Here is a 54,322-nt window from a genome sequence, read left to right on the forward strand (position 1 = left end):
ACGTTACGCCCATCTCTCGGATATGGCCCCCGGCGGCTGCCTTGCCAAGGCTTGATCGCGGTGGTGCTGTGCCCATGTCTGATGCTGTCGCGGGCGCCCTCCTGGTGACGGTGCCGCGATGGAGGGTTTTGATGAACTACATTCGTACCGGTCTCTTGCTGGCGGCGTTGACCGCGCTGTTCCTGGTTGTCGGCTACGCGCTGGGCGGCCAGAGCGGCATGCTGATCGCACTGGTGATTGCGGTGGTCGGCAACGCGGCGTCGTTCTGGTTCAGCGACAGCATCGTGCTGCGGATGTATGGCGCCCGCGAGGTCGGGCCCCAGGATGCGCCGGCTTTCTACGGCATTGTCCAGCAGCTGGCGCAGCGCGCCGGCCTGCCGATGCCGCGCGTCTACCTGATCGACACCGACCAGCCCAACGCCTTCGCCACCGGGCGCTCGCCGGAGAAGGCCGCCGTCGCGGCGACCACCGGCCTGCTCAACGGGCTGTCGCGTGAGGAGATCGCCGGCGTGATGGCGCACGAACTGGCGCACGTGAAGCATCGCGATACGCTCACCATGACCGTGGCGGCGACGATCTCGGGCGCCATCGGCGCCCTGGGCCAGATCTTCATGTTCCAGTCCCTGTTCGGGCGCCGTGACGAGGGCGACCGCGGCGGCGGTGGGCTGGGCATGATCGGCGGCCTGGCCGCCATGATCCTGGCGCCGCTGGCGGCGTCGCTGGTGCAGATGGCGATCAGCCGCAGCCGCGAATACGAAGCCGACCGCGGCGGCGCCGAGATCTGCGGCAATCCGCTGTGGCTCGCCTCGGCGCTGGGCAAGCTCGAGATGCTGGCGCGCGGTGGCGTCGTCAACGAACCGGCTGAGCGCAATCCGGCGACGGCGCATTTGTTCATCGTCAACCCGCTGTCCGGTGGCGGCTTCGCCAGCCTGTTCTCGACGCACCCGTCGATGGAGGACCGCATCGCCCGCCTGCAGCACATGGCCGGCGCGACGTCCGGTGGCGATGCCTATGCACCGCGTCCCACCGCGGCCGGTGCCGGCCCGTGGGGAGCGGCACCGCCGCCCGCGCGTGGGCGCGGCCGCCCCTGGGAGACCGGCCCGGTGCAGCGCGCACCGCGCCGCGGCCCCTGGGGTTGACGCCGGATCGCCGCCGTCACCGGCATTGATGCTCGGATGCCTCGGCCCCGCACGTCGCGGGACCGGGGCATCGTCGCACGTGCCGCTGGCCAACGCGGCAAGTCCCCTATAACGACACCCGCACGAGACCATTGATGCGCCGCGATGTGAGTCGCCGGCGCGAAGGGATAACCCATCGTCCATGCCGACTCCTCCGTCAGCCTCCGGACCAGGCGGTGATTTGATGGCCAGCCGGCGCGTGGCGCTGGCTGTCCTGCAGTCCGTGTTGCGCCAGGCCCAGCCGCTGGAAGAAACGATTACCCGCCATCCCGGCTTCGCGCCGCTGGACCCGCGGGATCGCGCGTTCGTGCGCCTGCTGGTCGCTACGGTTCTGCGCCGGCTCGGCGAGATCGATGCGGTGCTGGCGGGCTGCCTGGAGAAGCCGCTGCCCGAGGATGCCGACAAGGTTATCGACGCGCTGCGGATCGGTGTCGCCCAGTTGCTGTTCCTCGACACGCCGGCGCACGCCGCGGTCGATACATCGGTGCGGCTGGTGGCGGGTTCACCCCTGGACCGCTTCAAAAGCTTGGTGAACGGTGTCCTGCGGCGGCTGTCGCGCGAGCGCGCCGCGATGGTACCGCCGGCCGACGCCGGGCGGCTGAATACGCCCGACTGGCTCTGGCAGTCGTGGGTGGCAGCCTACGGCGAGGCGACGGCGCGGGCCATGGCCGAGCAGCATTTGCGCGAAGCGCCGCTCGATTTCAGCCTGCGCGACCCGGCATCGGCCGACGCATGGGCGCGCCGGCTGGACGCCGAGATCCTGCCCCAGGGCAGCCTGCGGCGGGCCGCCGGCGGCCGCATCGAAGACCTGCCGGGCTACGCCGAGGGCGCCTGGTGGATCCAGGACGCGGCGGCGGCACTGCCGGTGCGCCTGCTGGGCGATCTGCGCGGTCGGGTCGTGATCGACCTGTGCGCTGCGCCGGGTGGCAAGACCCTGCAACTGTTGGCGGGCGGGGCGCAGGTCACGGCCGTCGACCTGTCGGCCCGCCGCATGAAACGGCTGGCGGACAACACGCGCCGCGTCGGTGTCGCGGCGGACCTGGTGACGGCTGATGCGGCGCAATGGCGGCCGGCGGCGGCGGCCGATGCCGTGCTCCTTGATGCGCCCTGCAGCGCCACCGGGACCCTGCGCCGGCATCCCGATATCGCGCGCGCCAAGGGGCCGGCCGATATCGCGCGCCTGGCGGTCGTGCAGGACCGCCTGCTGGTGGCTGCCGCCGAGATGCTGCGGCCGGGCGGCACGCTGGTCTATGCCGTCTGCTCGCTTCAGCCGGAGGAAGGGCCGCAGCGCGTCGCGGCAGCGGTGCGGACGTTGCCGTTGGACCGTCTACCGGTCGAGGCCGACGAATTGCCCGATCTCGGTGAGGCGCTGACGCCCGACGGTGACGTCCGGACGTCGCCCTCCTTCTGGTCGTCACGCGGTGGCATGGACGGCTTTTTCATCGCCCGATTGCGTCGGCGTGGGTAAGTCGATTTTTGCAACCTGATATCACCAAGATTAGTAGCATTCAGGGCGTCGCTAACGGGGTTTTGACGTGGCCCAGTGAATTGATTTTGTTGCAATTATTGGGAAAACAGCGCCACGATCGGATGTTTTTCCGTCCAATTTGGAAACTTTCTTTGACATTTCAATCACGAAAAAGTACAACGTTTTCGTGTCCGAGATAACGGCACAGGCACCGACCGAACGATGCGGTGCACCCATAAAAGTGGTTGCGAGTTGATCGGGCGTACCGGACCCGTCCATTCGGTCCGGCCATTCAATCAAGGGTATGGGAGGATTGCGGTTTCGCTGATCGACGCAGTGGTGAACTGCGTCAGCGTCCCCTCACCGAAGCACCCTCGCTCGTCGCGGTTGGTTGGAACCGTCTGATGCGCACAGGGCGCCGAGCACAACCTCGACACCGATCGTCTCTCCTCTCTCTCTTCGACGGTGTGGCGGGTGGGTTCAGCGACGGCGGGCGAGGTGCCACCTCGACGGAGGGCTGCAGATCGGCGGCAACCGCAGCGTTCTTCCCTGCTTACGGCAAAACAATAAGTCAGGAACGAAAAGACTGTTGTGCGGCGGCAAACCGTCGAAACAGCAGTTCCGGATCGATCCGAGGAAGGGGAGCATGGCTGTCCGCAATCGCTCCAGTGTCGTGGATATTGAGATCGCCGACATGGCCATCGGCAACAGTGCCCATGGCCCGTGCATCGACGAAGACTGGTACTACGTCGGCAGTACCGACAATTACGCGCGCCGCATCGAGGGCGCGTCGCCAGCTGGCGGGCGTGTAAACCACATCGTGCTGTGGAACTGCGGCGATGCCGACGGTGACGCGGCGAACAATACGTGCCCGTCGCTGATCGGCTCTGAACTGGGCAGTCCTTCGGCGGCTGCCGGCGACGTTTGCGTCACCTATGGCGCCGGCGCGGGGCCGGCACTGGCCACGATTACCATCGGTACGGCCAGCATCGTCTTTGATCCCCGAACCATCGCTGACGTCGTTCTGTGGAACAGCGCCGCCAAGGCAGGGCAACGACGCCCCGAGCTGTTCACGTGGGACACCAGCGCCCGCAGCGGTGCCGGCGCTTTCGTCTTCGCCGGGTACACCGGATAGACACGGTCGCGGGGCGGCGGTGATCGCTCTGCCCCGCGCTCCACACATGCTGTCGGGTAGCAGGTCAGCCCACCGAGCCGTTTCGGTCATGCGCGGTTCGTGACGCCATCCCCTGTGGTCCGGAGCAGACAGTCCCGCGGCAGAGTTCAATGTGCGCTGCGGGTGGCGGGAGAGGGGCGATCGGTACCCCACAGCCTTCGCTCTTCTCCGCCAACCGAACAGGTCCAGTGCGCGTCGATTTTATCGCTTTTCCAAGCACTTGGATGTGCCTTGGCGTCGTCGGTCGGGAGCGCGTTTCATGCTGAAATGCGACTTATTTCACAGACATCTTTCACGTTGTATTGACGTTTAGCTTTGACGGAATTCGGGTCCTGCGTTAGATTGTGTCCATTCTGGATGTAAGCGTTGAGTAACGCTTGACGAGGCGCCGAACGAGGGTCCGGCGCTTACGATGAAGGCGTGTCTGGTTGTAGGGGTTGAGCGATCGGGCGGGGAGCGCGCAGGCGCGGCTGTTCCGTCCAACGGGTTTTGCGCCCGACGCCGATCGTCGAGAGACGATCATGCGACCGGGGAGATGAGGCAGGCGCAGCGAGGTGCACCGGGAAAGGCACCGGCGCGCGCGGCCCGTCACAATCAGGCGCAGACCAGGGTGAACCGCCCGATCGCTCGTTCGCGTGGCCGCAGCTTGCCGGTGGGTGAGAATGACAATGCGCAATTTGATCGGGCTGCACTGGGATACCGCCATGGCGATGGCGCTGCTGGTCGGCTGTGTCTACCTGGTCACGATCGGGTAGACGGCGGCCGGTCGGCATCGAAGCGGGACCGGCAAACCAAAACAGAAGAGCGTGCGGGATGCGTAAGACAGCGGTGGCAGTGCGCTTCGACTCCGCCACGCGCCGCCTGGCCACCATCACCTTCGGCTTTACCGCGGCGACCGCGATGGCCGTTCTCGCCTGGGTAAGCCTGCTGGCGCGTCTCTGACCGGCGTCAAATGGCGAAGGTCGCCAATACCGGGACGTGATCGCTGGCCTTGTCCCAGTCGCGCGTGTCCTTGGCGATGCGGTAGCCGGTGATCGCACCGCCCAGTGCCGGCGTTGCCAGGATGTGATCCAGTCGACGGCCCCGGTCCGACTTGCGCCAGTCCAGATTGCGGTAGCTCCACCAGCTGTAGAGCTTCTGGTCTGCCGGAACGAAGCGGCGCGGCACGTCGATCCAGTCGCGCGATTGCATCATCTTGGCGAACAGCGCGACCTCGGTCGGTGTGTGTGACACCACATCGAGCAGCTGCTTGTGGCTCCACACGTCGTGCTCCAGCGGCGCGACGTTGAGATCGCCGACCGCGATCGATCGCTTGCCAAGCCGCGCGCCCTTCTTCGGCGCATCGGCCGTGAACCAGTCGGCCATCTCGCGATAGAAATCGAGCTTGTGGGCGAACTTCACGTTCTGCTGGGGGTCGGGAATGTCACCGCCGGACGGGATGTAGAGGTTGTCGACCACGATCGGATCGCCGCCCGTGTCGAGCCAGGCACGGACATGCCGGCAGTCCTCCTTGCCGCAACGGTGGTGAATGGCCGTGCCCGTGAACGGCACCCGGCTGATGATCGCCACGCCGTTGTAGCCCTTCATGCCGTGCACCAGGCGGTGCGTATAGCCCAGCTTGTCGAAGGCGCCGTGCGGGAAAAGATCGTCCGGGCACTTGGTCTCCTGCAAGCACAGGACGTCAGGCTTCTCTTTTTTCAGGAAGCGGGTGACGTTGAGGATGCGCAGGCGCACCGAGTTGATGTTCCAGGTCGCAACGGTGAGGGGCATGGGGGTGTGATCGTCGGAACGGCGGGAGAGGTTGTGGTGGTGATACTACGGGCGTCGGCGGACACCCAGCGTATCGAGCTGCTCGCGCACCAGATCGATGCGATCGCTGCCCCAGAACAGTTCGCCGTCGATGACGAACATCGGCACGCCGAAGACCCCGGCCGCTTCGGCGTCGGCCCGGATCCGGTCGTGCGTCGTGCCGCCCTCGCTCGCCGCAAACGCGGCGAAGCCGTTCGCGTCGGCGCCGGCGCGTTGCAGCACCGAGGCCACGACGTCGACGTCCTCGATGTCGAACGCGCGCTTCCAGAACAGCTCGAAGGCAAGGTCGAGATAGGCGCGCTGGACGCCCTGTCCTTCGGCGTACAGCATGCCGATCTGGGCCGGCCGCGAGTTGAAGATCTTCTCCGGCCCCTTCAGGACAAGGCCCTGCTTGTTGGCGTAGCGCCGGGCATCCATGTACGAGTACCGCACCCGCCGCCAGTGGTGGGGCGAACGGTCATCCACGGCGCCGAGATAGGACGGGATGTCGAGCGTATACGGCAGCCAGCGCAGCGCGATGTCGTAGTCCTCGACCAGTTGGTACGCCGGCGCCTTGGCGACGAAAGCGTAAGGGCTCTTGATGTCGGTGTAGAGCAGAACCGTCTTCGCCATCGCCGGCACTAGTCCTGCTTGGCCAGGCGCGTTTCGATCACGCGGGCCCACAGGGTGGCGCCCAGCGGCAGGGCCGTGTCGTTGAAGTCGTAGCCCGGGTTGTGCACCTCGCAGCCGCCTTCGCCGCCGCCGTTGCCGATCAGGATGAAGGCGCCCGGCACCTTTTCCAGCATGTAGGAGAAATCCTCCGACGCCATGACATAGCTGCCGTTGCGGTTGACGTTGTCCTCGCCGACGATGCCGGCGGCGACGTCGCCGATCCATTGCGCCTCGGTGGGGTCGTTGACCAGGGGCGGGAACACGACGCGCACGTCGGCTTTTGCCTCGCCGCCCAGGCTGCCGGCGATGCCGCTGGCGATGCGCTCGATCTTCTCCTTGATGGTGGCCATCACTTCCTTGCGGAAGGCGCGCACGGTGCCGCGCAGCACGGCTGTCTCCGGGATCACATTGTACGCGTCGCCGGCATGCATCTGGGTGATGCTGATCACCCCCGAGTCGATGGGCGCGATGGTGCGCGAGATCACGGTCTGCAGCGCCGTGATGATATGGCCACCGATCACCACCGGATCGACGCCGCTCTCCGGCCGCGCGCCATGGGCGCCCTTGCCCTTGATATGGATGTCGAACAGGCCGCCGCCGGCCATCATCGGGCCGGAGCGGATCTGGAACTTGCCGACATCGAGCTTGGGCCGGTTGTGCATGCCGAACACGGCCTCGCAGGGAAACTTCTCGAACAATCCGTCCTTGACCATGGCCTCGGCGCCGCCGCGGCCTTCCTCCGCCGGCTGGAAGATGAAATGCACCGTGCCGTCGAAGTTGCGGGTGGCGGCGAGATAGCGCGCCGCGCCCAGCAGCATGGTGGTATGGCCGTCATGGCCGCAGGCATGCATGCGGCCGGCGTGCTGCGAGCGATGGTCGAAGGTGTTGGTTTCGTCCATCGGCAGCGCGTCCATGTCGGCCCGCAGGCCGACGGCGCGCGGGTTGTTGCCGACCCGGATGGTGCCGACGACCCCGGTCTTGCCGATGCCGGTGGTGACCTCGCAGCCGAAGTCCCGCAGCTTGTCGGCGACGATCCGGCTGGTGCGCTCTTCCTCGAAGCCGAGCTCCGGATGGGCGTGGATGTCGCGGCGCCAGGTGGTCAGGTCGTCGGCGAAGGCAGCGATGCGCGGATCGATGGTCATCACGAAATCCCGTCAGCGAGGGCAGATCGGCCGGCACTCTAGCGCACGCGCCGGGCCGTGCGACAGGTGTTACGCTGGCAGGGCGGATACGCCCCAAGAGCGCACCGCCCGGAGGAGCATGAAGACCAGGGCCATCGTCAATCTCTTGGCCAACAAGGGCAGTGCGCAGCGGCGCTGGCCGGTATGGCAGCAAAAACTCGAGGCCGTCCTGGGCCCGCTCGATGTCGTGTTCACGTCGAGCCCGGGGCATGGCACCGCGCTCGCCCGCGCGGCGGTGGCCGACGGTTGCCTGCGCCTGATCGCCGCCGGCGGCGATGGTACCGTGAACGAGGTGCTGAACGGCCTCGTTGCGGACGACCGCCTGCTGGCACCGGATGCGATGCTGTGCCCGGTCCCGCTCGGTACGGCCAACGAACTGTGCCGGGCGCTGGGTTTCCTGGCGGCGCCCGATGGCGCGGTGCAGGCAGTCGCCTCGGGGCACACCCGCCTGATCGATGTGTTGCGCACCGACTGCCGGGGCCTGGAGGGCGCACCGGCGACCCGCTACGGCTATCTCGTGGCGAGCTTCGGTGGTGCCGCTACCATCAGCCATCGCACGTCGGCATCGCGATGGCTCAAGAAACTAGGGCAGGTCGCCTACTTCCTCATGACACCTGTCGTGACGATGACCTACCAGCCGCGCCGCGTGCGCGTGCAGGCGGACGACGAGCCGGCGACCGAGCAGACGATTTTCACCGGCATGATCGCCAACGCCGAGAACGGCGGCGGCGGCATGAAACTGGCGCCTGGTGCCGTCATCGACGACGGATGTCTCGACTTCGTGGCGTTCGGTGCGCTCAGCCGCGCCGAGATCCTCTTCAAGGTCATGCCCGGCCTGTACGACGGTCGCCACATCCGGCATCCCAAAGTGAGCCTGCGGCGCGGGCGGCGCTTTCGCTTCGACTGCGATGTGGAAACCCTGGTCGACGTGGACGGCGAGACGATCGGCAATCTGCCGCTCACGGTCACTGTTCTGGAACGTCTGCTGCGCGTACCGGTGCTGTAGTGGTTGAGATCGCTGTCATCCCGAGCGCAGCGCAGGATGACAGTTTCAACTCAGCTCGCGCGGCCCTGCGGTTTGCGGGGCAAATGGTCATCGATCGCCAGCCAGGGCATGGCGCTGTCACACCACAGATGCATCTGCGGCGCCACGGCGGTGGAGTCGTCGAGCGTCGTGGCCGCGATGTCGATGCCGGGATCGTCACCCCGTGTCGCTACCGGCCGCCAGGCCAGCGGGCTGCCACACATCGTGCAAAAGCCGCGCTCGGCCTCAGGGCTGGAACGGTACCATTGCGGCGCGCCGCGGTCGAAGACGATGCCGTCCGACGGCACGGTCAGCCACACCACCGCCGGCGCGCCATGGGCGCGCTGGCACATGCGGCAATGGCAATAACCGGTCCATGTCGCGGGCGCGGTCAGCCGATAGCGGACCGCACCGCACTGGCATCCACCGGCCGCCGGCGGCGTCATTAGCGCCAGAAGCCTTTTTCGCCTTCGGTCCGGGCGGTCGCCCGGTCAAGGCCGACATCGGCCAGCATGCGATCGTCGAGCGTCAGCAGCATGCGGCGCGAGCGCGCCATCTCAAGCCGCGACTGCAGGCGATCCAGCCCGATGCCGGGCAGGGTGAAGATGCGGGCGAACAGCCGGCCAGCGGCTGCCGAGGTTTCGAGATAGGTGTCCGCCATGAAAGCCATGGCTCAACTCCACTGAGGCATTGTATCGGGACAATTCCCGGCTCATCACCGCCTCGTTATCGGTAACATGGTGCTCTTGCGCTTCCGTCACAAACGATGCTTTCTTGTCCTCTGACACAGATTTTCTCATCCAACGGGGTATCCCCATGGCGCGCACCCTGCCGCCGCTGAATGCGCTTCGCGCCTTCGAGGCCGCCGCCCGGCACGGCAGTTTCGTTGCCGCGGCCGACGAACTCAGCGTGACGCCGGCAGCCATCAGCCATCAGGTGAAGGCGCTGGAGGATCGGCTCGACGTGGCACTGTTTCGCCGCCTGGCCCGCGGCCTGGCGCTGACGGCGGAAGGGGAGGCCCTGCTGCCTGACCTGCGCGATGCCTTCGACCGCATGGCCCTGGCCCTCGACCGGGTCGGCCGCCAGGCCAGCGCCCGGGTGCTGACCATCAGCCTGGTGACGACCTTCCTGCTGGCCTGGCTGGTGCCGCGGCTGCACCGCTTTCAGACCAAGCACCCCGACATCGAGGTGCGCATGACCACGACGCGCGACGCGGTCGATTTCGGGCGCGAGGACATCGACGCGGCCGTGCGCTTCGCCGCCCGCCCGGAGGACGGCCTGTTCGCCATGAAGCTGTTCAACGACGTGCTGACGCCGCTGTGCGGCCGCCGCTACCGCGATCGGCTGAAGACCTTCGATGACCTGCGCAAGGTGCCGCTGATCGACACCGCCTTTCTGCCCGAATGGCCGATCTGGCTGGAGGCGATGGGTCTGCAGTCGCTGAAACCGCGCCGGTCGATGGCTTTCGACTCGACCAAGATCGCCGTCGAGGCGGCCATCGAGGGCGCCGGCGTCGCCCTGGGGCCGCCGGACCTGTTCCGCGAGGAGATCGAGGAGGGACGCCTGTTCCAGCCCTTCCCGCAGGTCGTCGAGAGCGGCAAGGCCTGGTGGTTCGTCTGTCCGGCAACCACGGCCGAACGCCCCAAGATCAAGGCGTTTCGTGCCTGGCTCGACGAAGAGCTCGAACGGGAGGCGAAGCTGGGCCCGCCGGCGTCTGGCCGGCAGCTCCAGGCGGTGGCGGGCCGATAGCGGGCCGCGCTACTGCGGGGGGAACCGCCTGAGATCGGCCGGCGCGAACTTCCAATCCGGCGTGGCGATCTCCTTTTCGCCCGCGATGCGGTACCAGACGCCACCCGACGGATTGTTCAGCACATGGATGTTTTGCGCCGGCATGAAACTCTGTGCCAGCAGGGCCCGCCGCTCGCCCGCGGCGTTCACGGCGACATCGACGATCAGGACGGCGTGGCCGGGCATGCCGGGCTGGATCAGCACGTCGCCGGGCTCGATGGCATTGGCGTCGCGTAGGATTGTGAGTTCGCGCTGCAGCGATACCGAACCTGCATAGGTGAAGATGATGTCGAGCCAGCTGCGAAACCCGCGGCGGGTGTCGGGCCGTGCGCCGACCGACATCCAGTTGACGAGGTTGCCCTTGACCAGGGGCCGCCGTCCGGCGAGCCAGTCGGCATAGCCGTAGAGATCGCCGCTGGTGAAATGGAAGGCGATGTTCGTCCGCTTGATCGCGCGCAGATATTCAGCGCGCAGCCGGATGATGGCATCGGCGCATTGCTGCAGGTTCGTGCGCCCGACATCGATGTCGATCACGGCCGCGACGCCGCTCTGGTCCGGCTTGACGCGCCCGTCATAGAGCCGGACCGACTCGCCGGCCGGCCTCAGCGGCAGTTCGCGCAGCCAGGCGCCGAAGCTCGTCTCGGCGATGTTGAGGCGCTGGAAACCGGGCGGCGGCGGAAACCGGTCCGTCAGCGCTTCCAGCGCCGGCCCGGCCAGCCACTCGGGGGCCGGCGCCGGATTGGTCCGCGACCAGGCCGTGGCGGGAAGGGCCGCCATGGCGGCGGCGAACAGCAGAAAACGACGTGAAATCATGGGGTTTGCTCTATGCCGCGCGGATGCGTCGGAAATACGGCAGCCATGCCCGGGTGCCGGGACTCGCGACTCGCCAAGGGGTAAACGCACGTTTACCATGATGCCCGAATCATGGAAATCGGGCGGAGGAACGCCATGCATGTCGGAATGGCCGTCATTTTTCAGAACACCAACAAGCACCTGACCGATCGGCAAATCTACCAGAACGATCTGGCGCTGGCTGAAATGGCCGAGCCGATGGGGTTCCAGTCGGTGTGGTCGGTCGAACACCATTTCACCGACTACACAATGTGCCCCGACGTGGTGCAGTTCCTGTCCTACATGGCGGGCAAGTCCAAGACGCTGCGCCTGGGGTCGATGGTGGTGGTGCTGCCCTGGCATGATCCGATGCGGGTGGCCGAGGAAGTGTCGATGCTCGACAACCTGTCGGGCGGCCGCATGATCCTGGGTCTGGGCCGCGGCGCCGGCAAGGTCGAGTTCGACGGTTTCCGCATCGATATGGGCGAAAGCCGGGAGCGCTTCGTCGAATACGGCGAGGCGCTGCTGCAAGGCCTCGAGCGCGGCTACATGGAATATGACGGCAAGTTCTACAAGCAGCCGCGGGCCGGCATCCGGCCGGCGCCGTTCAAGAGCTTCCGTGGCCGCACCTACGCCGCGGCGGTGTCGCCGGAGAGCGCCCGCATCATGGCCAAGCTGGGCGTTGGCCTGCTGATCATCCCGCAGAAGCCTTGGCGGGAGGTCGAGAAGGAGCTGGGCGAGTACAACAGGCTGTTCCAGGAGATCAACGGCGTGCCGGCGCCCAAGCCGATCTCGGCCGGCTGGACATTCGTCGACACCAGCGCCGAGCGTGCGCGTGAGATGGCGATGAAATACATCGGCGGCTACTACCGCACCGTGCTCGACCACTACCAGTTCGCCGGCGAGCACATCAAGAACACCAAGGGCTACGAATACTACGCCAAGATGAACGACAAGCTGGCGGTCTACGGCGACGAGAAGGCGATCGAGTTCTTCGCCGAACTGCAGGTCTACGGCACCCCCGAGCAGGTCTACGGCAAGATCATGAAGATCCACGAGCAGACCGCCAACAAGGGCTTTGTGCCGGTATTCTCCTATGCCGGCATGCCGCACGACGAAGCGGTGCACAACATGACCCTGTTCGCGCGCGAGGTACTGCCCGAACTGAAGCGGTTCGCGGTCGACGAGGACGTCGACTGCGCCGAGGCATTGCCCGACCTGCGCTTCGCACAGGCGGCGGAGTAGGGTGCAGCGCTGATCGTTCGCAGTCAGTCGGGCTTCGTCAGGCCGAACAGGCGATAGGGTGCACCGAACCTGTCGGGCCAGCCGGCGTAATAGACGTCGGTCGGTCCGACGGCGAAGTCCCTGACCGTCCATCGGCCGGCCTGGTTGTGCAGCAAGGCCTCGACCGTGCCACCGTCGAAGACGCCGTCCCGGATACGCTGCGCGTGGCGGGTCTTCCTGTAGTCGATCTCGCGGCCGTCCTTGGTGCGCGGCATGACCACGGCGAAGCCCCAGTCGCCCTGCACGCGCAGCGTGCGCACGACGAACTGCACCGGCTGCCCAAGATCCGTCTCCACTGTCGGGCGCAATGCGTCGAGCAGAACCTTGCGCAACGGGTCGCCCGGGCCGATGTCACGCGGCCCGCCGCCCTGCGCGAAAGCCGGCAGGCCGAGGGTGGTCGCACACAGCGCTGCTCCGGCAAATATCGCCCCAGACAGCCAACGCCGTGTCCTCGCTTCATGGTGAGCCTGTCGAACCATGAAGTCCCGTGTACACGGCGGTGATGCGAATCGCTTCATGGTTCGATAGGCTCACCATGAAGCTGTTCTTCATCATACGTAGCCATGTGCGATACCTCCCCGCGCGCTGGACACAGTGTGCTCAGCGCCGCGGCGTCGGGGGAAGGTAAATCGCACGCCGCCGCGTCAGGCGGTGTAGCCGCCGTCGATGGTCAGCGTCGCGCCGGTCACGAAGGCGCTCTCGGCGCTGGCCAGCCAGGCGACCAGGCCGGCGACCTCACCCGGTGCGGCATACCGTGGGATCGCCAGCATGCCGCGCAGCGTGTCGGCGAACGGCCCGTCGGCAGGATTGAGGTCGGTGTCGATCGGCCCGGGATGCACCAGATTGATGGTCACGCCCCCTGGCCCCAGGTCGCGCGCCAGCCCCTTGGTCAGGCCGACCAGTGCCGATTTGCTCATGGCGTAGAGGCCGGTGTTGGGTGCCGGTGCGTGATCGGCGTTGACGCTGCCGATGGTGATGATGCGGCCACCGTCGCGCAGGTGGACGGCCGCCGCCTGGGTCGCGACGAAGACCGCGCGCACGTTGACGGCGATGATGCGTTCGAAATCGTCCAGGGTGAAATCGCCGAGCGGCTTGGCGATGTGGATTCCGGCGTTGTTCACCAGGATGTCGAGCCGGCCGAAGTCGGCAACGACCCGCCCGATCCAGTCGTGGACGGCGGCGGGATCGGCGCAGTCCACCGCATAGGCCCGTGCGCGCCGTCCCATGGCCTCGATGGCGACCACCGCCTCCTGGGCCTTGTACGGCGAGCTGAGATAGGTCAGCGCCACGTCGGCGCCGTCCTCTGCCAGGCGGCGCGCGATCGCGCCGCCAATGCCGCGGCCGCCGCCGGTCACCAGGGCCACCTTGCCATCGAGTTTCGACATGTCGACGTCCTTCGTTGTCTGTAGGGACGTGAAGATGTCGATCGGAGGCGCTGTCTTCTCTCCGGCCTTTGCGCTCAATCCTTTTTTGATTCGGCAGCGGAAAGCGGAGTGAATCGTCAGGCGACCGGTGGTAGCGCAGCACCGGCAGGATGATCGACGATATACAGCCACGTGCCGTCAGGCTGGCGGCGCGCAATCTCGGCGGAGTTGCCGCGGGCAATCACTTGGCCATCATGGGCGATGATCCAGTCGGCGCGCAGCAGCGCGATGTCGCCATGCTCGATGCAGAAATTGTTGCGCGACGTCATCGCGCCGGGCAGGGCCAGCAGCGTCTCGAATTCGCGGCTGATGGCCTGGTGGCCGCGCAGCGTGGCATCGCCGATGCGCAGCGCCGCATCCGGCTCGAACAGGGACAGGACGGCCTGAAGGTTTCGGCTGTTGACAGCCCGGGCAAACGTTTCGTTCATCTGCGCCGGTGCGGTGACCTTGAACATCGGGTTCTCCGTGGTTCCAATCACCGGCCAGGAAATCACGCGTGTTCAGCACTTTCCAAACGGGAAGGACAGCAGCGATGTCAAGCATGGTCCGCAAGCTGGTCGTGGCGCGCGATGAGCCTTCGCCGCGGCGGCCTGTCGAGTGTCCGGTCGAGGATTGGCTCGAGTTTCTCGGTCACCGGTGGAACGCCCTGGTGTTGTGGCACTTGTCGATCGGCGCCAAGCGCCACGGCGAGCTTGCAGCGCTGCTGCCGGGTATCTCGTCCAAGGTCCTGGCGGAACGGCTGGCCGGGTTGGAGCAACGAGGGCTTGTCGAGCGCGAAGCGCTGGCGGTCTTTCCGCGAACTGTCGGCTATCGGCTGACGCGGCGCGGGCAAGGCCTCGTGTCCATTCTCGATCGCATCGAGGCGTGGAGCCGGACAGCGTCCTGATGAGCACCCGCGACCTCTTCGGCGAACAGGTCGGAGCGCCGGAATGTGAAGCCCTGGCGGATGGTGCTGTCCTGCTGCGTGGTCTTGTCGTGAAGGAGGCGCCGGCACTGCTGCGCGCGATCAATGGCGTCATCGCCCGTGCGCCCTTCCGCAACATGATCACGCCAGGCGGGTTCACGATGTCGGTGGCGATGACGAACTGCGGTCGCGCCGGCTGGCTGACGGACCGCAAGGGCTATCGCTACGATGGCATCGATCCCGAAACCGGCCAGGCATGGCCCGAACTGCCCGAGGCCTTCATGCGGGTCGCGCGCCGTGCGTCGGCGGCAGCGGGATATGGCGGGTTCGTGCCGGATGCCTGCCTGGTCAACCGCTACGAACCCGGCACGCGCCTGTCGCTGCACCAGGATCGCAACGAGCGGGATTTCACGGCGCCCATCGTTTCCGTCTCGCTCGGCCTGCCGGCGGTGTTCCTGTTCGGCGGCGCCGAGCGCAGCGACCGGCCACGCCGCTATCGCCTGGAGCACGGCGACGTTGTCGTCTGGGGCGGCCCGGCGCGGCTGGCCTTCCACGGCGTCGCGCCGCTGGCCGATGGCGAACATCCATCGACCGGCCGCCTTCGGTTCAACCTGACCATGCGCAAGGCGCTGTAGGTCGCTGCGGCCAACGATGGCCGGCGCGTGCGGCCGCGCCGCCGTGGCGCCCGGCGCGGATCGATGCCGACGCGGCCCATCAGTTGACGTGCAGCACTGTGCCGGGGCACAACCTGCGCGTTGCGGTAGTGGGTCGTGGGGTTGGCGTCGTGTGGCTGAGCGTGGTGAAGGGTCTGGCAGGGGCTGTCTGCGTGGCTGGGACGTTCTACGGGTTCCGCGTCGGGCCGATATGGCTCGGCGTGCTCGGCCTCGTGGGTGTTGGTGCCCTGATCTTGACCGTGGGGCAGCCGCCGGACATGCGATGAGCCGCCGGCCTGCCCATCGCGGGGCTATGGCGACACCGCAGTCCTGGATCCCGCGGCCACGGGCGACCGCCACAAGCGTCCCGATGCGATCTCGGCGCCCTGCACCAGCGCCTCGAGCTTGCGCCAGGCGATGTCGGGATCGACGGTGTGCAAGGTGGCGAAGCTGGCAAAGCCGCAGTCGGTGCCTGCGATGACGCGATCGCGTCCCACCACGTCGGCGTACTGCTCGATGCGCTGCGCCACCACCTCGGGATGCTCGATGTAGTTGGTGCAGGTGTCGATGACGCCCGGCACGATGATCTTGTCGTCGGGCAGCCTGGTGTCACGGAAGAAACGCCACTCGTGTGCGTGGCGTGGATTGGCGGCCTCGACCAGCAGCGCCATCGGGCGCACGAGCGCGATGAGATCGAAGATCTCGGCGAGGTCGATGTCGTGATGATGCGGTGATTCGTAGTTGCCCCAGCACAGGTGCAGGCGCATCCGCTCCGCCGGGATGTCGCGCAGCGCATGATTCAAAACCTCGATGTGCAATCCGATTTCCTTGCGGAACGACGCGACGTCGAGCGGCTTGGGGCGGAAATGGCGTCCCAGCGCCAGGTCCGGGCAGTCGATTTGCAGCAGGATGCCGGACCTGAAGATGGCGTCGTACTCGTGCTTCATCGCATCGGCCAGCGCAAAGAGGTAGGCTTCCTGCGTTGGATAGTGGTGGTTGGGCATGTAGTGCGCCATGATGCCCGGCGACGACGCGCACATGAACGCCTCGTCGACATGTGCGCGCGCCATCGCCTGCTTCAGATTATCGATGTCTGCCTGTAGCGCACGCTCGCCGCGATAGCGGACCGGACCGACACAGGCCGGAGTCTTGATTTCCAGCCGGATGCGCTGGGCGAAGGCTGGAAACTCCGCCAGTTCCGACAGCGCCAGAGGTTGATCGGCGCCGTCAAGGCCGGTCAGGCGATCGCGGGCATACGTTGCATAGGCGTATTTGCTCATCTCGCCGTCATCGACGACATCGATTCCGACCTGGGCCTGGCGCTCCACGATGTCGATCACCGCATCGCTGACCTGGGTCGGCAGCGTGCCGTGCCCGGTGTCGTCCAGCGTGCCCTGCTCGCGGGCAAGCAGCAGGGCCTCAAGGTCCGGCGGGCGCGGCAGGCTGCCGACATGGGTCGTAAGGATGCGGTCGCGGCTGCGTCGCATCGTCTCCTCCCGCAAAAGAAATTGGGTGTCGCCACCACGATTTTCTTAACGAAGGTGTGTGACGCTGCGGTGAAGCGCGACCGTGTTTGCAGGTGAATCAGCTCAAGTGATCGTCACGCTCACTGCCACGGCTGCGTTGCGGGCGCTGCCCAGCGGTTGAACTTGACCTGTGCTGTCGGTGGCGCGTGACAGCAGGCGATGATCTCCCGATGTGAGATGGGGCACTGTCACGGAGAACGCCTGCCATGAGAAGTCGACCCTCTTGGCGACCGTGGCGGCAAGCCATGTCTTTCCGTCATCGTGACTGACGTCGACCGAGACGATTTCCGCCGCCCCCCAGGTCCAGCCCTTGATGTCGAGCGGCCGGTCGGATGGCGATGCCGTGTCGTGATCGGGAGCGATGATCGCAGAATCCGGTGCGACCGCCCAGACTGGGCGCGCGATCAGGCCGTCGCGGGTGGCGATCTGGTCATTGTACCACCGCGTGGTGAAGGGGCCCGTGGCGCGGCGATCGGCGACAGTGATCGCCGTCAGCCATTTGACCGAGTTGGTGCCGTAGAAACCCGGCACCACGAGACGAACAGGCCCGCCGCGTTCGGTGCTCAAGGCATGGTCGTTCATCGACCAGGCAACCAGCACCTCGGGGGCCAGCGCCTTGGCCAGCGGCACGTCCTTCTGGTAGGCCGTGATGGGGTGGCCCTGGAACGTGCCGCCGTCGGCGCCGGTCGCCCAGATATGCGTTGCGTCTGCGAGAAGCCCTGCTTCTTCAACAAGGTCCCTCAATCGAACACCACGCCACATGACATTTCCGGTCCGATCCGGCGTCGGCTCGGGATCGACCGTCGGCGTGCCGGCGCACTTGTGAAACGCGGTCACGGCGACACTGTCCCGCCGGATCAGGTCGTCGAACGACAGGTGCAGTGGTCGCTCCACCAGCCCGTCAATGCGCAGACGCCAGGCCGACTGGTCGATGAGCGGAACGCTGACGTGGGCCAGCACGAAAAGATGCTCTTCAGGCGTGATGAAGCCTTGGAGCGCCTGGAGCCTGCAGCGGATATCCCGAACGCCCGTGGTTTGGGCGTAGCCAACGATCATGGCCGCTCTCCAACCAGTGTCGCCGTGATATCGGATCTGGCACCGGTCAGTTCAACCCGACGGTTCCATTCGAGGGAGGGTGACCGCATACGGTGCTGCACAACCTCATCCTGAGGAGGCCGCGCAGCGGCCGTCTCGAAGGATGGGCTACAAACGCGTCTGATCATTCCAGCCGCTGCCGCACCAGATGCGCGGTTGCCCACCCTTCGAGACGCTCGCTGCGCTCGCTCCTCAGGGTGAGGTGGGGACCCCATGTCAAGGCCGGCGGGCAATGGCGTATTTCGACTGGACGAGCCCCGAGGCGAATGCCGTCGTCTCGACGTGGCGCAGGGGAATATCCTTCTCCAGCGGACCAAAGAGCGGGATGCCTGTGCCCAGAAGCACGGGCAGGCGGGTGATGATCATGTCGTCGATCAGGTCCGCACGCAGGAACGACTGGATCAGCTTGCCACCGTCAACATAGGCGTGTCGCCAGCCTTCCTGCGCCAGCCGGTCCATCAGTGCCTTCGGGGACTCCGCACTCAGCCGCACTTTGCCCACGAGATCATGCGGCAACGCCGCTTCGGAAAGGGATGTGCTCATCACGATGACGGGTTTGGTGTAGGGCCAGTCGCCGAACGTCAGCACCTTTTCATAGGTGGCGCGTCCCATGATCAGGCCGTCGACCAGTGCCATCACGGCGGCGTAGCCATGGTCCTCGTTCGTGCCGGCGTGGGTGTCGAGCCACGCGATGTCGCCGTCGGGGCGGGCGATGAAGCCGTCGAGGCTGGTGCCGATGAAGACGTGTCCGCTGACCATCTGGCGATCCTCCTCGCGCGCAGCCCGTTCCTCGCTGTCATCCCAAGCGCAGTGCGGGATCCAGAGCCGGTTCCTGGAGCACGAGTGTCCCGCCCTAGTACCGACTACCGCTGGCGTGTGACTCAGGATCGTCATCCCGAGCGCAGCGAGGGATCTTTCGATGCAGGCGCACCCGTGCGTCACTTTCAGAAGATCCCTCGCTGCGCTCGGGATGACAGCTGTATCAGGGACGCGTGATTCCGGGTACTAGGCGTCGTCGATCCGGACGCCGCCGCGCACGGTTTCCGCGTCCAGGCCATGCAACGCGTCCATCAGCGCCACGCGGAGGCTGCCCGGGCCGCGCGCCTGTCGGGCGGCGATCTCGCCGGCCAGGCCGAAGATCGCCGTTGCGGCGGCGGCGGCGTGCAACGTGTTCTTCTCGATGGCGGCGAATGCGCCGGTGACCGCCGTCAGTGCGCAACCCAGTGCCGTGACGCGCGTCATCAAGGGATGGCCATTGGCGATACGCAGGGTCCGCTCACCATCGGTGACGAGATCGATCGCACCGGTCACCACCACGGTCGAGCCCAAGGTGCGGGCCAGCAGGGATGCCGATGCTTCAGCCTCGGCCGTCGACTGCGTGCTGTCGACGCCCTTCTGGCGGGCTTGGGCAAGACCGGCCAACGCGATGATCTCCGAGGCGTTGCCGCGCACGATCGTGGGGCGAAGATCGAGAAGTTCGGTCGCGGTCCGGCGGCGGAATGTCGTGGCGCCGACCCCCACGGGATCGAGCACCCACGGCTTGTCCAGCCGCACCGCCGTGCGCGCCGCCACGCGCATGCTATCGACCCAGCCTGACGACAGCGTGCCGATATTGATCGTAAGCGCATCGGCAACGGCGACGAACTCGGCCACCTCCTCGACGGCATGGACCATGGCCGGCGAACCGCCGATGGCCAAGACGGCGTTGGCGGCCGCGTCCATGGCCACGAAATTGGTGATGGTCTGCACCAGCGGCGCGCGCTCACGCACGCGGCGCACCAGATCCCAGGACTCGTCTGCAAGGTTCATGCGAACCGTCTCCCTTCGCTGGCATGATCCAGATCAGGTTCGATGGGTTTGTCTCAGCTCCCGCGACGGAGCACCCCAGCGGCAGCCGCGAAGCTAGGGCAAGGAGAGGGGTGTTGCAAGCGGGGCGGCTTTTGGACCGCGCGCGTCCACGCGCGCATTCGCTCGCAGCAAAGCGGAGAGCGAAAAAGGTCGGCGCTGACGCGCCGATGCGCGCGTGGACGCGCGCGGTCCAAAGATACTCAGTGTCGCTCGCGGGTCTCGGCGAAGCGGATGGCGGGGAAGCGCTCGCGAATGGTGCCGAGCTCCCAGGCATTGCGGGCGAGATAGACCGGGGCGCCGTCGCGGTCCTCGGCCATCGCCACCTTCTGGACGGCCATGAAGGCATCGAGATCGGCCTTGGTGTCGGCCGAGATCCAGCGGGCCGTCTCGAACGGCGCCTGCTCCAGGCCGATCTTCACCTGGTACTCGACCTCGACGCGGGTCAGCAGCACGTCGAGCTGCAGGGCGCCGACGACACCCACGATCCAGTCGCCGCCCAAGGTGCGGCGGAACACCTGGGTCACGCCTTCCTCGGCGAGATCCTCCAGCGCCCGGCGCAGCTGCTTGGATTTCATCGGGTCTTCCAGCCGCACGCGCCGCAGGATTTCGGGCGCGAAGCTGGGAATGCCGGTGATGCGCAGTTCCTCGCCTTCGGTCAGCGAGTCGCCGACGCGCAGGGTGCCGTGGTTGGGCACGCCGATGATGTCGCCGGGCCACGCCTCGTCGACGATCTCGCGCTCGCGGGCGAAGAACAGGATCGGGCTGGTGATGGTGATGGTCTTGCCGGTGCCGATCTGCTTCAGCTTCATGCCGCGCTGGAAGCGGCCCGAGCACAGCCGCATGAAGGCGACACGGTCGCGGTGGTTGGGGTCCATGTTGGCCTGGACCTTGAACACGAAACCCGAGACCTTGGACTCCGTCGGCGCGATCGGCCGCGGCTCGGCGGGCTGCGGCCGCGGCGGCGGCGCATACGCTGCCAGCGCGTCGAGCACCTCGCGCACCCCGAAATTGTTGTAGGCGCTGCCGAAGAACACCGGCGTCAGATGGCCCTCGCGGTACGATCCCAACTCGAAGGCGGGATAGCCGATGCTCACCAGTTCGACGTCTTCCTTCAGCTTGGCGTACTGCGCCTCGGGCAGCGCCGCCGCCAGCCGGGGATCGTCGATGCCGTCGCACTCGACCACGTCGCCGACCTTTTCGCGATCCTCGGCGCCGAACAGCAGCATGCGGTCGCGCACCAGGTCGTAGCAGCCGCGGAAGTCGCGGCCCGAGCCGGCCGGCCAGCTCATCGGCGTCACGTCCAGCGCCAGGGTCGAGGCGATCTCGTCCAGCAGCGCGAAGGGATCCTTGCTCTCGCGATCCATCTTGTTGATGAAGGTCACGATCGGCACATCGCGCAGGCGGCAGATCTCGAACAGCTTGCGGGTGCGCGCCTCGATGCCCTTGGCGGCGTCGATCACCATGATCGCCGAATCGACCGCGGTCAGCGTACGATAGGTGTCCTCGCTGAAATCCTCGTGGCCCGGCGTGTCCAGCAGGTTGAAGACGGCGCCGCCGTACTCGAAGGTCATCACCGAGGTGGTGACCGAAATGCCCCGCTGTTGCTCGATCTTCATCCAGTCCGAGCGCGCCCGGCGCGCCTCGCCGCGCGCCTTGACCGCACCGGCGGCATGGATGGCGCCGCCGAACAGCAGCAGCTTCTCGGTCAGGGTCGTCTTGCCGGCGTCTGGATGCGAGATGATCGCAAACGTACGGCGCCTGCCGGCGGGATGGCCGGCGAGCGGGTCGGTGGCGTCGGGTGACGGGGTGGCGGCGAGGGACATGTGGCGGCGCGGGGGTAGCGCGCACGGACCGTAAGGTCAAGACACGATACCCGAGCAATAGCCGCACGGCCAAAGGCTGCGGATCACGCTCCTGGTCACTACTTGTTTCAAAGATAGGCGTTGCTCGCGCATCGGTAGTTTGTACAAAATATTATGCTACCGGAAGGTCTTCAGATCGCATGCAAGTATCGTCAGCTAGGAACGCCTTTCCGTCGGCACTTAAGGATGATGCCGAGGCAGTAGCGATACGTCTCACGAACACCATGGGGCTGGCGAGCCCGAGTACGTTCACCGTCACGATCGACGGGGAGACCGTATCTATTCCAGACCGTGTCTATTTTGATGAGGTTACGACCCGCGCAGGCTACTCCGCCTTGCATCTGTCGGTGCTGGACTGTCTGCAGACGCGCCACCACAGTGGCTTTGTCCGCGAACGGGCCCTTCGTCGGATACTTGATCTGAACACCTCATGGTCTGCCCCATTCACTGTTCAGCTCATCTCCGAGTATGTTGTCGAGATTCTTGAGATAATTGAAGCCAACTGGGGTCAGATCGACGAACGAATGGTTGCGCGATTCCTCGCGGAAAATCCCCGTTTCCATGCGCTGGTAAAGCAACGTGTGATCAGCTACTGGAACACCTACTATCGGCGTCTTAGCCGTGAGAGCTACGTCGGATTCAAGTTGCTGAAAAGGCTGGAGCGCTTAACCGTGGATGTTGCGCGCGACAACTAGCAGATTCAGCGTGCGGGGGTGGCCTGCGGCCAGCCGGCCGGCGCGGCAGAGCCGTGCTGGCGCACCGTATAGAGGGCGTGGCGCTCGGCGTCGGTCAGGTCGATGCGGGTCAGTGCCTCGTCGACCAGGATCGGCGTGGGGCTGTCGCCCGGCAGTACGGCCAGGGCCTGGTTGGCGCCGAGGAAGAACGGCTCCTCCTTCTTGCCCATGCGTTCGGTAAATTTACGGGCGCGGCCGGTGCCGGCGTAGGTACAGGTGACGTTCTTGCCGAACATGTTCTTGGCGATCTGGCCCACGCCGACCATGACGGGCGTCAGGCGGTCCGTGCTCCTGGCAATCGACTTCAGCCGCATGTTGCGCACGGCATTGAGCGCCAGGGCGATGGCGCCGCCGATGAACAGCACCAGGAAGCCGACCAGCGTGCCGATACGGTTCCACATGCTCTCGAGCCCGATGTCCAGGGTGGCCAGTTCCGGCTTGTCGGCCGACCGTACGACGCTGGCGGTGTAGCTGCCGAAGTGCACGTCGACGAACGAGAACGCGACGTGGCTGGCATAGCGCTTGCCGGCGACGGCGTAGGCGATGTCGGCTTCGCACGACACCAGGACCAGCTTGGTCCGGCATTTGCCGTTGCTGATGCGTGCCTGCGGCTCCTCGACGGGATTCTTGCCGATCTCCAGGTCGCGCACGATGCCCGGTGCCATCCAGTAGGTCATGCCGATACCCAGCGCCAGCATGAAGAGGGCGAGCAAACCGAGGAAGATCACGCTGGGGACGCCGGTCCGCAGGATTCGCATCGGCCGGCGCGGGAACGCTGACAGGACATCGCTCATCGACTTGTCTCTCTCGTACGCAACTTGTGCTGGGATGTCGGCGGACGCGACCGGGCGGGGGTAGCCCGCGATGAAGGCACGGTCAAGGCGCGCGGCGGTAACTCAGGCGCCGGTATTGAGCGGCAGCGCCATCTCGAACGTCGCGCCGCGGTCGCTGGGGACCAGGCGGATCGAGCCGCCGAAGGCGGCCAGCCGGCTGCGGATGATGGGCAGGCCCAGCCCGGTGCCGCCGCCGTCGCGCGCCGTCGTGAAGAAGCGATCGAAAATGCGCGTGCGATTGCCGGTCGAGACGCCCGGACCATTATCGGCGATGGTCAGGACAATCATGTCGCCATCGGCATGCCAGCCGATATGCGCCGTCGCATGGGGACCGGCATGCTGGCGCACATTGTCCAGCAGGTTGGTGAGCACCGCCGCCAGGCTGTCGCTGTCGGTGCGCGCCACCAGCGTCTCGGCGGGGGGCGCTACCGTGATCGTCAGGCCGGCGTCGCGGTAGCGTTCGACCAATGACGGGATGATGGCATCCAACGCGGCGCTCTCGTCGCCCGAGGGGCGCAATGCATCGGCGCGCGCCAGATCGAGCAGGCGCCGGGTCAGGCGCTCCAGGCGTTCGATGTCGCCGGCCAGGTTGCCGAGGAAACGTTGCCGGTCTTCCACCGCCATGGCGTCAAGGTCTTCGCGCAGCAGGGCGACGGTGCCGTGCATGGAGGCCAACGGCGTCTTGAACTCGTGGCCGATCTCGGCGGCGAAATCGCGGATATAGTCGGCGCGCCGTTCCAGGGTCTGCGCCATGGTGGCGAGCGACGCCGACAGCTCGGCGACCTCGCGCGTATAGCGATGCGGCAGCGGCCGCACGGCATCGCGCTCACCGGCGGCGACCCGTCGGGCCTGGTCGACAGCGTCGCGCACGGGCCGGCTGACGGCCAGCGCCGTGAATGTCGCCAGCGCACCGCCGGCCAGCAGCAGCAGCGCACCCAGCGCCAGCAGATGGTAGCGTTTGCCCCACAGCGCGTTGATGAGGCTGCGTGGTGTACGCCACAGCACGACGGCGCCCAGGACGCGGTCGCCCTCGATCACCGGGATCGCCACATGCACCCGCACACCGGCGACCCGGCTGATCGACCAGTCGATGGGGCCGGGGTAGGGGTCTGTATTGCGTTGGCGCAGCACCGACGTCGGGTGCCCGCGCAGCGCCGCCGCCAGTTCCTGTTGCGCCGACACCGAGCGGCCGAAATCGCCCTCGGTGCTGGCGACGACGATACCGTTGGTATCGGCAATGGACATGCCGGCCAGCGTCAGACGCTGGGCCGTCAGCAGGATCGCGCGCAGCGGCGGTCCGATGCGCACCGCGACCGGTTCCGGCGCGCTTGTCGGCTCGGCGGCCGGCGGCAGCGGCGGCAGGATCGGGTCGTCGGCGAGGTCGAGGCTGGCCGGAATCGGTTGCCACTTCTCGTCGTTGGGCGTGCGTTCGGTGCGCGGCTGTCGGGCCAGCGCGCCGGGCGGTGCCGCGGCCAGCCATTCGGCGCGGAATTGGGCGGCGATCAACGCCGCCTGGCCGATCAGCTCGGACTCGGTCTGGCGCACCAGCGCGCTTTCATAGACGCGCAGGAACCAGATTCCGGCCAGCGGCAGGGCCAGCAGCGCGAGGTTGCCGGCCAGCAGCACCGTGCGCAGGCGCGGCCGCCAGCGTCCATCCGTCATGGCTGGGAGCGCGTCAACTCGCCGGTGCCGCGGCCGCCAACTTGTAGCCGACGCCGTGCACCGTCTCGATCGGTGCGCCGCCGGCGGCGGCCAGCTTGGCGCGGATGCGGCGCACATGGCTGTCGATGGTGCGGTCGCTGACAAAGCGGCGATCGTCGTAGGCGCGTTCCATCAGGCTGTCGCGCGTGAAGACCTTGCCGGGCCGTTCGGCCAATGTGCGCAACATGGCGAACTCGGTGGCGGTGAGGTCGATGGCGGTCTCGTTCCAGGTGGCGACATGCGCGTCGAGATCCAGCGCCAGCAGGCCGCGGCGCAGCACCCGGTTGGGCGGCAGTTCCTCGGGCGTGGTGTTGGTCGGCACGACACCGTCGCGCCGGCGCAGCACGGCCTTGACCCGCGCCACCAGTTCGCGCGGACTGAAGGGCTTGGTGACGTAGTCGTCGCCGCCCAGCTCTAGGCCGACGACGCGGTCGATCTCATCGTCCTTGGACGACAGGAAGATGATGGGCACCGGCGACGTCGCGCGCAGGCGGCGGCACACCTCCGTGCCGTCCATCTCCGGCATCAGGATGTCGAGGATCAGCAGGTCGGGCTTCTCCTGCTCGACGGCGTGCAGCGCGGCGGCACCGTCGCCGGCCTCGGCCACGGCAAACCCCTCCTTGCGCAGCGCGAAGGCGACCACGTCGCGGATATGTCGGTCGTCGTCGACCACCAGCACCTTGGACATGGCTGTATTGTCCTCGCGCTTGGCGGCGAAAGGAAGGCCGCCGGCACCGGTTGCACCCTATTTGCACGACATTTCCGGCCGCCCGTCACGGACTGCGCGTGCGGCTCGCACGACGCCACCCGATCTTGCGGCTTCCTGGGAGCGCGGGCGTCTCGCCCGCTTTCGCTCGGAGCGAGGCGAAGTGCGAAAAATGATCGACGTTTTGATGTCGATGCGGGCGGGACGCCCGCGCTCCCAGGGGCAACTTTCGGGATCGGAGCCCTGACATGAGCGACACGTCCGCCCCACCGCCCACCAGTCCCTGGCCGGCGCCGCCGAGGGGATCACTGCCGGGGAGCCGAATGGTTCGGACGCTCTTCAGCCGATTGCCGCTGAAAATGGCCGGTATGGCGCTGCTGGCCCTGGTCTATTCGCTGCCGCTGGCGCTGATTGCCGATGTTGCCGGTGACCGGTCGCGTTTGCTGGATCGCGTGCGCGAGGACATCACGGCGTCCTGGGGTGGCGCGCAGGTCCTGGTCGGGCCGCTGTTGCTGATCCCCCACGATTCGGCGCGCGGCAAGGACGAGGCCGTGCTTCTGCCCAATGTCCTCAACGTCGAGGCGTCGTTGACGCCGCAGGTGCGCTACTACGGCATGTTCGAAGCCGTGGTCTATACGGTCGATGCCACCCTGCGCGGCCAGTTCCGCCTGCAGCCGGGAACGGCAGGTGTCCCCAGCGGCCTGCGCTGGCAGCAGCTGAAGCTGCGGTTGAGCGCCGGCGATCTGCGCGGCATCCGGCTCGAGACCGTGACGGTCGACGGCCAGCCGCTCAGCTTCGAGCCCTCAACACGGAGCGAGAACACGATCGATGCCGATATCGGCGCCATCGATCCGGCGCGCCTGGCCGCCGGCGTGCCGTTCGAGATCCGTCTGCGGCTCAACGGCAGCGAGAGCATCGGCTTCGTGCCCGCCGGCAACCAGACCGACATCAAGCTCACGGCGCCATGGCCGGGTCCCGGCTTCTACGGCCGCTTCCGGCCGGTCGAGCAGCGCATCGGCGACAAGGATTTCGAGGCGCACTGGCAGGTGTCGATTCTCAGCCGCGGGTTCGGCGCCATGGCGACGTCGGCCGACGGTTCGCGCGAGAAGCTGCTGCAGCGCCTCGGCGATTCGGCCTTCGGCGTCAACCTCGTGCAGCCGGTGACGCCCTATCGCGGGGTCGACCGCATGCTGAAGTACGGGCTGCTGATCATCGGCTGCACCTTCGCGCTCTACCTGGCGTTCGAGATCGCCGGTCGTACGATCATCCATCCCATCCAGTACGCACTCTCCGGTGCGGCGATGGCGCTGTTCCCGCTGCTGCTGCTGGCGGTCGGCGAACACCTCGGTTTCGCACCGGCCTATGCCGCCGCGTCGGCCCTGATCGTGATCCAGACCTCGCTCTACACGTGGCGTGCCACCCTGCGGCCGGTGTTCGCGGCTCTCTTCGGTGCTGCCATCGCTGCCCTGTTCGCCTACCTCTACGTGCTGCTGCAGGCCGAGAGCCTGTCGCTGCTGGGCGGCAGCCTGGCGCTGTTCGTGATCCTGTCGGCCCTGATGTACGCCACCCGCAACATCGGCCGGCGCGAGAGCGCGTGATCTGTGTCATGCGAGCGACACCTGGTGCGCGTTGCCAGGTGTCGCTCGCTTCGCTAGTCTCCGGAGATCATTGGCGATCGGTTACCGATATGAACAAGCCCCTGCTGGCGGAGTTGTTCCGACTGAGTCCAGCTGAGCGGATCCAGCTCGCCGAGGATCTATGGGATAGCGTCGCTGCCGCGCCTGAGTCCATGCCGCCGCTGACCGAAGCGCAGCGGATTGAAGTCGAGCGGCGCCTTGCCGCGCATGCTGCAGATCCCGCATCGGCTGTTGCGTGGGACGACGTGCGCGCGAAACTGTGGTCCAGACCGCAGTGCACCGCGTAAGCCGGACATAGATTATTCCGTGCCCTGAGGGCGCCGGTCGCGGAGTATCGACGCGTAGTCGCGCCCCCCGTAGAAGACGTTGACGATTTCGACCAGTTGGCCTTCAACGCGGTAAGCGATGACGATCCGTCGTCCGACCGGGAGAATGCGAATGCCGCGTGCGATGTCATTCCGCAGCGGGCCGCGTCGTGGCATTTCCGAAAGACTCAAGCAGGCCGCCTGAATGCGTGCGACAAAGCGGTATGCGCGTGTTGTGCTGTCGATGGCGACGTGTTCGAAGATATCATCCAAGTCTTGCCGAGCTTCCGGCCTGAACTCGACGCGATATATCATCGCCCATCACGAGACGCGCGCTCCTTCAAGCCATCAATCCACTCACTGACTTCTTCAGCCGACAAATTAGGTCGTGGATCGTTGAGAGAGCGCTTTATGCGGCCACGGATCGCTGCCATCCGCTCGGCGTGTTCCTCTTCCTGGCGCTGCCACAGTCGCATGGCTTCGCGAATCACCTCGCTCGTTGAGGCGTAGGCACCCGACTCCACTTTCTCGCGGATGAGCCGGACCATGTCCGGAGGAAGCGTAATGCTGATCTTCTCGGCGGGCTGCATAACTGGTTCTCGGATGGTAGGATAAAATCCTACCTCCCCTGCCGGCCTGGATCAAGGCGGTCCTTACCCTGCCAATTCCTCCCGCAGCATCTCCAGCTCAAGCCATTCGTGTTCGGCGGCCTCGAGGTCGGCTTGCGCGGCCGTGAGGCGCGCGGTGTTGGCCGCGAAGGCGGCGGCGTCGCGGCGGTAGAGGTCGGGGTCGGCCAGTGCCGCCGACAGCGTCGCGATCTCGGCCTGCAGCGCCTCGATCTTCCTGGGCAGCGCATCGAGCGCGCGCTGTTGCTTGCTGTTGAGCTTGCGCGGCTTGCGCTCCTCGCTGCTGCGCGGTGCCGGTGCGGGTTTCGCCACCGGTGCGGGCGGTGATGGCGCCGCCGCGGGGATGCGCGGGCCGCGCTGCAGCAGGTAGTCGCTGTAGCCGCCGGCATACTCGATCGCCGTGCCGTCGCCTTCCAGCGCGATGGTCGAGGTCACGACGCGGTCGAGGAAGTCGCGGTCGTGGCTGATCAGCAGCACCGTGCCGTCATAGTCGGCCAAGGTTTCCTGCAGCAGATCGAGCGTATCGGCGTCGAGATCGTTGGTCGGCTCGTCGAGCACCAGCAGGTTGGACGGCGCCGCCAGCGCCTTGGCCAGCAGCAGGCGGTTGCGCTCGCCGCCCGACAGCGCGCCGACCGGCTGGCGCGCCTGCTCGTCGCGGAACAGGAACTGGCGCATGTAGCCCACGACATGCTTGGGCTTGCCCTGCACCAGGATGTGGTCGTTGCGCTCGGCCAGCGCCTCCCACACGGTCTGCGCCGGATCGAGCTGGGCGCGGCGCTGGTCGATCACGACCGCCTGCAGGGTCGGGCTGCGCCGCGTCGTGCCGGCATCGGGCTCCAGCTCGCCGATCAGCATGCGCAGCAGCGTGGTCTTGCCGGCGCCGTTGGGGCCGATGATGCCGACCCGGTCGCCGCGCAGGATGCGGGTCGAGAACGGCTTCAGGATCACGCGCTCGCCGAAGCGCTTGCTGATCGCCTTGGCTTCGATGGCGAGCGTGCCCGATGCGCTTGCCGCGCCGGCCTCCAGCACGGCCTGCCCGGTCTGGCCGATCAGGCTGCGCCGCGTTTCGCGCAGGTCGCGCAGCCGGCGCATGCGGCCCTCGTTGCGCGTGCGCCGGGCACGAATGCTGGTGACCGACCACGCCGTCTCGGTCTCGATCAGCCGGTCGAGCTTCTGCCGCTCGACCTCCTCGCGCGCCAGGATGTCCTCGGCCCAGGCGTCGAAGCGGGCATAGCCCTCGTCCAGGCGGCGCACCATGCCGCGGTCGAGCCACAGCACGGCCTGCGCCAGGTTGGTGAGGAAGCGCCGGTCGTGGCTGATCAGCACGAAGCCGCCGCGCCAGCCGTCCAATGTCGTTTCCAGCCATTCGATGGTGGGCAGGTCGAGATGGTTGGTCGGCTCGTCCAGCAGCAGGATGTCGGGGTTGCCGATCAGCGCCCGCGCGATGGCGGCGCGCCGGCTTTCGCCGCCCGACAGCGAGGCGGTGTCGCGCGCGGCGTTCAGCCGGATGGTCTCGAGCCACTGCGCAACGCGGTAGTCGTCGTCGCCGACGGCGCCATGCCCGTCGTCGAGGCCGCCGGCGAGATAGGCCGCCACCGTCGGCGCGCTGCCGAGGTCCGGCTCCTGCGGCAGGTAGGCGATGGTGGCGCCGGGCTGCACGAAGCGCTCGCCGCCGTCCTGCGCCAGCAGGCCGGCGGCGATCTTCAGCAGCGTGGATTTGCCGGCGCCGTTGCGGCCCACCAGGCACAGCCGCTCGCCGCGGCCGACGCCGAAGGCGGCGCCGCCCAGCACGGTCTGGTCGGCGAGGCTGTAGCGGATGTCGCGCAGCGCGAGCAGCGGCGGTGCGGCCATCGTCAGGCGTCCTCTTCCGGGCTGATCGTCACGCCCAGTTCCGACAGCAGGGCACTCTGTTGCGCCGGCGCGATGCGCAGGCGTGCGAACGCCTTCAGCACCAGCAGGTCGAGCCCGGCGATCTCGGCGCCGCGCACATCGGCATCGCCGAGGTCGGCGCTCACCCAGCGCACGCCCGCCAGGTCGGCGTCGCGCAAGACGGCGCTCGCCAGGTTGGCCTCCGACAGGTCGGCGCCGACCAGCGACGTGCCGGTGAAGTCGGCGCCCTCGAGATGGGCGCGTTGCAAATCGACGTTGCGCAGCCGGCACCGGCGGAACGCGATCTCCGTCATCACCACCTTGCGCGAATAGGACTTGCTGAAGGTGGAGCCGGCGAAGCTGCTGCCCGACAGGTCGCAGCCCTCGAACGCGGCGCCGTAGAGGCTGCAGCGCTCGAAGGCGGCGCGCGGCAGGCGGCTGTCCTTCACCGACGCGCGCTGGAAGTCGGTGTTGCGGAAGCGCACCGACTCGCGTCCCTCGGCCGCAAACGTGCAGCGCGTCAGGCTGGCGTCGGTGAAGTCGCAGCCATGAAAGGTGCAGGTCTTGAAATGCGTATCGAGCACGGTCGCGGTGGCGAACACGCAGTCATGGAAATCGACGCTGTCGAACTGGCCGTGCCGGATCGTGAGCTGCGACAGGTCGAGCCCGCTCAGCGCCGTCTGCCGTGCCGCGGGCGCGTCCAGGATCTTGTCGCGGGGCAACTGGGCCCGCTGCCAGTCGCTGGTGATCTCGGGCATGCGTCACGTCGATGGGTTGGTGCGGCAGGTCGCGGCGGTATCGCGGCCTGCCAAGGCCGGTGTCTCTACCTTATGTCCGAACGCCTGCGCCAGCCATTCGTCGGCGGCGCTGCGGCCGGCGTCGCGCAGGCGCGTCAGGAACGCCCAGTCCAGCGTCATCGGGCTGGTGCTGTCCAGCGCGGCATATTCGTCCTCGGCCGCGATGCGGTGCAGCCGCAGCCGTCGCAGCCGGCGGGCCGCGGGCGACAGCAGCGCCATCGTGCGGCCATACAGCGTGCCCAGCGTCGCCAGCGCTTCCAGCTCGCGCACCAGCGGCGTGTTGAACGTGATCTGGTTCAGCCGGCGCACGATCTGCGGCGACGCAGTCGGCAGCGCGCCGCTGCGCATCGGCGTCAGCTGCACGATCAGCACGTGCGCCGCGCGCGACGTGGCGATCAGCGGCAGCAGCGGCGGGTTCGCGGTGTAGCCGCCGTCCCAGTACCACTCGCCATCGACCGCGACCGCCTGGTGCAGCAGCGGCAGGCAGGTCGAGGCCAGCACGGCGTCGAGCGACAACTCGCGTTCATGGAACAGGCGCGTGCGGCCCTCGCCGACATGCGTGGCGGCGATCAGCAGGCGCAGCGGCGGCGCGCGGCGCAGCGCCTCGAAGTCGACCATCTCGGCCAGGATGTCGCGCAGCGGGTTGAGGCCCAGCGGGTTGGTCAGGTACGGCGAGAACAGCCGGCTCGACAGGTCGAACGCCAGGCGCGCGGCGCTCGCGAAGGGCGGCTGGACGAACGACTCGGCCAACGGGCTGAACGAGCCGCGCGTGCTCGTCTGGCGCCAGAAGCGCGCCAGCGCCGCGCGGGCGCCGTCGCGTCCGTCCCGCGCCAGGCCCGACGCCATCACCACCGCGTTCACGGCCCCGGCGCTGGCGCCGCTGGCGGCGTCGATGACGATGTCCTCGTCCTCGAGCAGGCGGTCCAGCACACCCCAGGTGAAGGCGCCGTGCGAGCCGCCGCCCTGCAGGGCGACGGCCAGGCGGCGTCGCGCCGGCGCGCGATATCGGCCCGACAGCTGCTGCAAGGCCTTGGACAGGCGCTGTCGGACCATCATGGCCGCCAATTTGTGCACTGCAACATGGCAGATCAAGGCACGGCGGCCGGAACTTGATGCGGGCGCGTGCTGAAAGTGCCGATAGGGATTTAAGATATTGATATTATTACAACAAAAAGAAACCCCGCCACATCGGGGCGGGGCGAGGTGCTTGGGGTTCGGGAGACACGGGGACCCCGGAGGGTGCCCGTCGTCGTAACGCGACCGTCTCCGGCGGGTTCCCGCGCCCGTGGCACGAAAGGTTGGGCCACCCGCGGAACCGGGCCTTGCGCGACCTCGTTGCCCTGTGTGCCGCGCGGAGGCCGGTATCATGAAGCAGGCGGACGGGTTCACGCGCTTTGCCGGGCGGGTCGCCCACTATGTCGGTCGTCCGATGGTGTTCGCGCTGGCGTGCGCCGCGGTCATCGCCTGGGCGGCGATCGGCCCGTTCGTGGGCTTCTCCGACGTCTGGCAGCTCACCATCAACACCGGCACCACCATCGTCACCTTCCTGGTGGTGTTCCTGATCCAGAATACGCAGAACCGCGACGCGGCCGCGGTGCAGATCAAACTCGACGAACTGCTGCGCGCCACCGCCGAGGCGCACAACTCGCTGCTCAACCTCGAGGAGCTCTCCGAGCAGGACATCGAGAGGTTCCGCCAGCGCTACGTCCGGCTGGCGACGATGGCGCGCAAGAAGGGCATCCCCGAGATGCAAGACGAGGCCGACGACAAGGCCTGAGGCGCGCTCGCTTCGACCCGCGCCGAATCGATGGCGCATGACCCGGCGGCAATCTTGGCGACAATGGCGGCCTTCCCGCGGTCTTGGAGACGCCGATGCCGCCGCCGTCAGATGCGATCGCCGCCGTCACCCACGCCGATCCCTATCCCTATTACGCCGCGCTGGTGGCACAGCGGCCGTTCTACCGCGACGACAAGCTCGGTCTGTGGGTCGCCAGCAGCGCCGCCGCCGTCGACGCGGTGCTGGCCTGCGCCAGCGGCCGCGTGCGGCCGCCGGCCGAGCCGGTGCCGCAGGCCCTGGTGGGATCGCCGGCCGGCGACATCTTCCGCCATCTCGTGCGCATGAACGACGGCGCCGGCCACTGTCCCTTCAAGCAGGCGGTGGCGGCGACGCTGTCCGCCGTCGACGACATCAGGGTCGCCGCCGTGGCCGATCTCCGGGCGCAGCGCCTGGTCGGCACGATGGCGCTGAACGACGTCGTCTTCGCCCTGCCGGCCCATGTCGTGGGCAGCCTGCTGGGCGTGCCGGATGATCGCCTGCCGCAGCTCGCGCAATGGGCCGGTGATTTTGTGCGCAGCATCGCACCCGGCGCCGACACCACGGCGCTCGCCCGCGGCAACGTCGCGGCGCGCCAGTTGCTGGCGATGTTCCATGACATGCTGGCCCGCGCGCGCGACAGCGACGGCCTGCTGGCGCGGCTGGCGCACGACGCCGGCAGCGTCGGCCGTCCGGCCGCCGACGTGATCGTGGCCAACAGTATCGGCTTTCTGTCGCAGACGTATGACGCCACGGCAGGTCTGATCGGCAACACGCTGGTGACGCTGGCGCGCCATCCCGAGCTGCAGGCGTGCGTCGAGGCCGACCCCGGCCGGGTGCGCGCCGTGGTGGGCGAGGTCCTGCGCTACGACCCCTCGGTGCACAACACGCGCCGCTTCATGGCCGCCGACACCGTCATCGCCGGCCAGGCATTGACGGCGCACGATGCCGTGCTGGTGGTGCTGGCCGCCGCCGGCCGCGATCCGGCCGCCAATCCCGATCCGGCGCGCCTCGACCTCGCGCGGCAGCATATCAGGCTGTTCACGTTCGGCGCCGGCGTGCATGCCTGTCCCGGCGAGCGCGTGGCCGCGACCATCGCCCAGGCCGCGGTCACCCGATTGATTGCGACCGGCGTGCGGCCGCCGGCGCTGCTGGACGGCTTGGCCTACCGTCCGTCCGGCAATGTCCGAATCCCGCTGTTCGCGGCGGATGCCTGACCCGTTCCCTCCGACGTGATTGGACCGCTATAGTCGGTGAATGCTCGAAGTGGTGACCGCGGCCCGGCCGATCGCTGAGGCGCTGCGCACGCTGCGCCGGCGCCTGGCCGGCATGACGGTGCCCGACGTCTCGATCTCATGGCATGGCGGCGGCGGCGTGCGCGGCGATATCGTCTGGCTGCGCGACGAGCGTTTCTGGTGGCGTCTCGATGCGGCGCGTCATCCCGGCCGCTGCAGCCTGATGTTCGGCCACGAGGCGCGCACGCCCTCGCACAGCGAGAGTGCCACCTGCGAGATCAACCTGCGCACCAAGGGCGCCGACCGCAGGCTGGCCGGTGCGCTGGTGCGCGACGAGGCCGGCAAGCTCTACCTGGCGCACAGCGGCAAGATCGGCGGCGGCCGCACCGGCCGGCGCCGCCCGGCGTTCCGCGCCTATCTCGCCGGCGGCAATTGGCAGACGGTGCGCTGGCCCGACGGCCGCGAGGGCGAGCTGCTGCTGATCGCGCCGCTCGACGGGCCGCGGCTGGGCCGCCAGATCGGCCGCTTCGTGCAGGCGGTCCATCGCTACAAGCGCCGCCATATCGATGGCGACACCCCGATGCCGGCGGCGCTGGTGGTGCCCACGGCCGCGGGCGGCGCCGCCAAACGCGGTTTCGCCGAGGAGGCGACGCCGTTCGCCGAACCGCCGTCGCTCGCCGCGCTGTGCGATCGCGGCCTGCTGCTGGATGCGCTGGGCGACGAATTGAACCGCCGCGGCCTGATCGGCGAGGGCGCGCCCAGCGCGCCGCTGTTTGCCACCCGCAAGCTGGCCGCGCGTCTCATCGAGCTGGAGACCGGCACCTCGGCGGCGGCGCTGGAACGCGCCGTCGGCCGCCTGCTGCTGCGCGGCGCCGGTGCCGGCGACGGCACGCGCGCCATCCTGGTCGCCCCCGATGCGGCGGCGCCGATGCTGGCGGCGCTGGCCCGCCATGGTGTCACCCTGGTGCGCTACCGCTGGCAGCGCGCGCGGCCGGTGTTCACGGGCCTCGACGCGGCATTGGGCTAGGGGATCGCGTCATGGCCATGGGGTTGACCACGGGTCTCTGGATCTCGGCCCAGGTGCGGCTGTGCGATCGGCGCAACATCGCCGCCTACGTCGCGCGCCGCGGCGATCCCGACGCCGGCTCGGTGCTGATCAAGGTCGTGCGCTTCGCCGCCGGCACCATCGTCTACGCCCCGGCCAACGCGCTCGACGAGGAGCCGACCTGGACCCGCGCCACCGGCCCGCAGCCGGTGCCGGAACCCGATGCCGACGCCTATATCGCGCGCCAGGTGGCCCGCGATCCCGACCTCTGGGTGCTGGAAATCGAGGACCGCAAGAGCGAGTGGGAGCCCGACGGCCGCGTCCTCTAGCGCAGACTGACCGCACGCTCCGTTTCGGCACAGAAAAATCCCTACCGAATCCGGGCGTTAGGGTGTATCGTTAAACCAACGAAAAGCGCGGTGCCCACCAAGGGCAACCGTACCTGGTGCCGTGATGAACGAGATCCCCTCCTCGGCCGTCACCGCCGCTCACGCCGTCGTCTCGTCCCCGTCCGGGGATGGTCTCGATGTCGCGGCGGCTTCCGCGATGGTCCGTCCCGATGGCGCCGCCGATCCGGTCGCGGCGCTGGCCCTCGATGACATTCCGCTGGACCTGCTGCTGCGCGTGCGCGGCCTGGTCGAGATCGCGCCGCGTGGCGATGCGCCGCTCTACGCCAGCGACGGTGTCGGCGACTGGTCGGGCGCCACGCACGACTCGGCGCGATTGGCCGGGCTCTCGCCGCCTGGCGTCGACATGGTGTTCGACGGCGCCGGTGCGGGCATGCACATGGCCGCCGATCATCCCGCGTTCTTTGCCGCGGCCGACGTCGTGATCCCGACCGCCATGGTCGATCCGGTGGTCGATCTCGGTGCGTTGTCGGGCGCGCCGGACTCGTTTGCGCCCACCGTCCACGATGCGCCGGTCCACGTCGACGTCGCCATCGACGATGCGGCGCCTGTCGGCCTCGAGGCGCCCGACGTGCGTGCGCCCGAACTGTCGTGGCTGGCCGGCCTCGACGGCGATGGCCTGCATGTCGGCGAAGCCTGGGCCTGGAACGACGTCAAGGGCGGCTACGTCTTCGACCACTACGTCTAGCCCCTTCTCCCCGCGCAGGCGGGGAGAAGGGGGACGCCGTGCAACGGCGGCCGGATGAGGGGCTTCGACAACGTCGTGATCAGACGAGGTTTTGCTGGCATCGCACGGCAATCGCGAAGCCCCTCATCCGGCGCTGACGCGCCACCTTCTCCCCGCCTGCGCGGGGAGAAGGGAAGACCCTACGCCCCGCGCAGCGCCGCGATGTTGGCGGCGTAGCGGTCGGGGCCGCCGGTGAAGACGGCGGTGCCGGCCACCAGCATGTCGGCGCCCGCCGTGATCGACTGCTGCGCCGTCTGCGGGTTGATGCCGCCGTCGACTTCGAGATCGATCTGCCGGCCCGATGCGTCGATCATGCGACGCAGGGTGGCGATCTTGGCCAGTTGGCTCGCAATGAAGCTCTGGCCGCCGAAGCCGGGATTGACGCTCATCACCAGGATCAGGTCGATGTCGCCGATCACCGGCTCGACCACGCCGGCCGGCGTCGCCGGGTTCAGCACCAGGCCGGCCTTCTTGCCCAGCGACTTGATCAGCTGGATGGTGCGGTGCGGGTGCGGCCCGGCCTCGGGATGGAACGAGATGATGTCGGCACCCGCCTGGGCGAAGTCGGGCACGTAGACGTCGACCGGCGAAATCATCAGGTGCACGTCGAACGGCAGCGCCGAATGCGGCCGCAGCGCCTTCACCACATTGGGGCCGATCGTGATGTTGGGCACGAAGTGCCCGTCCATCACGTCGACATGCACGACGTCGGCGCCGGCCGCGGTGATGGCCGCGACCTCGCGGCCGAGCGCCGCGAAGTCGGCGGACAGGATCGAGGGTGCGATGCGGACCGGCTGCTGCATGGCCGCTGGGTATCAGGCCGCGGCCGCCATCACAAGGCTACGCCCGCACCTCCTGGCGCTGGAAGATCACGTAGGTGAAGGCGAACACGCCGATCACGGCCGCGATCAGGGTGGTGATCGGCGGCCAGGCCAGCAGCAGGCTTTCGTTGAGCGGCAAGGCACCGCCGCGCACCATCCCCTGGGCCTGCGTCAGCATGCCGATGGTGGGGTTGCGCAGGATGGTGGCTTCGGGCTGCGGCTGCAGCACCACCAGGCTGGCATCGGTGAACAGCGAACTGGGCGACACGCGCGAGAGGCCGAGGAACCAGTTCAGCTGCGAGTCGCTCAGCAGCCCGACCCGCGCCGCCAGCGGATCGGGGGCCGCCACCATCTGCACGATGATCGGCACCAGCAGCGGCCAGATCAGCATCAGGAACAGCCACAGGCCCAGTGCGCACAGCGCCGCCGTCGCGGTCGAGCGGAAGACCACGGAGAAGAACATGGCGATCGCCAGCCACACGCCGGCAAAGGCGATGGCGATCATCAGGAACGCCACGCCGCGCGCCACTTCCTCGCTGCTGGGCGGCACGCCCATGGTGATCAGGCCCAGGCCGACGATCAGCAGCCACAGTGCCGTGAGGCCGGTCGCCAGCGTGCACAGGCCGGCCAGGAACTTGCCCAGCAGCAGCGCGTCGCGATAGATCGGCTGCGCCAGGATCCGGCTCATGGTGCGGCGGTTGAACTCGCTGTTGATCGCATCGAAGCCCAGGCCGATCGCCACCAGCGGCACCAGGATCGACAGTGTGCCCAGCAGCGAGGGCACGGCGCTGTCCTCCTGCTGGTACAGGAACAGGTTCAGGAACAGGAAGTCGTCGCGCTGGACGGTCTTGCGCACGTTCAGGATGACCATCACCACGACGCCGACGCCGGCCAGGACCATCAGCAGTTCCAGCACCCGCATGCGGATGCTGCTGAGGTGATCGGCGTATTCCTTCAGGAAGACGACGCCGAGCCCGGTAAAAGGCGAACCTTCACGCCGCATCCTTGTGCTCCTCGAAATACCGGGTGTAGATCGCCTCGAGGCTGGGTTCGGCCGTGGCCAGCCGCTGCAGCCGGCCGCCGCCCTGCACGATGGCCTGCGCCACGTCGGCCATCACGTCGCGATCGGCGGTCAGCTTCCAGCCGCGGCCGTCGGCCTCGACCTTGCGCACGCCGGCGATGTCCTGCAGCCGGGCCGCGACATCGACGCCGTCGGCTTCGACATGCGCCGCGTGGCTGGCGCCCAGCACCTGTTCGCCCAGCGCCTTCACAGTGCCCTGCATGGCGATCAGCCCGCGGTTGAACAGCGCCACGCGGTCGCAGATGCTCTGCACGCGATCCAGCAGGTGCGACGACAGCAGCACCGCCACGCCGTCGGCCTTCAGGTCGCGGATCATATCCAGCAGTTCCAGCGTCGCGTGCGGGTCGAGGCCCGATGTCGGCTCGTCCAGGATGGCGATCTCGGCGCCCTTGGCGATGATCTCGGCGATGCCCAGCCGCTGGCGCATGCCGCGCGAGAACGTGCGCACCTTGTGCGTGAGCACGTCCGACAGGCGCACGCGCGCCATGGCGTTCTCGATGCGCGTCACCGCCTCGGCGTGGCTGAAGCCGGCCAGGCGCAGCGTGTAGAGCAGGTTCTCGCGCGCCGACAGGTTGTCGTAGAAGCCGACCGCGTCGGGCAGGTAGCCGACGCGCCGCTTCACGGCCAGCGGGTTGCGGATCGGATCCTCGCCCAGCACCCGGACCGTGCCGCCATTGGACTCGGTGAGCCCCAGCACCATCAGGATGGTGGTGGTCTTGCCGGCGCCGTTGGGCCCCAGCAGGCCGAAGATCTCGCCGCGATGGATGTCGAGGTCGATGCCGTCGACGGCGGCCGCCCGCCCGTAATTCTTGCGCAGCCCGCGGATCGCGATGACGGGTTCGGTCATCTCTTCCTCCCCACGCAGTGGGGAGGTGCCCCGATACGACGTTTCGACGCCTCGCGTCGAAACGTCGGTGGGCGGAGGGGACCCTTCGGCCACCTTCCCCGCAGGCGGGGAAGGGAAGCAATATCCCTCATCACGCTCACCGCCGGCCGAAGTAGGCGACGGCGCCGACCAGGACCAGCAGGGCGGCGGCGATGATGCCGACGCCGGTGATGCCCAGCAGCGTCGACGTGCCGACCACGATGCGGAAGTCGGACGACACACTGTCGCCCTTGGTGTTGGCGCGCATCGTGCTCTGGTAGTCGCCGGCCAGCGCCTTGTTGAACGGCGTGATGGTGGCCACCACGTCCTTCTTCTCGCCCGGGCCCAGCTTGTCGACGGTCTTGGGGTTGAACTCGATCTTCCAGTTCTGCGGCACGGTGCCGGCCAGCTCGATCTCCTCGGCCGCCGCCGTGCCGTCGTTGCTCAGCACCAGCGCCAGCTGCGACTCGACGCCCGCCTGGGCCTCGCCCGACAGGCGGCCGTCCTTGCCGGCCAGCCGCAGGGTGGGCGTTCCCTGCACCAGCAGGGTCACCTGGGACGTGGCGTTGGCGCCATCGGCCTCGGCGCGGATGCGCGCCGGATAGGAGCCGGCGGCGATGTCGCGCGGCAGCTTGATGGCGACCTTGATCTCCTTGCTCTGCCCGGCCTCGATCGGGATCGAGCTCAGTTCGTTGGCGCCGTAGGCCTCGGTGAAGGTGGCGGTGAAGCCCTTCTGCATGTCGGCGCCGAAGCGCACGATGGCGTCCTTGCCCGAATCGTTGCTGACCGTGAACGTGTAGTCGAAGGTCGATTTGGGCGTGCCGCGCAGTTCGGGCAGCTTCACCTTCACCGACAGCTTGGCCGCCACCTCGCCGCCGATGGTGAGGCTCATCGGCAGTTCGGTCGTGGTGCTGGCGGTCTTGGCCTGGATCACGATCGGATAGCTGCCCGCCGCCGCCTTGCCCGGCGCCTCGACCCGCAGGTTCAAGGTCACGCTCTCGTTGCTGGCCGGCATCGCCGCGCTGATCGGCTGGCCGCCGCCCATCAGGTCGACCTTCCAGCCCTCGGGCACGCCCTTCACCGACAGCGCCACCACCTCGGGCGGCAGGCCGGCGTTCTGCAGCTTCAGCCGGATGGTCGAGACCTCGCCCGCGCGCGCCGTCGTCGACGGGAAATCGGTGGTCAGCCACAGGCCCTTGGGCGGGTCCGCCGCCAGCGCGGCGGGACTGGCCAGCCCCAGGACGGCGGCGAACAGCAGCGACAACGTGGCTCTACGCATGACGTCTCCCGACGGTTTTTACGGTTCGAACAACAAGGGGCGCGATCCACGGGGCGGGACCGGCGGCGCGAGGCAACGACTTAGGGAAAATGCATGCGAAGGATCAAGCCCGGACATGCGTCTGGCACAAAAGTTATCTCGCGCCTGCGAAGAGACCGTCTGTCTCCGTGGCTCGAGACCATGAGAACGGATCGGGAAGATGGAGCGGGCGACGGGATTTGAACCCGCGACCCTCGGCATGGGAGGCCGATGCTCTACCACTGAGCTACACCCGCGCGCCGCGCGCACTATAGGGAGCGCCCGCGCCACCGTCTACCGCCTGCACACCCTCATCCTGAGGAGCCGGCGTAGCCGGCGTCTCGAAGGATGGGCTGTGGTCTCGCTCGTTCGTTCCGTCCGTTGTCGCACCGCTCGTGCGGTAGCCCACCCTTCGAGACGCTCGCTGCGCTCGCTCCTCAGGGTGAGGTTGGTGCCAAGGGTAGATCGTCCTGCCGCGGCTCGCAGTGCGGCAGCCGGGTGGCGGCCTGCCGCCGCCGCGTCTCGCCTCTGCCGGATCGATCTGCTACAAGCCGCGGTCATTTTCGCGGGGCCATCAGGTTAACGAAAGGAAAACACCCATGGATGTGAAAGGCCATGCTGCCATTGTCACCGGTGGTGCTTCGGGTCTGGGCGGCGCCACGGCCTCCGCATTGGCGGCGGCTGGGGCCAAGGTTGCGATCCTCGACCTGCAAGAGGAACTGGGCCAAAAGAAGGCGGCCGAGCTCGGCGGCATCTATGTGAAGTGCAACGTGGCCGACGGCGCCAGCGCCGAGGCGGCGGTGAAGGCCGCGGTCGACAAGCTGGGCGCCCCGCGCGTCACCGTGAACTGTGCCGGCATCGGCCGCGCCGCGCGCACCATCTCCAAGAACGGACCGCATGCGCTGGAGATGTTCGCCCAGGTCATCAACGTGAACCTGATCGGCACCTTCAACATCATCCGCCTGGCGTCGTGGGAGATGTCCAAGGCCGAGCCGCTGGCCGGCGGTGAGCGCGGCGTCATCATCAACACCGCCTCGGTGGCCGCCTTCGACGGCCAGATCGGCCAGGCCGCCTATTCGGCGTCCAAGGGCGGCGTCGTGGGCATGACCCTGCCGATCGCGCGCGACCTCGCCTCGATCGGCGTGCGCGTCTGCACCATCGCGCCCGGCCTGTTCCTGACGCCGATGATGATGGGCCTGTCGGAAGAGGCGCAGAAGAGCCTGGGCGCCCAGGTGCCGTTCCCGTCGCGTCTGGGCGATCCGGCCGAGTATGCCGCACTCGCCATGCACATCGTGCAGAACGCGATGCTCAACGGCGAGGTGATCCGCCTCGACGGCGCCATCCGCATGGCCCCGAAATAGTCCATCCTACCTTCCCCCGCTGGCGGGGGAAGGTGCCCGAAGGGCGGATGGGGGGCCTTCAGGCACAACGTCTGTTGAGGCGCACCCCCAACCGGCGCTGCGCGCCACCTTCCCCCGCAAAGCGGGGGAAGGTATGAAGCCCCCATACCTGTCACCCCATAGTCACCACCGCCGTCACCGGGCCTTATGTGAAGGCCCTTGATTTTCCGCCGGTTTCGCTCTTTCTAGTGGCCGCCGCGCCGGGTTCCCGGCGGGGCCGCGGGGAGTTCGGGACCCCTTGCCGCCGCGTCACCACAGGCTAAGCGGTCGTACGGCGCTTGCCGGCCGATCACCCCGGTCCAGAACGATGAGCAAGGAGTGACGCGCCGTGGCGCTCAAGGATTACCTCTTCACCTCCGAGTCCGTTTCCGAAGGCCATCCCGACAAGGTCTGCGACCAGATCTCCGACGCCATCCTCGATGCCTTCATCGCCAACGACCTGAAGCTGGGCATCGAGGACAACAGCGCCGTCAACACCCGCCTGGGCTGCGAGACGCTGGCCACCACCAACAAGATCGTCATCGCCGGCGAGTGCCGCGCGCAAGATCCCTACATGCGCAAGTACCGCGGCCAGGCGGTGATGAACCGTGACCTGATCGCCCAGGTGGCGCGCGACGTGGTGCGCGACATCGGCTACGAGCAGGACGGCTTCAGCTACGACGGCGCCGACATCGAGGTGCTGCTGCACGGCCAGTCGCCCGACATCGCCATGGGCGTCGACGCCAAGGTGGGCGGCGACAACCTCGGCGAGCAGGAAGGCGCCGGCGACCAGGGCCTGATGTTCGGCTTCGCCTGCACCGACAGCGAGGTCTACGAGCAGGGCTCGTTCATGCCGGCCCCGATCTATTTCTCGCACAAGATCCTGAAGGTGCTGTCCGAGAAGCGCCGCTCGGGCGAGCTGCCCGACCTGCTGCCCGACGCCAAGAGCCAGGTCTCGGTGCGCTTCGTCGACGGCAAGGCCGCCGGCGCCGCCAAGGTGGTGGTTTCGACCCAGCACCGCGAGCACGACAAGAACGGCAAGACCTACACCTCGGCCATGATCCGGGAGATGATCCAGAAGGCGGTGGCCTCGGCGCTGCCCGACGGCTGGATGCCCACCAAGGCCGCCGACTTCCTGGTCAACCCGACCGGCAACTTCGTGGTCGGCGGTCCCGACGGCGACTGCGGTCTCACCGGCCGCAAGATCATCGTCGACACCTACGGCGGCTACGCCCCGCACGGCGGCGGCGCCTTCTCGGGCAAGGACCCGACCAAGGTCGACCGCTCGGCCGCCTATGCCTGCCGCTACCTCGCCAAGAACGTGGTCGCCGCCGGTCTCGCCGAGCAGTGCGAGATCCAGGTCGCCTACGCCATCGGCGTTGCCGATCCGATGTCGCTCTACGTCAACACGCGCGGCACCGGCAAGGTCGACGAGCGCAAGCTCGAGAAGGTGCTGGCCGAGATCTTCCCGCTGCGGCCGACCGCGATCCGCCGCGGCCTGAAGCTCAACAAGCCGATCTACCGCCGCACCGCCGCCTACGGCCATTTTGGCCGCCAGCCCGACGCCGACGGCGGCTTCTCCTGGGAAAAGATCGACCTCGTCCCCGAACTCAAGCGCGCCTTCGCCGCCAAGTAACCTGGGAGCGCGGGCGTCCCGCCCGCATCAGGAGCAGCAGCCGGGCATGTCCCGGCTGTTTGCGTTAAGGCTTGTCTCCGCTCGCACCGTCATCCCGAGCGCAGCGAGGGATCTCCTGCGGACGGAGACTCCATTCCCACGAGATCCCTCGCTGCGCTCGGGATGACAGCGCGGGGTGGCTGTTTACGTGGGCTATTGTCTATGGGTGGCGCGCCCCAGCGTGTGATCGAACTGCCGCAACCAACCGAGTAAGGACTGTGCGTTCGTAGCGCGCGGATCTTCTCTGTGCCCTCTGTGTCTCCGTGGTGAATCTTGTCTTGCGTTGGCGCCACGACCGAACCGCCCTATGCTCGCGCGCTGTCCCGCACACCGCGTAGTCGCGTCCGGACAATCCAAAAAACAAAACGCCGACGATCATCCACGCGCCCAAGAGGGAGGGACGCATGAGGACAGGGCTGCTGTTCGCCGCCGCGCTGGCGCTCGCCTGTGGCCAGGCATTCGCGCAATCGGCCTTTCCGCCGCCGCCGCCCAAGGTGAGCCCGGCGGCCGGCGTGATCGACATGCACGTGCACGCGCACCCCGACGTGTTCGGCCGCAACATGGACGACATCGATGTCGCCCAGCTTGCCAAGGCGCGCGGCATGCGGGGCATCGTGCTGAAGAACCACATCAGCGAGACCGCCAGCCGCGCCGCGCTGGTGATGAAGGTGGTGCCCGGCATCGAGGTGTTCGGCGGCATCGTGCTGAACAACGCCGTGGGCGGCGTGAACCCGGCCGCGGTCGAGTGGATGCACCGCGTCTATGGCAGCCGCGGCAAGGTGGTATGGCTGCCGACCTTCGAGTCCGACAAGCACGTGAAGACCTTCTCCAGTCCCGACGCCAAGGGCCTGGTGGTGGCGCCGGGCGGCCAGGTGACGCCGCAGACCGAGGAGATCCTGAAGATCGTCGCGCGCGAGAACCTGGTGCTGGCTACCGGCCACATCCACCCCGAGGAGATCCTGGCCGTGGTGAAGCGCGGCCATGAGCTGGGTGTGAAGAACATGATCGTCACCCACGGCTTCACCAACGTGCCGGGCCTGACGATGGAGCAGGCGCAGCAGGTGGTCGAGCTGGGCGCCATGATCGAGGTCTGTTTCCTGCAGTTCCTCGCCGGCCCCGGCGCGCCGCTGCCCTTCCTGCTGCACTGGAAGCAGGTCAACGCGCGCCATGTCGGCGACGCCGTGAAGGCGTTCGGCGCCAAGGGCATCGTGATCTCCTCCGACCTCGGCCAGAGCGCCAACATGACCCATCCCGACGGGCTCGAGGTGGCGATCGCGGCGATGAAGAAGGAAGGCCTCTCCGACGCCGACATCGACACCATGATGCGCAAGAACCCCGCCAAGCTGCTGGGATTGAACTGAAGCAGTTCAGCAGTGGGAAGCTGCGGTGGTTCGACCGGTTGCGAGCGGTGCTGGTGACGGCTGGGACCGCGCCGCTCCAGCGGCGCTCATGATGCGTCGCTGGAGCGACGCGGTCCGGCCCGTCACCAGCGGCATCGCGTCTCGACACCCCAGCCCGACATTGCCTCAAAACCGACACGAGCGATCGCGACAACAGCGCCATCGACCTGGATCGACGCCCCCGAATGACAACGACGCCTCTCAAGACCCTCATCCTCACCGCCAGCGTCTTCGCGCTCGCCGCCTGCGGCTCGCTTGGCGACATGCTGCCGGGCCAGGGCTCGCGCCGCACCGCGCCGCCGCCGCCATCGTCGGGCCCTGGGCCCGGCCTCACCCCGTCCGACCCGCCGGTGACCGAGGCGCGCATCTGCGATCTCGCCAAGCAGGCCGTGCGCGAGGCGATGAACGTGCCGCAGCTGCGCGGCGAGACCTGCTCGGCCACGCACACGCGCCCCGGCGAATGGCAGGCCAAGGTGAATTTCATGTCCGGCAGCGAGCAGCAGACCTACCGGGTCGCCCTGCAGCCGCACCGCCAGCGCCAGGAGTGGGGCGTGCTCGACCTCACGCCCGAAACCCGCAGCAGCTGAGCCTGGGCGCGCGGGCAGCCTGCCCGCATCAAGGCGAAAGCGCGAAGGTCAGTCGCGACTGTCATCCCGAGCGTAGCGAGGGATCTTTTCGGCCGCGAACGGCGTGAAAAACTGCTGAAAGATTCCTCGCTACGCTCGGAATGACAGCGCGCGGCGATAAGATCACAGCCTCTGAGCGCAGCGAAGAACCTCGCAGTGGATCGTTCAAAGAACGCTGGCACGGGTGATCATCAGGTCCAGCAGTGCTGATATGGGCACCGCGGGGTCCTTCGCGTCGCTCAGGACGACAGTGAGCTGCGCCATCTGACGTGACTCGGATCCCCTCGCGACGCTCAAAATGAAGGCGGTGCCCGCGACCAGCGCCGCTACTCGCAGACGAAGCTGTAGGTGTCATCGCCCAGCGGTCCGGTGATGCGGCCGCTCTTGCCGTATTTGCGGCAGTGCTTCAGGGCCGCCTCCTGGGCGCCCATGGCATCCCCGCTCTTCATCACGCCGCCCGTCGGTCCGGCCTGCACGCTGGGCCCGCCGCACGCCGCCAGCGACAGCACCAGGCCGCCGGCGGCCAGTACACCGGCCCATCGCCCCAGGCCGCTCGCCCTCGACATTCCCGCGGCATCGCCGCGACCGGCCCCGGCGCAGCCCCCGTGCAGCGACGTCGTGTGCAGCGATATCAGGGTGTCGTTGGCGCGATCGGGCATCCCGGTCTCCTGTTCGTGGTGGTGATCGGGACATAACGCGCGACGGCGCCGATGGATGCGGTGACAATCCTGGGACCGTGGGTCAGGCTCGGGCCGTGGCGGTGGCGGCCCCGGTCATCGTCCTTCCCCAGGAGCCCGCCATGTCCCCGCCCGTCGAGCGCATTGCCAGCGATGACCGTCTGCCCGCGGCGGCCGACGTGGTGGTGATCGGCGCCGGCATCATCGGCGTCTGCGCCGCCTGGCACTTGGCGCGCAAGGGCCATGCGGTGGCGCTGGTCGAGAAGGGCCATGTCGGCGCCGAGCAGTCCAGCCGCAATTGGGGCTGGTGCCGCCAGCAGCGGCGCGCCCGCACCGAGATCCCGCTGGCGCGCGAGTCGCTGCGGCTGTGGGAGTCGATGCAGGCCGAAAGCGGCACCGATGTCGGCTTCCGCCGCACCGGCATCCTGTTCCTGACCCGCGATCCCGCCGAGCTGGCGGCGTGGGAGAAATGGATCACCATCGCGCGCGAACAGCAGGTCCATTCCGCCATCCTGTCGCCGGCCGAGATCGCGGAGCGCCTGCCCGCCAACCGCGACACCTGGCTCGGCGGCCTGCACACGCCGAGCGACGGGCGCGCCGAGCCGTCGCTCGCGGCGCCCGCCTTCGCGCAGGCCGCCCGCCGGCACGGCATCAGCATCCACCAGGACTGCGCCGCGCGCGGGCTGGAGACCGCGGCCGGCCGGGTCAGCGCCGTGATCACCGAGCGGGGGCCGATCCGCACGTCGGCGGTGCTGCTCGCCGGCGGCGCCTGGTCGTCGCTGTTCTGCCGGCGGCACGGCATCGAGCTGCCGATCGGCCTGGTGAACGCCACCGCCTGCCGCACCACGCCGGCGCCGGAGATCACGCCGGGCGCGCTGGGCGGCGACACCTGGTGCATCCGCCGCCGGCTCGACGGCGGCTACACCGTGGCGCTGCGCGGCCGCGGCACGGTGGAACTCACGCCCGATCTCTTCCGGTATGCCCGCGCCTTCTGGCCGACCTGGCGGCAGACCCGCAAGGGCCTGAAGCTGTCGCTGGGCCGCGCGTTCGTCGACCAGCTCACGCGCGGCGCCGGCTGGCGTCTGGACCAGCCCTCGCCCTTCGAGGCCGAGCGCGTGCGCGATCCCGCGCCCGACATGACGCTGGTCAACACCGCGCTCGCGTCATTGGTCGTGTCCCATCCCGAACTGCAGGGCATCGCCATTGCCGAAGCGTGGGGCGGCACCATCGACTCCACGCCCGACACCATCCCGGTGATCTCGGCGGTGGACGCGCTGCCCGGCTTCTTCCTCGCCACCGGCTTCAGCGGCCACGGCTTCGGCATCGGCCCCGCCGCCGGCCGGCTGGCCGCCGACATCGTGACCGGCGACTCACCCCTGGTCGACCCGGCCAACTATGGCCACGCCCGCCTGATCGACGGCCGGCCGCTCGAGCCGGTGGGCATGCTGTAGAGGCACTTCGCGGTTCAGTGAAGAGGGTGCTGGTGACGGCTGGGACCGCGCCGCTCCAGCGGCGCTCATGGTCTTGAGCGATCGCCGGAAGAGCGTCGCTGGAGCGACGCGGTCCGACCCGTCACCAGCAGCATCGAGTCTCAATAACTGTCGTGAGGGCGAGCTACCTGCCGATGAGGCGCATCCTCTACTTGAAGGACGCCACAACCAGACCGTGGTGCCATGCTTCCCGCCGGACATGCGATCCGCATGAGGGCAGGGCATGGAACAACCATCGACACCAGCATCACCGGAGCATCGGCGGATGATGCTCTATATTCTGAAGGGGCCGGCCTGCCAGCAGATCAACTTCTCCATGCCGGGCGTGACGATCAGCGGGCTCAGCTTTGCCTGGGTGGCGAACGCGATACAGCAGGGAACCATCGGCGTGGTGATCGAGGCCCAGAAGCCTGGCGCTGGTGCATCCTACAAACCGGACCCGGATCAATTCTCCCTGCCGCATCCCACCTTCGGCGTGGCCATGAACGAGATGGCCGCCATCGTGCACGAGAGCGTGCATGCCTGGGTGGATCTGACGAAGACCAGCACGTCGCGCGTCACCAACGAGCTGTGCGCCTACCTGGCCGGTGCGATGTTCCGTGAATACATGCACGAAAAGCAGCCGCAGGATCCGCCGACATTCAAGGTCGCCGGGCTCGTGGCCCAGAGACTCATCGCCAGGAACGACCGCACGGTGCGCCGTGACGAAATAGAGATGATGCGGATCGAGCTGCAACGCCGGCCCATCTACGCCGACATTTTCAAGCCCGGTTTCGAGGACGGCGCGAACGGCGTGCGCGGGAACAAGGATTTCTGACCGCATGCCATCGGCCATCCCGCCGCTGGTCGGTTCAGTAAAGTAGGCTGCTGGCGACGGCTGGGACCGCGCCGCTCCAGCGGCGCTCATGATCTTGAGCCGGCCGGCGAAAGCCCGCGCTTTCGCCGGAAGAGCGTCGCTGGAGCAACGCGGTCCGACCCGTCACCAGCAGCATCGCGTCTCCACCTTCAAGCCGCCGCGCGCCGAAACGCCGCCAGCGCCCCGCCATGCAGCAGCTCGCTGGGCAGCGGGTGGCCCACGATCGTCTCGGCCATGCGCCCGACCTCCAGCAGCTTTTCGAGGTCGACGCCGGTGGCGACGCCCATCTCCTCGCACAGCATCACCAGCTCCTCGGTGCAGATGTTGCCCGCCGCGCCCTTCTGGCCGGCGAACGGGCAGCCGCCCAGCCCGCCCACCGTCGAGTCGTAGCGGCGCACACCCAGGCGCAGGCCGGCCATGGCGTTGGCCACCGCCATGCCGCGCGTATCGTGCAGGTGCAGGCTGATCTCCTTGTCCGGCCAGGCGCTGCGCACCGCACCCACCACGCGCTCGATGCGCAGCGGCGTCGCCCAGCCCATGCTGTCGGCCAGCGACAGCCGGTCGATCGCGATGTCGCACTCGGCCGCGACCGCGAGCCCATCGCGCACGGTGCGCACGACCTGCGCCGGCGCGATGTCGCCCTGGAAGTTGCAGCCGAAGGCCGCCATGACGCCGATGCGCCTGACGGGCACGCCCTTGGCCAAATGCAGCGGGGTCTGCTTGCGCATTGCATCGAGGTTCTCGGCGTGGCTGCGGTGCAGGTTCTTGCGGTTGAAGGCTTCCGAGGCCGACAGCGAGATCGTGCCCGACAGCGCGAGCTTGTCGTGGAACGCCAGCGCCCGCTCGAGGCCCTTGTCGTTGAACCACAACGCCGAGTAGGCGACCTCCGGCGTGGCGCGGAACGCCGCCACCACGTCCTCGGCATCGGCCCAGCCCGGCACCAGGCGCTGGTTGACGAACGAGCACACCTGGATCGATTTCAGCCCGGTCTCCGACAGCGCCTCGATCAGCCGGATCTTGTCGGCCGCGCTAATCGGCCCCGGCTCGATCTGGAAACCTTCACGCGGGCCTTCTTCGTGGATGTGGATGGCGGCGGGTAGGTCGGACATAGGGCCTCTCCATGCTGGCGGGAGACTATTGCGCCTCATTAGAGATCAGAGAAGGATGCCCTCCATTTGCGCATGGAGCTCCCATCACTCAGGTCCTGTGGGGGCTTCATAAGTGGCGGCAGGAGGTCTGGTATCGGGAGTGCACAGGGATTTGAGGTGGGAGCGTATCATTGCAGCGAGCAGCGTGAGAGAAAGTCAACTCGTCATTGGAAGATTTTCATTGCTGCGCATTCTCATGAAGGCAAAAGCTAGAGGTGAATGGCCGCGTCCACTACGCCGCAGCAGCCAACATGAGACGACTCGTGTCTTGAGCCACATAGCGACTGAGCGCGTTTGAAGCCGATTTACGTAGCCGATGGTTACTCCAGAGGCCTCCATTTTTACGGCACTCGAATCATACGGATTCGTAGGCTCCGGTATTAATTGAAGCTCCACTCCATCGCGCAGGAACGCTGTTTCAGTTTCCCGATACCGGAAGCCTGCGATCTCAAGAACCGTATCACAGGCTACGCTCTGTGGATCCAGCCGGTCCACGAGGGAGAATCCGTCGCTGGGAAGTTTTGCCGTAGTCAGCGCTAATAGCGACATAGGAGCAAGGGGAATACCCCGATAACGATACAATTCGAGGTATTTGGGGAAATCTGGTCTTGCTGCGGGAGGCATTCGTCTTAGGAAGGCTTCTAGAACACCCTCTGCGAAAATGCCATCTTTGCTCCTTCCGGCATCAAAGGTCGGGTATCCCCTAAAGCCAGACGCTGTTAGCTGAGCAAGGTTCTTTCCACGGTTTTCCGCCTTGAATTCGCCGTTTCTCAGATATCGAAAAGTAGCGGTGGGTCCGACATTCGACAATACACCGACGGCCCAGCGCATCCGATCTAGGACACCATCTGGTGCCCTCCATGCAAGGGTAAGTTCCGAAGGATTAGGTGGGTACTCCACCCAATGTTCCATGGCCCTGAACTCCCTCAGCTAGAGTTTTCAATATGGAGTTTCGCCGCGCCCGAAGTTGGGTTGCGACGAACCTAGCTCGAAGTGCACTAAACGGCACTGAATAGTTAAACTCTCTACACCATGAAACGATCTCATCAAAATTTGCGTCTGAAACGGTTGCTACCCGCCGCATCGTTGCGCGGGTACCAGTGACGTGCGCCACCAGGGAACGGCAGAGCGCCACGTGCTGGGCGCTGGCACGATCCGCCGATGTCCAGCCATAGTGATGACAACCTCGTTCGATGAACCGCAGGAAGCGAGCTTCCGAGAGCGCTTGCTCCAGATCCTGTTCGCGAGTGACAAACCCGAGGCTTGTTCCGTTGTCAAATGCTGGGGCCATTGAGAAAGTCATGCCGCCGTGCGGGCCAGTATTGGCGAGAAAGCCCCAGTTTTCGGAGTGCCGGTCTGTATTCCCGATCAGAGCATCAAAGGCAATTGTCTCAGCCCACCACGACCGCCAACTTGGAGCCGCCTGACCGCGGCAGACATTGATGTTGTCCTTGAGGCTCCCTCGTTTGTAGCTAATGGGGTAACCGCGTGCCTGAAGGCGGTCAATTCCACTGATCAAGCGAGCTGGAGGGCGGTCCTTATAGCCATAAAAAAACTCAATAAGGACACCAGGGCTTCCGTTGCCGGGCGCCCGTGCGAGGAATGCCGGGGGCACCAGAACGTGCACGCGCTTTGCCAACTCATAGGCGATCACCTCCGACCATATCTGCATGGCGTACGGACCTGACGGCTCTTTGAAAAGGTAGCGATGTCCACCGATCAAAAATCCGTGGGGTGCCGGCGATGGACAGATAAATATCCTCTTGGGTTTTGCGCCGGTGGGACCGATCGGAAACTCGTCGTCCAAGTCCCAGCCGTTCAAGTCCACCACCTCTGAGGGATGCTGACGCAGTAGCTTCATGTCGTCCAGCGTCATCATGCGCATCCGCCTCCGCATTGTGGCGCTTCCGGCAAGAGCCTCCGATCCCGCGAGGTTGGATCCGACTCACCCAGCACCAACAGTGGCGCTTTGTAATGGGGCAGTCCAGCTCCGCTGTTCCGTCGCGCACTGGTGGGCTGGCCGACTGGTGTGGTGCGTGATCTCACCCAGATGAATGCCGCGCCCGGTTCTGCGGGCGCGCGGTTTCCTGACAGTAAACAAGCTGGGCACCCTCATGAACGGGATCGTGCTGGCAGCGGCGGCGGCGACGCGCCGCCGCGCGGCTGGATGGGACTTCACACACCGCAGCGAGACCGGAGGTATCTCCCCGTCGGTTCGAGTAGACCGGTCCACAACCGGGTTACTGCGTCTCGACCTACGGGCTGCATTCCCGACGGTCAGCGCGAAGGCCCGGCCTTTCGCCGGCTTCGCTGAGAACCAATTCGAAACGTGCGAACATTTGTTCGCCTCACTATTCTGTCGCAAGGCTTCAGTGCGGTCGCGAACATATGAGTCCATAGGGGAAGCGCGTCGGAGAACTCGACTGGGCGTTTCAGTTATTTCTACAGATTGTTATTTCTTGGTGGTATTCTGATACGTCGGTGTGAATTGCAGTTGTGCAACACCGAAGGTGGTGGCAGCCGAGTCGTTGGATGAAATTTCGATGAAGCTTACTTCCTGGGAACCAGACCTTCTGACGATTGTTGACCGCATAGAAAGTGGTGACATCGATTTACAACCCGATTTTCAGCGTCAGGAGGTTTGGTCGCCATCGAAGAAGAAGCGGCTAATCGATACCGTCCTCAGGGGTTGGTCGATTCCCCCAATTCACCTTGTGGTGACTGAAGACAATCGGCTCGAAGTTCTCGACGGCCAGCAGCGGCTTGTGGCGATCAGAGACTTCTTCGCGAATCGCCTGGCGATAGATGGCAACGTAACACCACACGATGATTCCATTCGTGGGCTCCAAGGAAAATTCTATAGATCACTGGATACGACGACAAAGCGGCGTGTTAATCAGTATGCATTGCGATGCTTTCGTATCACTGACTATCAACCTGACGAGCCAAGCGAGCTATTTTACAGGCTCAATCAGCCGACAGTACTAACGGCGGGAGAACAGCGCAATGCACTGTACGGTCCGGCTCGTGAGCAACTCAAACGGCTTGTGCGCAGGTTTGAGGCAACCGGCAATGATAAGGGAAGCATTGGCTTTTCAAATGCTCGCTTGGCTTATGATGATATTCTTGCTCGGCTCCTGTTTTTCCTTGAGTCCGGCAACTTCGGAGTAAAAGGTACCGAAGCGCGCATCTCCGAGCGTTTCCGGCACAGAGCGGAGTTCCCTCAAGATGTGGTCAGTCGCGCTCGACGAAGCATAAGGCATTTTTCCAACGCTAGGGATCTTCGTACGTCTTGGCGATTCAACAAGGCAAGCCTACTTAGCTGGCTCATATTTTTTGCGCGATTTCAGACGGATGATCCAAACACCGCATTCATGGACAAATTTTTTGACGCCTCGAAGATATCTCGTGCGTACGTATCAGATGCAGTTGCAGTCTTTGACGATCGGGCCAGTCTTAGAGTTACGGACGCCTCATCGGTTATGCTTCGCGACTTTGCACTCTGGTACACTTACTTCCATCTCGGCAATACCCACTTGCCAGCGTCAATTCCGAGCCATCCTCTAGAGCAAGTTCTCACCGAGATGGCGACTGATCGCGATGCTAAATTTGAAGACAAAGTCTTCGATGCAGTGAGCGTCGAGGACTGGGGTGTGCTGTTGTGAGAGCAGCCAAGATCGCAGACTATCGCCGCCATCTTCGGGACAGGGGCGACACATGGAAATTTCAACTACAACGCTTCGCTTTCGAGGGCATCCCAAGTCTCGGACAGGCCGAATTTTCTTTCAAGTCACCATTGACTGCTATTTGTGGGCCCAACGGCGTAGGAAAAACCACCCTCTTGCGGGCCATCCGGGCCGCTGCTTTTCCAGAAGGCACTGACGATCCGATCTCGGTTCACAAGCTACCCAGCGGCGGGGCGACGCTCGAGTATCAATTCGCCGGCAATGCGAAGTCGTCAACCGTAGCATTTTCGCAAGGAAAGCCGGCGGGAGGCACCGCTGTGGATGTAGAAGTCATCCACTTGGATGTAGCCTCCGCGCTGCCCAGTCAGCAACAGTATCTTTGCACGTTCGACAATGCAGCCGACCTCATAAACGGTGTTGGCGACAAGGCCTTAGATGGCAGAGATCTCGCCTTGGTGAATTACTTGGCTAAGCGAGATTATCGGGAAGTCCGGATATATGAAGTTGAAGGACGTGATCATGACACCATTCCCTACTTCGAGGTAACGCTCGATGGGAGTTCATACGATAGTCGAGCAATGGGAGGTGGCGAATTCGCTATTTTCTATCTGTGGTGGGCGCTAATCCGCTCACCGGAGAATTCTTTAATCCTGATCGAGGAACCAGAGTGTCATCTTTCGCCCGGCTCGCAGAGCGCGCTCTGTGACTTCTTGGTGTGGGTATCCATTGCCAAAGCGCGCACCATCGTTTTGACGACGCACTCATCCAGGATTGTCGCTAAGCTAGATGATGATAACCTTATCTTTGTGTATCGCTCTGAGAAAGGGATTGAGGTGGTCAGAGGTCAGCCTTCGCCGGCGCTGCTGGAAACACTTGGTGTCGAAGCTATGACCGACACGGTTGTTTTTGTTGAAGACAGAGCCGGTGCCGAGTTCGCTCGTTTTTTGCTTCAGGCGTTCCGGCCGGACCTCGCTCGGCGCACGGAGATTGTTGATAAACAGGGCGACGGCAATATTGTAAATGCGATAAGAGAGTCAGCTGGAATAACTCATATTGGCATGATTGGTCTTTTTGACGGGGATGTCAGATTGAAGGTGCCCGAAGAAGTAAAAGAACGGGCCGTTTTTCTTCCGGGAGAGGAAGCAATAGAAGTAATATTTCGCAAAATGCTTGAAGAGAATCGAGA

At 66.7% G+C, this 54,322-nt stretch carries 56 protein-coding genes, 1 tRNA gene and 1 riboswitch (2 of these 58 only partly in view); of the genes, 25 read left to right on the forward strand and 32 right to left on the reverse strand.

Going from position 1 to position 54,322, the window contains the following annotated elements:
• On the reverse strand, positions 1-13 hold the 5' portion of the coding sequence (locus FQU96_RS34800) for a succinate dehydrogenase assembly factor 4 (RefSeq protein WP_146546067.1). It extends 182 nt beyond the left edge of the window; 13 of the gene's 195 nt are visible here — the first part of the coding sequence; it begins with the start codon at positions 11-13; the stop codon falls past the left edge of the window.
• A 118-nt stretch (positions 14-131) separates the two neighbouring features.
• Between FQU96_RS34800 and htpX the strand changes: the two genes are divergently transcribed.
• The 4 genes from htpX to FQU96_RS42900 all read left to right on the forward strand — a co-directional run bounded on the left by htpX (position 132) and on the right by FQU96_RS42900 (position 4,762).
• Entirely contained in the window at positions 132-1,139 is a 1,008-nt protein-coding gene (gene htpX / locus FQU96_RS34805; RefSeq protein WP_146546007.1) for a zinc metalloprotease HtpX, read from the forward strand.
• Positions 1,140-1,362: 223 nt separating this feature from the next.
• Positions 1,363-2,646, forward strand: coding sequence for an RsmB/NOP family class I SAM-dependent RNA methyltransferase (locus tag FQU96_RS34810; RefSeq protein ID WP_255468734.1), 1,284 nt, complete (start codon positions 1,363-1,365; stop codon positions 2,644-2,646).
• Positions 2,647-3,292: 646 nt separating this feature from the next.
• Positions 3,293-3,781 (forward strand): hypothetical protein, encoded by a 489-nt coding sequence (locus FQU96_RS34815; RefSeq protein ID WP_146546009.1) that lies wholly within the window; start codon positions 3,293-3,295, stop codon positions 3,779-3,781.
• 852 nt (positions 3,782-4,633) lie between these two features.
• The gene (locus tag FQU96_RS42900) at positions 4,634-4,762 is read left to right on the forward strand and encodes a hypothetical protein (protein WP_255468735.1); all 129 of its coding nucleotides are present in this window, start codon (positions 4,634-4,636) and stop codon (positions 4,760-4,762) included.
• Positions 4,763-4,768: 6 nt separating this feature from the next.
• Here FQU96_RS42900 and FQU96_RS34820 read toward each other — a convergent pair whose 3' ends face one another.
• The 3 genes from FQU96_RS34820 to FQU96_RS34830 are packed head-to-tail and all read right to left on the reverse strand — an operon-like array spanning position 4,769 to position 7,422.
• Positions 4,769-5,590 (reverse strand): exodeoxyribonuclease III, encoded by an 822-nt coding sequence (locus FQU96_RS34820; RefSeq protein WP_146546010.1) that lies wholly within the window; start codon positions 5,588-5,590, stop codon positions 4,769-4,771.
• A gap of 45 nt (positions 5,591-5,635) precedes the next feature.
• On the reverse strand, positions 5,636-6,241 hold the full coding sequence (locus FQU96_RS34825; protein ID WP_146546011.1) for a DsbA family protein: 606 nt from the start codon (positions 6,239-6,241) through the stop codon (positions 5,636-5,638).
• An 8-nt stretch (positions 6,242-6,249) separates the two neighbouring features.
• Positions 6,250-7,422 carry a M20 aminoacylase family protein gene (locus tag FQU96_RS34830; RefSeq protein ID WP_146546012.1) on the reverse strand — a complete coding sequence of 391 codons (1,173 nt, stop codon included), beginning with the start codon at positions 7,420-7,422 and terminating at the stop codon, positions 6,250-6,252.
• Positions 7,423-7,540: 118 nt separating this feature from the next.
• On the opposite strand from FQU96_RS34830, the gene FQU96_RS34835 reads away from it, so the two are divergent.
• Positions 7,541-8,467: a diacylglycerol kinase family protein gene (locus FQU96_RS34835; RefSeq protein ID WP_178130917.1), complete on the forward strand. Its 927-nt coding sequence runs from the start codon at positions 7,541-7,543 to the stop codon at positions 8,465-8,467.
• Positions 8,468-8,517: 50 nt separating this feature from the next.
• On the opposite strand, the gene FQU96_RS34840 is transcribed toward FQU96_RS34835, so the two are convergent.
• Both FQU96_RS34840 and FQU96_RS34845 read right to left on the reverse strand, forming a co-directional pair.
• Positions 8,518-8,931, reverse strand: coding sequence for a GFA family protein (locus FQU96_RS34840; protein WP_146546014.1), 414 nt, complete (start codon positions 8,929-8,931; stop codon positions 8,518-8,520).
• Positions 8,931-9,155 (reverse strand): DUF1127 domain-containing protein, encoded by a 225-nt coding sequence (locus FQU96_RS34845; protein WP_218574997.1) that lies wholly within the window; start codon positions 9,153-9,155, stop codon positions 8,931-8,933. The genes FQU96_RS34840 and FQU96_RS34845 overlap by 1 nt, the downstream gene beginning before the upstream one ends.
• A 146-nt stretch (positions 9,156-9,301) precedes the next feature.
• On the opposite strand from FQU96_RS34845, the gene gcvA reads away from it, so the two are divergent.
• Positions 9,302-10,234 (forward strand): transcriptional regulator GcvA, encoded by a 933-nt coding sequence (gene gcvA, locus FQU96_RS34850; protein WP_146546015.1) that lies wholly within the window; start codon positions 9,302-9,304, stop codon positions 10,232-10,234.
• A 9-nt stretch (positions 10,235-10,243) separates the two neighbouring features.
• Here the strand turns inward: gcvA and FQU96_RS34855 are convergent, their stop codons facing one another.
• Complete coding sequence (locus tag FQU96_RS34855; protein WP_178130919.1) at positions 10,244-11,086, reverse strand: DUF4846 domain-containing protein; 843 nt, start codon at positions 11,084-11,086, stop codon at positions 10,244-10,246.
• A gap of 135 nt (positions 11,087-11,221) precedes the next feature.
• Here FQU96_RS34855 and FQU96_RS34860 point away from each other — a divergent pair, with 135 nt between their 5' ends.
• Positions 11,222-12,349, forward strand: coding sequence for an LLM class flavin-dependent oxidoreductase (locus FQU96_RS34860; RefSeq protein WP_146546017.1), 1,128 nt, complete (start codon positions 11,222-11,224; stop codon positions 12,347-12,349).
• A gap of 23 nt (positions 12,350-12,372) precedes the next feature.
• Here FQU96_RS34860 and FQU96_RS34865 read toward each other — a convergent pair whose 3' ends face one another.
• From FQU96_RS34865 to FQU96_RS34875, 3 genes are all read right to left on the reverse strand, one after another.
• The gene (locus tag FQU96_RS34865; protein WP_146546018.1) at positions 12,373-12,720 is read right to left on the reverse strand and encodes a hypothetical protein; all 348 of its coding nucleotides are present in this window, start codon (positions 12,718-12,720) and stop codon (positions 12,373-12,375) included.
• A 312-nt stretch (positions 12,721-13,032) separates the two neighbouring features.
• A complete protein-coding gene (locus FQU96_RS34870; RefSeq protein WP_146546019.1) occupies positions 13,033-13,773 on the reverse strand; it encodes an SDR family oxidoreductase in 741 nt (246 codons plus the stop codon).
• A gap of 116 nt (positions 13,774-13,889) precedes the next feature.
• Complete coding sequence (locus FQU96_RS34875) at positions 13,890-14,267, reverse strand: nuclear transport factor 2 family protein (protein ID WP_146546020.1); 378 nt, start codon at positions 14,265-14,267, stop codon at positions 13,890-13,892.
• 77 nt (positions 14,268-14,344) lie between these two features.
• Between FQU96_RS34875 and FQU96_RS34880 the strand changes: the two genes are divergently transcribed.
• Positions 14,345-14,698 carry a helix-turn-helix domain-containing protein gene (locus FQU96_RS34880; protein WP_255468737.1) on the forward strand — a complete coding sequence of 118 codons (354 nt, stop codon included), beginning with the start codon at positions 14,345-14,347 and terminating at the stop codon, positions 14,696-14,698.
• Positions 14,698-15,351, forward strand: a complete 654-nt coding sequence (gene alkB, locus FQU96_RS34885; RefSeq protein ID WP_146546021.1) for a DNA oxidative demethylase AlkB — start codon at positions 14,698-14,700, stop codon at positions 15,349-15,351. The genes FQU96_RS34880 and alkB overlap by 1 nt, the downstream gene beginning before the upstream one ends.
• A 329-nt stretch (positions 15,352-15,680) precedes the next feature.
• Here alkB and FQU96_RS34890 read toward each other — a convergent pair whose 3' ends face one another.
• The 5 genes from FQU96_RS34890 to FQU96_RS34910 all read right to left on the reverse strand — a co-directional run bounded on the left by FQU96_RS34890 (position 15,681) and on the right by FQU96_RS34910 (position 21,661).
• Positions 15,681-16,856 (reverse strand): cobalamin-independent methionine synthase II family protein, encoded by a 1,176-nt coding sequence (locus FQU96_RS34890; protein ID WP_146546022.1) that lies wholly within the window; start codon positions 16,854-16,856, stop codon positions 15,681-15,683.
• A gap of 102 nt (positions 16,857-16,958) precedes the next feature.
• The gene (locus tag FQU96_RS34895; protein ID WP_146546023.1) at positions 16,959-17,951 is read right to left on the reverse strand and encodes a molybdopterin-dependent oxidoreductase; all 993 of its coding nucleotides are present in this window, start codon (positions 17,949-17,951) and stop codon (positions 16,959-16,961) included.
• Between the two features lie 255 nt (positions 17,952-18,206).
• Positions 18,207-18,749, reverse strand: coding sequence for a dihydrofolate reductase family protein (locus tag FQU96_RS34900; protein ID WP_146546024.1), 543 nt, complete (start codon positions 18,747-18,749; stop codon positions 18,207-18,209).
• A gap of 246 nt (positions 18,750-18,995) precedes the next feature.
• Positions 18,996-19,799 (reverse strand): hydroxyethylthiazole kinase, encoded by an 804-nt coding sequence (thiM, locus tag FQU96_RS34905; RefSeq protein ID WP_146546025.1) that lies wholly within the window; start codon positions 19,797-19,799, stop codon positions 18,996-18,998.
• Positions 19,792-19,887: riboswitch (TPP riboswitch) on the reverse strand. Its footprint overlaps the gene before it by 8 nt.
• A gap of 151 nt (positions 19,888-20,038) precedes the next feature.
• Positions 20,039-21,661 carry a peptide chain release factor 3 gene (locus tag FQU96_RS34910; protein WP_146546026.1) on the reverse strand — a complete coding sequence of 541 codons (1,623 nt, stop codon included), beginning with the start codon at positions 21,659-21,661 and terminating at the stop codon, positions 20,039-20,041.
• Positions 21,662-21,840: 179 nt separating this feature from the next.
• Here FQU96_RS34910 and FQU96_RS34915 point away from each other — a divergent pair, with 179 nt between their 5' ends.
• On the forward strand, positions 21,841-22,395 hold the full coding sequence (locus FQU96_RS34915; RefSeq protein WP_146546027.1) for a hypothetical protein: 555 nt from the start codon (positions 21,841-21,843) through the stop codon (positions 22,393-22,395).
• A 5-nt stretch (positions 22,396-22,400) separates the two neighbouring features.
• On the opposite strand, the gene FQU96_RS34920 is transcribed toward FQU96_RS34915, so the two are convergent.
• The 3 genes from FQU96_RS34920 to FQU96_RS34930 form a co-directional block, all read right to left on the reverse strand.
• The gene (locus FQU96_RS34920) at positions 22,401-23,228 is read right to left on the reverse strand and encodes a hypothetical protein (RefSeq protein WP_146546028.1); all 828 of its coding nucleotides are present in this window, start codon (positions 23,226-23,228) and stop codon (positions 22,401-22,403) included.
• A 102-nt stretch (positions 23,229-23,330) separates the two neighbouring features.
• The gene (locus tag FQU96_RS34925; RefSeq protein ID WP_146546029.1) at positions 23,331-24,929 is read right to left on the reverse strand and encodes a HAMP domain-containing sensor histidine kinase; all 1,599 of its coding nucleotides are present in this window, start codon (positions 24,927-24,929) and stop codon (positions 23,331-23,333) included.
• 13 nt (positions 24,930-24,942) lie between these two features.
• Positions 24,943-25,656, reverse strand: a complete 714-nt coding sequence (locus FQU96_RS34930; RefSeq protein WP_146546030.1) for a response regulator transcription factor — start codon at positions 25,654-25,656, stop codon at positions 24,943-24,945.
• A 341-nt stretch (positions 25,657-25,997) separates the two neighbouring features.
• On the opposite strand from FQU96_RS34930, the gene creD reads away from it, so the two are divergent.
• Both creD and FQU96_RS34940 read left to right on the forward strand, forming a co-directional pair.
• The gene (creD, locus tag FQU96_RS34935) at positions 25,998-27,272 is read left to right on the forward strand and encodes a cell envelope integrity protein CreD (protein ID WP_178130920.1); all 1,275 of its coding nucleotides are present in this window, start codon (positions 25,998-26,000) and stop codon (positions 27,270-27,272) included.
• An 89-nt stretch (positions 27,273-27,361) separates the two neighbouring features.
• Positions 27,362-27,598, forward strand: coding sequence for an addiction module protein (locus FQU96_RS34940; RefSeq protein ID WP_146546032.1), 237 nt, complete (start codon positions 27,362-27,364; stop codon positions 27,596-27,598).
• A 12-nt stretch (positions 27,599-27,610) separates the two neighbouring features.
• Here FQU96_RS34940 and FQU96_RS34945 read toward each other — a convergent pair whose 3' ends face one another.
• The 5 genes from FQU96_RS34945 to FQU96_RS34965 form a co-directional block, all read right to left on the reverse strand.
• Entirely contained in the window at positions 27,611-27,931 is a 321-nt protein-coding gene (locus FQU96_RS34945; protein ID WP_146546033.1) for a type II toxin-antitoxin system RelE/ParE family toxin, read from the reverse strand.
• Positions 27,928-28,206 carry a type II toxin-antitoxin system ParD family antitoxin gene (locus FQU96_RS34950; protein WP_146546034.1) on the reverse strand — a complete coding sequence of 93 codons (279 nt, stop codon included), beginning with the start codon at positions 28,204-28,206 and terminating at the stop codon, positions 27,928-27,930. Before FQU96_RS34950 ends, FQU96_RS34945 begins: the two co-directional genes overlap by 4 nt.
• Before the next feature lie 63 nt (positions 28,207-28,269).
• Complete coding sequence (locus FQU96_RS34955) at positions 28,270-30,093, reverse strand: ABC-F family ATP-binding cassette domain-containing protein (protein ID WP_146546035.1); 1,824 nt, start codon at positions 30,091-30,093, stop codon at positions 28,270-28,272.
• Between the two features lie 2 nt (positions 30,094-30,095).
• Positions 30,096-30,869 (reverse strand): pentapeptide repeat-containing protein, encoded by a 774-nt coding sequence (locus FQU96_RS34960; protein WP_146546036.1) that lies wholly within the window; start codon positions 30,867-30,869, stop codon positions 30,096-30,098.
• Positions 30,870-30,872: 3 nt separating this feature from the next.
• Complete coding sequence (locus FQU96_RS34965; protein ID WP_178130922.1) at positions 30,873-31,961, reverse strand: patatin-like phospholipase family protein; 1,089 nt, start codon at positions 31,959-31,961, stop codon at positions 30,873-30,875.
• 313 nt (positions 31,962-32,274) lie between these two features.
• On the opposite strand from FQU96_RS34965, the gene FQU96_RS34970 reads away from it, so the two are divergent.
• The 5 genes from FQU96_RS34970 to FQU96_RS34990 all read left to right on the forward strand — a co-directional run bounded on the left by FQU96_RS34970 (position 32,275) and on the right by FQU96_RS34990 (position 36,096).
• Positions 32,275-32,685 (forward strand): low affinity iron permease family protein, encoded by a 411-nt coding sequence (locus FQU96_RS34970; RefSeq protein WP_146546038.1) that lies wholly within the window; start codon positions 32,275-32,277, stop codon positions 32,683-32,685.
• A gap of 95 nt (positions 32,686-32,780) precedes the next feature.
• Entirely contained in the window at positions 32,781-33,938 is a 1,158-nt protein-coding gene (locus tag FQU96_RS34975; protein ID WP_146546039.1) for a cytochrome P450, read from the forward strand.
• 40 nt (positions 33,939-33,978) lie between these two features.
• Positions 33,979-34,983, forward strand: coding sequence for a hypothetical protein (locus tag FQU96_RS34980; RefSeq protein WP_146546040.1), 1,005 nt, complete (start codon positions 33,979-33,981; stop codon positions 34,981-34,983).
• An 11-nt stretch (positions 34,984-34,994) separates the two neighbouring features.
• The gene (locus FQU96_RS34985) at positions 34,995-35,330 is read left to right on the forward strand and encodes a DUF1491 family protein (RefSeq protein ID WP_146546041.1); all 336 of its coding nucleotides are present in this window, start codon (positions 34,995-34,997) and stop codon (positions 35,328-35,330) included.
• Positions 35,331-35,454: 124 nt separating this feature from the next.
• Complete coding sequence (locus FQU96_RS34990; RefSeq protein WP_146546042.1) at positions 35,455-36,096, forward strand: hypothetical protein; 642 nt, start codon at positions 35,455-35,457, stop codon at positions 36,094-36,096.
• A 179-nt stretch (positions 36,097-36,275) separates the two neighbouring features.
• Here the strand turns inward: FQU96_RS34990 and rpe are convergent, their stop codons facing one another.
• The 5 genes from rpe to FQU96_RS35015 all read right to left on the reverse strand — a co-directional run bounded on the left by rpe (position 36,276) and on the right by FQU96_RS35015 (position 40,456).
• Complete coding sequence (gene rpe / locus FQU96_RS34995) at positions 36,276-36,938, reverse strand: ribulose-phosphate 3-epimerase (RefSeq protein WP_146546043.1); 663 nt, start codon at positions 36,936-36,938, stop codon at positions 36,276-36,278.
• Positions 36,939-36,975: 37 nt separating this feature from the next.
• The gene (locus tag FQU96_RS35000; protein WP_146546044.1) at positions 36,976-37,959 is read right to left on the reverse strand and encodes an ABC transporter permease; all 984 of its coding nucleotides are present in this window, start codon (positions 37,957-37,959) and stop codon (positions 36,976-36,978) included.
• Entirely contained in the window at positions 37,949-38,884 is a 936-nt protein-coding gene (locus FQU96_RS35005) for an ABC transporter ATP-binding protein (RefSeq protein ID WP_146546045.1), read from the reverse strand. Before FQU96_RS35005 ends, FQU96_RS35000 begins: the two co-directional genes overlap by 11 nt.
• A 136-nt stretch (positions 38,885-39,020) precedes the next feature.
• Positions 39,021-40,181, reverse strand: a complete 1,161-nt coding sequence (locus tag FQU96_RS35010) for an NEW3 domain-containing protein (RefSeq protein WP_146546046.1) — start codon at positions 40,179-40,181, stop codon at positions 39,021-39,023.
• A 200-nt stretch (positions 40,182-40,381) separates the two neighbouring features.
• A tRNA-Gly gene (locus FQU96_RS35015) sits at positions 40,382-40,456 on the reverse strand.
• Between the two features lie 342 nt (positions 40,457-40,798).
• Between FQU96_RS35015 and FQU96_RS35020 the strand changes: the two genes are divergently transcribed.
• The 4 genes from FQU96_RS35020 to FQU96_RS35035 all read left to right on the forward strand — a co-directional run bounded on the left by FQU96_RS35020 (position 40,799) and on the right by FQU96_RS35035 (position 45,240).
• Positions 40,799-41,560 carry an SDR family NAD(P)-dependent oxidoreductase gene (locus FQU96_RS35020; protein ID WP_146546047.1) on the forward strand — a complete coding sequence of 254 codons (762 nt, stop codon included), beginning with the start codon at positions 40,799-40,801 and terminating at the stop codon, positions 41,558-41,560.
• Between the two features lie 367 nt (positions 41,561-41,927).
• The gene (gene metK, locus FQU96_RS35025; RefSeq protein ID WP_146546048.1) at positions 41,928-43,214 is read left to right on the forward strand and encodes a methionine adenosyltransferase; all 1,287 of its coding nucleotides are present in this window, start codon (positions 41,928-41,930) and stop codon (positions 43,212-43,214) included.
• Between the two features lie 443 nt (positions 43,215-43,657).
• A complete protein-coding gene (locus tag FQU96_RS35030; protein ID WP_146546049.1) occupies positions 43,658-44,614 on the forward strand; it encodes a DUF6282 family protein in 957 nt (318 codons plus the stop codon).
• Between the two features lie 224 nt (positions 44,615-44,838).
• Positions 44,839-45,240, forward strand: coding sequence for a hypothetical protein (locus FQU96_RS35035; protein WP_146546050.1), 402 nt, complete (start codon positions 44,839-44,841; stop codon positions 45,238-45,240).
• A gap of 365 nt (positions 45,241-45,605) precedes the next feature.
• On the opposite strand, the gene FQU96_RS35040 is transcribed toward FQU96_RS35035, so the two are convergent.
• Positions 45,606-45,938 carry a hypothetical protein gene (locus FQU96_RS35040; protein ID WP_146546051.1) on the reverse strand — a complete coding sequence of 111 codons (333 nt, stop codon included), beginning with the start codon at positions 45,936-45,938 and terminating at the stop codon, positions 45,606-45,608.
• A 140-nt stretch (positions 45,939-46,078) separates the two neighbouring features.
• On the opposite strand from FQU96_RS35040, the gene FQU96_RS35045 reads away from it, so the two are divergent.
• Together FQU96_RS35045 and FQU96_RS35050 are read left to right on the forward strand one after the other, a co-directional pair.
• Positions 46,079-47,407, forward strand: a complete 1,329-nt coding sequence (locus FQU96_RS35045; RefSeq protein WP_146546052.1) for an FAD-binding oxidoreductase — start codon at positions 46,079-46,081, stop codon at positions 47,405-47,407.
• A gap of 304 nt (positions 47,408-47,711) precedes the next feature.
• Entirely contained in the window at positions 47,712-48,263 is a 552-nt protein-coding gene (locus tag FQU96_RS35050; protein WP_146546053.1) for a hypothetical protein, read from the forward strand.
• 188 nt (positions 48,264-48,451) lie between these two features.
• Here the strand turns inward: FQU96_RS35050 and FQU96_RS35055 are convergent, their stop codons facing one another.
• The 3 genes from FQU96_RS35055 to FQU96_RS35065 all read right to left on the reverse strand — a co-directional run bounded on the left by FQU96_RS35055 (position 48,452) and on the right by FQU96_RS35065 (position 51,329).
• Positions 48,452-49,411 (reverse strand): hydroxymethylglutaryl-CoA lyase, encoded by a 960-nt coding sequence (locus tag FQU96_RS35055; protein ID WP_146546054.1) that lies wholly within the window; start codon positions 49,409-49,411, stop codon positions 48,452-48,454.
• A gap of 195 nt (positions 49,412-49,606) precedes the next feature.
• Positions 49,607-50,362: an HIRAN domain-containing protein gene (locus tag FQU96_RS43210; protein WP_146546055.1), complete on the reverse strand. Its 756-nt coding sequence runs from the start codon at positions 50,360-50,362 to the stop codon at positions 49,607-49,609.
• The gene (locus FQU96_RS35065; RefSeq protein WP_178130926.1) at positions 50,334-51,329 is read right to left on the reverse strand and encodes a HipA domain-containing protein; all 996 of its coding nucleotides are present in this window, start codon (positions 51,327-51,329) and stop codon (positions 50,334-50,336) included. The genes FQU96_RS43210 and FQU96_RS35065 overlap by 29 nt, the downstream gene beginning before the upstream one ends.
• 664 nt (positions 51,330-51,993) lie before the next feature.
• Here FQU96_RS35065 and FQU96_RS35070 point away from each other — a divergent pair.
• On the forward strand, positions 51,994-53,115 hold the full coding sequence (locus tag FQU96_RS35070; RefSeq protein ID WP_146546057.1) for a DUF262 domain-containing protein: 1,122 nt from the start codon (positions 51,994-51,996) through the stop codon (positions 53,113-53,115).
• Positions 53,112-54,322: the 5' portion of an ATP-dependent endonuclease gene (locus FQU96_RS35075; RefSeq protein ID WP_146546058.1), read on the forward strand. 226 nt of this gene lie beyond the right edge of the window; the window shows 1,211 of its 1,437 coding nt (coding positions 1-1,211); it begins with the start codon at positions 53,112-53,114; its stop codon lies beyond the right edge, outside the window. Before FQU96_RS35070 ends, FQU96_RS35075 begins: the two co-directional genes overlap by 4 nt.

It is taken from the genome of Reyranella sp. CPCC 100927 (assembly GCF_007859315.1).
Classification (GTDB): Bacteria; Pseudomonadota; Alphaproteobacteria; order Reyranellales; family Reyranellaceae; genus Vineibacter.

Bases quoted from the DNA above. Each gene is read 5' to 3' on its own strand.
- FQU96_RS42900 (WP_255468735.1), top strand. From the start codon at position 4,634: ATGCGTAAGACAGCGGTGGCAGTGCGCTTCGACTCCGCCACGCGCCGC.
- FQU96_RS43210 (WP_146546055.1), bottom strand. From the start codon at position 50,362: ATGGAACATTGGGTGGAGTACCCACCTAATCCTTCGGAACTTACCCTT.
- FQU96_RS34925 (WP_146546029.1), bottom strand. From the start codon at position 24,929: ATGACGGATGGACGCTGGCGGCCGCGCCTGCGCACGGTGCTGCTGGCC.
- FQU96_RS34950 (WP_146546034.1), bottom strand. From the start codon at position 28,206: ATGCAGCCCGCCGAGAAGATCAGCATTACGCTTCCTCCGGACATGGTC.
- creD (WP_178130920.1), top strand. From the start codon at position 25,998: ATGGTTCGGACGCTCTTCAGCCGATTGCCGCTGAAAATGGCCGGTATG.
- FQU96_RS34825 (WP_146546011.1), bottom strand. From the start codon at position 6,241: ATGGCGAAGACGGTTCTGCTCTACACCGACATCAAGAGCCCTTACGCT.
- FQU96_RS34880 (WP_255468737.1), top strand. From the start codon at position 14,345: ATGTCAAGCATGGTCCGCAAGCTGGTCGTGGCGCGCGATGAGCCTTCG.
- FQU96_RS34970 (WP_146546038.1), top strand. From the start codon at position 32,275: ATGAAGCAGGCGGACGGGTTCACGCGCTTTGCCGGGCGGGTCGCCCAC.
- FQU96_RS34810 (WP_255468734.1), top strand. From the start codon at position 1,363: ATGGCCAGCCGGCGCGTGGCGCTGGCTGTCCTGCAGTCCGTGTTGCGC.
- FQU96_RS34895 (WP_146546023.1), bottom strand. From the start codon at position 17,951: ATGATCGTTGGCTACGCCCAAACCACGGGCGTTCGGGATATCCGCTGC.
- htpX (WP_146546007.1), top strand. From the start codon at position 132: ATGAACTACATTCGTACCGGTCTCTTGCTGGCGGCGTTGACCGCGCTG.
- FQU96_RS34835 (WP_178130917.1), top strand. From the start codon at position 7,541: ATGAAGACCAGGGCCATCGTCAATCTCTTGGCCAACAAGGGCAGTGCG.
- FQU96_RS35020 (WP_146546047.1), top strand. From the start codon at position 40,799: ATGGATGTGAAAGGCCATGCTGCCATTGTCACCGGTGGTGCTTCGGGT.
- alkB (WP_146546021.1), top strand. From the start codon at position 14,698: ATGAGCACCCGCGACCTCTTCGGCGAACAGGTCGGAGCGCCGGAATGT.
- FQU96_RS34985 (WP_146546041.1), top strand. From the start codon at position 34,995: ATGGCCATGGGGTTGACCACGGGTCTCTGGATCTCGGCCCAGGTGCGG.
- FQU96_RS34945 (WP_146546033.1), bottom strand. From the start codon at position 27,931: ATGATATATCGCGTCGAGTTCAGGCCGGAAGCTCGGCAAGACTTGGAT.
- FQU96_RS35030 (WP_146546049.1), top strand. From the start codon at position 43,658: ATGAGGACAGGGCTGCTGTTCGCCGCCGCGCTGGCGCTCGCCTGTGGC.
- FQU96_RS34990 (WP_146546042.1), top strand. From the start codon at position 35,455: ATGAACGAGATCCCCTCCTCGGCCGTCACCGCCGCTCACGCCGTCGTC.
- FQU96_RS34965 (WP_178130922.1), bottom strand. From the start codon at position 31,961: ATGGTCCGACAGCGCCTGTCCAAGGCCTTGCAGCAGCTGTCGGGCCGA.
- FQU96_RS34980 (WP_146546040.1), top strand. From the start codon at position 33,979: ATGCTCGAAGTGGTGACCGCGGCCCGGCCGATCGCTGAGGCGCTGCGC.
- gcvA (WP_146546015.1), top strand. From the start codon at position 9,302: ATGGCGCGCACCCTGCCGCCGCTGAATGCGCTTCGCGCCTTCGAGGCC.
- FQU96_RS34920 (WP_146546028.1), bottom strand. From the start codon at position 23,228: ATGAGCGATGTCCTGTCAGCGTTCCCGCGCCGGCCGATGCGAATCCTG.
- FQU96_RS34900 (WP_146546024.1), bottom strand. From the start codon at position 18,749: ATGGTCAGCGGACACGTCTTCATCGGCACCAGCCTCGACGGCTTCATC.
- rpe (WP_146546043.1), bottom strand. From the start codon at position 36,938: ATGCAGCAGCCGGTCCGCATCGCACCCTCGATCCTGTCCGCCGACTTC.
- FQU96_RS35040 (WP_146546051.1), bottom strand. From the start codon at position 45,938: ATGCCCGATCGCGCCAACGACACCCTGATATCGCTGCACACGACGTCG.
- FQU96_RS34975 (WP_146546039.1), top strand. From the start codon at position 32,781: ATGCCGCCGCCGTCAGATGCGATCGCCGCCGTCACCCACGCCGATCCC.
- thiM (WP_146546025.1), bottom strand. From the start codon at position 19,799: ATGAACCTTGCAGACGAGTCCTGGGATCTGGTGCGCCGCGTGCGTGAG.
- FQU96_RS35000 (WP_146546044.1), bottom strand. From the start codon at position 37,959: ATGCGGCGTGAAGGTTCGCCTTTTACCGGGCTCGGCGTCGTCTTCCTG.
- FQU96_RS34840 (WP_146546014.1), bottom strand. From the start codon at position 8,931: ATGACGCCGCCGGCGGCCGGTGGATGCCAGTGCGGTGCGGTCCGCTAT.
- FQU96_RS35010 (WP_146546046.1), bottom strand. From the start codon at position 40,181: ATGCGTAGAGCCACGTTGTCGCTGCTGTTCGCCGCCGTCCTGGGGCTG.
- FQU96_RS34955 (WP_146546035.1), bottom strand. From the start codon at position 30,093: ATGGCCGCACCGCCGCTGCTCGCGCTGCGCGACATCCGCTACAGCCTC.
- FQU96_RS34870 (WP_146546019.1), bottom strand. From the start codon at position 13,773: ATGTCGAAACTCGATGGCAAGGTGGCCCTGGTGACCGGCGGCGGCCGC.
- FQU96_RS34845 (WP_218574997.1), bottom strand. From the start codon at position 9,155: ATGGCTTTCATGGCGGACACCTATCTCGAAACCTCGGCAGCCGCTGGC.
- FQU96_RS35070 (WP_146546057.1), top strand. From the start codon at position 51,994: ATGAAGCTTACTTCCTGGGAACCAGACCTTCTGACGATTGTTGACCGC.
- FQU96_RS35035 (WP_146546050.1), top strand. From the start codon at position 44,839: ATGACAACGACGCCTCTCAAGACCCTCATCCTCACCGCCAGCGTCTTC.
- FQU96_RS34855 (WP_178130919.1), bottom strand. From the start codon at position 11,086: ATGATTTCACGTCGTTTTCTGCTGTTCGCCGCCGCCATGGCGGCCCTT.
- FQU96_RS35005 (WP_146546045.1), bottom strand. From the start codon at position 38,884: ATGACCGAACCCGTCATCGCGATCCGCGGGCTGCGCAAGAATTACGGG.
- FQU96_RS35050 (WP_146546053.1), top strand. From the start codon at position 47,712: ATGATGCTCTATATTCTGAAGGGGCCGGCCTGCCAGCAGATCAACTTC.
- FQU96_RS34930 (WP_146546030.1), bottom strand. From the start codon at position 25,656: ATGTCCAAGGTGCTGGTGGTCGACGACGACCGACATATCCGCGACGTG.
- FQU96_RS34910 (WP_146546026.1), bottom strand. From the start codon at position 21,661: ATGTCCCTCGCCGCCACCCCGTCACCCGACGCCACCGACCCGCTCGCC.
- FQU96_RS34815 (WP_146546009.1), top strand. From the start codon at position 3,293: ATGGCTGTCCGCAATCGCTCCAGTGTCGTGGATATTGAGATCGCCGAC.
- FQU96_RS34915 (WP_146546027.1), top strand. From the start codon at position 21,841: ATGCAAGTATCGTCAGCTAGGAACGCCTTTCCGTCGGCACTTAAGGAT.
- FQU96_RS35065 (WP_178130926.1), bottom strand. From the start codon at position 51,329: ATGATGACGCTGGACGACATGAAGCTACTGCGTCAGCATCCCTCAGAG.
- FQU96_RS34960 (WP_146546036.1), bottom strand. From the start codon at position 30,869: ATGCCCGAGATCACCAGCGACTGGCAGCGGGCCCAGTTGCCCCGCGAC.
- FQU96_RS35055 (WP_146546054.1), bottom strand. From the start codon at position 49,411: ATGTCCGACCTACCCGCCGCCATCCACATCCACGAAGAAGGCCCGCGT.
- FQU96_RS34940 (WP_146546032.1), top strand. From the start codon at position 27,362: ATGAACAAGCCCCTGCTGGCGGAGTTGTTCCGACTGAGTCCAGCTGAG.
- FQU96_RS34875 (WP_146546020.1), bottom strand. From the start codon at position 14,267: ATGTTCAAGGTCACCGCACCGGCGCAGATGAACGAAACGTTTGCCCGG.
- FQU96_RS34820 (WP_146546010.1), bottom strand. From the start codon at position 5,590: ATGCCCCTCACCGTTGCGACCTGGAACATCAACTCGGTGCGCCTGCGC.
- FQU96_RS35045 (WP_146546052.1), top strand. From the start codon at position 46,079: ATGTCCCCGCCCGTCGAGCGCATTGCCAGCGATGACCGTCTGCCCGCG.
- FQU96_RS34860 (WP_146546017.1), top strand. From the start codon at position 11,222: ATGCATGTCGGAATGGCCGTCATTTTTCAGAACACCAACAAGCACCTG.
- FQU96_RS34890 (WP_146546022.1), bottom strand. From the start codon at position 16,856: ATGCGACGCAGCCGCGACCGCATCCTTACGACCCATGTCGGCAGCCTG.
- FQU96_RS34830 (WP_146546012.1), bottom strand. From the start codon at position 7,422: ATGACCATCGATCCGCGCATCGCTGCCTTCGCCGACGACCTGACCACC.